59 protein-coding genes (2 of these 59 only partly in view) are annotated in these 55,580 nt (G+C 61.7%); 42 read left to right on the top strand and 17 right to left on the bottom strand.

All coding sequences use genetic code 11. The features are described 5' to 3' along the window. The 11 genes from ACZ9HU_RS12510 to ACZ9HU_RS12460 all read left to right on the top strand — a co-directional run. Positions 1–512, top strand: partial view of a cytochrome c oxidase assembly protein gene (locus tag ACZ9HU_RS12510; RefSeq protein WP_476105370.1) — the 3' portion only. Its footprint begins 52 nt before the window's first position; the window shows 512 of its 564 coding nt (coding positions 53–564); its start codon lies off the left edge, out of view; it ends in the stop codon at positions 510–512. Between the two features lie 127 nt (positions 513–639). Further along, complete coding sequence (locus tag ACZ9HU_RS12505; RefSeq protein WP_476105369.1) at positions 640–1,461, top strand: cytochrome c oxidase subunit 3; 822 nt, start codon at positions 640–642, stop codon at positions 1,459–1,461. Next, entirely contained in the window at positions 1,454–1,855 is a 402-nt protein-coding gene (locus ACZ9HU_RS12500) for a DUF983 domain-containing protein (protein WP_476105368.1), read from the top strand. Before ACZ9HU_RS12505 ends, ACZ9HU_RS12500 begins: the two co-directional genes overlap by 8 nt. Then, positions 1,852–2,499 (top strand): SURF1 family cytochrome oxidase biogenesis protein, encoded by a 648-nt coding sequence (locus tag ACZ9HU_RS12495; RefSeq protein ID WP_476105366.1) that lies wholly within the window; start codon positions 1,852–1,854, stop codon positions 2,497–2,499. The genes ACZ9HU_RS12500 and ACZ9HU_RS12495 overlap by 4 nt, the downstream gene beginning before the upstream one ends. 308 nt (positions 2,500–2,807) lie before the next feature. Beyond that, positions 2,808–4,208 carry a threonine synthase gene (thrC, locus tag ACZ9HU_RS12490; protein WP_476105365.1) on the top strand — a complete coding sequence of 467 codons (1,401 nt, stop codon included), beginning with the start codon at positions 2,808–2,810 and terminating at the stop codon, positions 4,206–4,208. Next, positions 4,208–5,092: a class I SAM-dependent rRNA methyltransferase gene (locus tag ACZ9HU_RS12485; RefSeq protein WP_476105364.1), complete on the top strand. Its 885-nt coding sequence runs from the start codon at positions 4,208–4,210 to the stop codon at positions 5,090–5,092. The genes thrC and ACZ9HU_RS12485 overlap by 1 nt, the downstream gene beginning before the upstream one ends. Positions 5,093–5,407: 315 nt before the next feature. Further along, the gene (locus tag ACZ9HU_RS12480; RefSeq protein WP_172341858.1) at positions 5,408–5,779 is read left to right on the top strand and encodes a dihydroneopterin aldolase; all 372 of its coding nucleotides are present in this window, start codon (positions 5,408–5,410) and stop codon (positions 5,777–5,779) included. Next, the gene (locus ACZ9HU_RS12475) at positions 5,766–6,110 is read left to right on the top strand and encodes a Rossmann fold domain-containing protein (RefSeq protein WP_476105363.1); all 345 of its coding nucleotides are present in this window, start codon (positions 5,766–5,768) and stop codon (positions 6,108–6,110) included. The genes ACZ9HU_RS12480 and ACZ9HU_RS12475 overlap by 14 nt, the downstream gene beginning before the upstream one ends. 5 nt (positions 6,111–6,115) lie before the next feature. Continuing rightward, entirely contained in the window at positions 6,116–7,114 is a 999-nt protein-coding gene (gene moaA, locus ACZ9HU_RS12470) for a GTP 3',8-cyclase MoaA (protein WP_476105361.1), read from the top strand. Between the two features lie 2 nt (positions 7,115–7,116). Further along, complete coding sequence (locus tag ACZ9HU_RS12465; RefSeq protein WP_476105359.1) at positions 7,117–7,350, top strand: MoaD/ThiS family protein; 234 nt, start codon at positions 7,117–7,119, stop codon at positions 7,348–7,350. Then, positions 7,347–7,805 carry a molybdenum cofactor biosynthesis protein MoaE gene (locus tag ACZ9HU_RS12460; protein ID WP_476105358.1) on the top strand — a complete coding sequence of 153 codons (459 nt, stop codon included), beginning with the start codon at positions 7,347–7,349 and terminating at the stop codon, positions 7,803–7,805. Before ACZ9HU_RS12465 ends, ACZ9HU_RS12460 begins: the two co-directional genes overlap by 4 nt. 6 nt (positions 7,806–7,811) lie before the next feature. Here the strand turns inward: ACZ9HU_RS12460 and ACZ9HU_RS12455 are convergent, their stop codons facing one another. Next, on the bottom strand, positions 7,812–8,318 hold the full coding sequence (locus ACZ9HU_RS12455; RefSeq protein ID WP_476105357.1) for a hypothetical protein: 507 nt from the start codon (positions 8,316–8,318) through the stop codon (positions 7,812–7,814). Between the two features lie 378 nt (positions 8,319–8,696). On the opposite strand from ACZ9HU_RS12455, the gene rplU reads away from it, so the two are divergent. The 4 genes from rplU to ACZ9HU_RS12435 all read left to right on the top strand — a co-directional run bounded on the left by rplU (position 8,697) and on the right by ACZ9HU_RS12435 (position 10,937). After that, positions 8,697–8,999 carry a 50S ribosomal protein L21 gene (rplU, locus tag ACZ9HU_RS12450; RefSeq protein WP_168604976.1) on the top strand — a complete coding sequence of 101 codons (303 nt, stop codon included), beginning with the start codon at positions 8,697–8,699 and terminating at the stop codon, positions 8,997–8,999. An 18-nt stretch (positions 9,000–9,017) separates the two neighbouring features. Next, positions 9,018–9,287: a 50S ribosomal protein L27 gene (gene rpmA / locus ACZ9HU_RS12445; protein WP_476105355.1), complete on the top strand. Its 270-nt coding sequence runs from the start codon at positions 9,018–9,020 to the stop codon at positions 9,285–9,287. 293 nt (positions 9,288–9,580) lie between these two features. Then, complete coding sequence (locus ACZ9HU_RS12440) at positions 9,581–10,150, top strand: GNAT family N-acetyltransferase (RefSeq protein ID WP_476105354.1); 570 nt, start codon at positions 9,581–9,583, stop codon at positions 10,148–10,150. A 178-nt stretch (positions 10,151–10,328) separates the two neighbouring features. Then, complete coding sequence (locus tag ACZ9HU_RS12435) at positions 10,329–10,937, top strand: TetR/AcrR family transcriptional regulator (RefSeq protein WP_476105353.1); 609 nt, start codon at positions 10,329–10,331, stop codon at positions 10,935–10,937. Here ACZ9HU_RS12435 and ygfZ read toward each other — a convergent pair. Beyond that, complete coding sequence (ygfZ, locus tag ACZ9HU_RS12430) at positions 10,921–11,643, bottom strand: CAF17-like 4Fe-4S cluster assembly/insertion protein YgfZ (RefSeq protein ID WP_476105351.1); 723 nt, start codon at positions 11,641–11,643, stop codon at positions 10,921–10,923. The genes ACZ9HU_RS12435 and ygfZ overlap by 17 nt on opposite strands. Before the next feature lie 324 nt (positions 11,644–11,967). On the opposite strand from ygfZ, the gene ACZ9HU_RS12425 reads away from it, so the two are divergent. Continuing rightward, entirely contained in the window at positions 11,968–13,290 is a 1,323-nt protein-coding gene (locus ACZ9HU_RS12425; RefSeq protein ID WP_476105349.1) for a dihydroorotase, read from the top strand. A gap of 257 nt (positions 13,291–13,547) precedes the next feature. Here the strand turns inward: ACZ9HU_RS12425 and ACZ9HU_RS12420 are convergent, their stop codons facing one another. Next, positions 13,548–14,522, bottom strand: a complete 975-nt coding sequence (locus ACZ9HU_RS12420) for a cation diffusion facilitator family transporter (protein ID WP_476105346.1) — start codon at positions 14,520–14,522, stop codon at positions 13,548–13,550. A gap of 326 nt (positions 14,523–14,848) precedes the next feature. Here ACZ9HU_RS12420 and ACZ9HU_RS12415 point away from each other — a divergent pair, with 326 nt between their 5' ends. Further along, on the top strand, positions 14,849–17,401 hold the full coding sequence (locus ACZ9HU_RS12415) for a TonB-dependent receptor (RefSeq protein ID WP_476105343.1): 2,553 nt from the start codon (positions 14,849–14,851) through the stop codon (positions 17,399–17,401). Positions 17,402–17,737: 336 nt separating this feature from the next. On the opposite strand, the gene mtgA is transcribed toward ACZ9HU_RS12415, so the two are convergent. From mtgA to ACZ9HU_RS12395, 4 genes are all read right to left on the bottom strand, one after another. Continuing rightward, positions 17,738–18,463, bottom strand: a complete 726-nt coding sequence (gene mtgA, locus ACZ9HU_RS12410; RefSeq protein WP_476105341.1) for a monofunctional biosynthetic peptidoglycan transglycosylase — start codon at positions 18,461–18,463, stop codon at positions 17,738–17,740. 143 nt (positions 18,464–18,606) lie between these two features. Further along, positions 18,607–20,061 (bottom strand): UbiA family prenyltransferase, encoded by a 1,455-nt coding sequence (locus ACZ9HU_RS12405; protein WP_476105340.1) that lies wholly within the window; start codon positions 20,059–20,061, stop codon positions 18,607–18,609. Next, a complete protein-coding gene (locus ACZ9HU_RS12400) occupies positions 20,051–21,298 on the bottom strand; it encodes a hypothetical protein (RefSeq protein WP_476105339.1) in 1,248 nt (415 codons plus the stop codon). The genes ACZ9HU_RS12405 and ACZ9HU_RS12400 overlap by 11 nt, the downstream gene beginning before the upstream one ends. Next, positions 21,298–21,657 (bottom strand): DMT family transporter, encoded by a 360-nt coding sequence (locus ACZ9HU_RS12395; RefSeq protein ID WP_476105338.1) that lies wholly within the window; start codon positions 21,655–21,657, stop codon positions 21,298–21,300. The genes ACZ9HU_RS12400 and ACZ9HU_RS12395 overlap by 1 nt, the downstream gene beginning before the upstream one ends. 314 nt (positions 21,658–21,971) lie before the next feature. Between ACZ9HU_RS12395 and ACZ9HU_RS12390 the strand changes: the two genes are divergently transcribed. From ACZ9HU_RS12390 to ACZ9HU_RS12360, 7 genes are all read left to right on the top strand, one after another. Next, positions 21,972–22,385 (top strand): protocatechuate 4,5-dioxygenase subunit alpha, encoded by a 414-nt coding sequence (locus ACZ9HU_RS12390; protein WP_476105337.1) that lies wholly within the window; start codon positions 21,972–21,974, stop codon positions 22,383–22,385. After that, the gene (locus ACZ9HU_RS12385; protein ID WP_476105335.1) at positions 22,378–23,220 is read left to right on the top strand and encodes a class III extradiol dioxygenase family protein; all 843 of its coding nucleotides are present in this window, start codon (positions 22,378–22,380) and stop codon (positions 23,218–23,220) included. Before ACZ9HU_RS12390 ends, ACZ9HU_RS12385 begins: the two co-directional genes overlap by 8 nt. Before the next feature lie 175 nt (positions 23,221–23,395). Next, positions 23,396–25,534 carry a PQQ-dependent dehydrogenase, methanol/ethanol family gene (locus tag ACZ9HU_RS12380; RefSeq protein ID WP_476105334.1) on the top strand — a complete coding sequence of 713 codons (2,139 nt, stop codon included), beginning with the start codon at positions 23,396–23,398 and terminating at the stop codon, positions 25,532–25,534. 128 nt (positions 25,535–25,662) lie between these two features. After that, entirely contained in the window at positions 25,663–26,535 is an 873-nt protein-coding gene (locus tag ACZ9HU_RS12375) for an amidohydrolase family protein (protein ID WP_476105333.1), read from the top strand. Positions 26,536–26,563: 28 nt separating this feature from the next. Then, positions 26,564–27,340 (top strand): glutathione S-transferase family protein, encoded by a 777-nt coding sequence (locus ACZ9HU_RS12370; RefSeq protein WP_476105332.1) that lies wholly within the window; start codon positions 26,564–26,566, stop codon positions 27,338–27,340. A gap of 132 nt (positions 27,341–27,472) precedes the next feature. After that, positions 27,473–28,879 carry a vanillate/3-O-methylgallate O-demethylase gene (ligM, locus tag ACZ9HU_RS12365; RefSeq protein WP_476105331.1) on the top strand — a complete coding sequence of 469 codons (1,407 nt, stop codon included), beginning with the start codon at positions 27,473–27,475 and terminating at the stop codon, positions 28,877–28,879. A gap of 274 nt (positions 28,880–29,153) precedes the next feature. Then, positions 29,154–29,819, top strand: a complete 666-nt coding sequence (locus tag ACZ9HU_RS12360; protein WP_476105328.1) for an alpha/beta hydrolase — start codon at positions 29,154–29,156, stop codon at positions 29,817–29,819. On the opposite strand, the gene ACZ9HU_RS12355 is transcribed toward ACZ9HU_RS12360, so the two are convergent. Beyond that, the gene (locus ACZ9HU_RS12355; RefSeq protein WP_476105327.1) at positions 29,816–30,211 is read right to left on the bottom strand and encodes a VOC family protein; all 396 of its coding nucleotides are present in this window, start codon (positions 30,209–30,211) and stop codon (positions 29,816–29,818) included. The two genes, ACZ9HU_RS12360 and ACZ9HU_RS12355, sit on opposite strands and share 4 nt — an antisense overlap. Then, on the bottom strand, positions 30,208–31,110 hold the full coding sequence (locus ACZ9HU_RS12350) for an SDR family NAD(P)-dependent oxidoreductase (protein WP_476105326.1): 903 nt from the start codon (positions 31,108–31,110) through the stop codon (positions 30,208–30,210). Before ACZ9HU_RS12350 ends, ACZ9HU_RS12355 begins: the two co-directional genes overlap by 4 nt. A gap of 164 nt (positions 31,111–31,274) precedes the next feature. Here ACZ9HU_RS12350 and ACZ9HU_RS12345 point away from each other — a divergent pair, with 164 nt between their 5' ends. The 5 genes from ACZ9HU_RS12345 to ACZ9HU_RS12325 all read left to right on the top strand — a co-directional run bounded on the left by ACZ9HU_RS12345 (position 31,275) and on the right by ACZ9HU_RS12325 (position 36,552). Then, entirely contained in the window at positions 31,275–32,678 is a 1,404-nt protein-coding gene (locus ACZ9HU_RS12345; RefSeq protein ID WP_476105324.1) for an MFS transporter, read from the top strand. Further along, complete coding sequence (locus ACZ9HU_RS12340) at positions 32,675–34,102, top strand: NAD-dependent succinate-semialdehyde dehydrogenase (RefSeq protein WP_476105323.1); 1,428 nt, start codon at positions 32,675–32,677, stop codon at positions 34,100–34,102. Before ACZ9HU_RS12345 ends, ACZ9HU_RS12340 begins: the two co-directional genes overlap by 4 nt. 127 nt (positions 34,103–34,229) lie before the next feature. Further along, positions 34,230–34,898 carry a DUF2490 domain-containing protein gene (locus ACZ9HU_RS12335; RefSeq protein ID WP_476105322.1) on the top strand — a complete coding sequence of 223 codons (669 nt, stop codon included), beginning with the start codon at positions 34,230–34,232 and terminating at the stop codon, positions 34,896–34,898. Positions 34,899–34,935: 37 nt separating this feature from the next. Further along, positions 34,936–36,000, top strand: coding sequence for an amidohydrolase family protein (locus ACZ9HU_RS12330; RefSeq protein WP_476105320.1), 1,065 nt, complete (start codon positions 34,936–34,938; stop codon positions 35,998–36,000). Positions 36,001–36,048: 48 nt separating this feature from the next. After that, a complete protein-coding gene (locus ACZ9HU_RS12325) occupies positions 36,049–36,552 on the top strand; it encodes a MarR family winged helix-turn-helix transcriptional regulator (protein ID WP_476105318.1) in 504 nt (167 codons plus the stop codon). Between the two features lie 233 nt (positions 36,553–36,785). Here the strand turns inward: ACZ9HU_RS12325 and ACZ9HU_RS12320 are convergent, their stop codons facing one another. Further along, positions 36,786–38,483, bottom strand: coding sequence for an acyl-CoA dehydrogenase family protein (locus ACZ9HU_RS12320; RefSeq protein WP_476105316.1), 1,698 nt, complete (start codon positions 38,481–38,483; stop codon positions 36,786–36,788). Positions 38,484–38,630: 147 nt separating this feature from the next. Between ACZ9HU_RS12320 and ACZ9HU_RS12315 the strand changes: the two genes are divergently transcribed. Next, positions 38,631–39,068, top strand: a complete 438-nt coding sequence (locus tag ACZ9HU_RS12315) for a MarR family winged helix-turn-helix transcriptional regulator (protein WP_476105314.1) — start codon at positions 38,631–38,633, stop codon at positions 39,066–39,068. 17 nt (positions 39,069–39,085) lie between these two features. Here the strand turns inward: ACZ9HU_RS12315 and ACZ9HU_RS12310 are convergent, their stop codons facing one another. Genes ACZ9HU_RS12310 through ACZ9HU_RS12300 form a run of 3 tightly spaced genes read right to left on the bottom strand, consistent with a single transcriptional unit; the run spans position 39,086 to position 41,513 of the window. Next, the gene (locus ACZ9HU_RS12310) at positions 39,086–40,222 is read right to left on the bottom strand and encodes a M14 family metallopeptidase (RefSeq protein ID WP_476105312.1); all 1,137 of its coding nucleotides are present in this window, start codon (positions 40,220–40,222) and stop codon (positions 39,086–39,088) included. A gap of 10 nt (positions 40,223–40,232) precedes the next feature. Then, complete coding sequence (locus ACZ9HU_RS12305) at positions 40,233–40,835, bottom strand: DUF4136 domain-containing protein (protein ID WP_476105310.1); 603 nt, start codon at positions 40,833–40,835, stop codon at positions 40,233–40,235. 45 nt (positions 40,836–40,880) lie between these two features. Further along, positions 40,881–41,513 carry a DUF4136 domain-containing protein gene (locus tag ACZ9HU_RS12300; protein ID WP_476105309.1) on the bottom strand — a complete coding sequence of 211 codons (633 nt, stop codon included), beginning with the start codon at positions 41,511–41,513 and terminating at the stop codon, positions 40,881–40,883. 277 nt (positions 41,514–41,790) lie between these two features. Here ACZ9HU_RS12300 and galE point away from each other — a divergent pair, with 277 nt between their 5' ends. From galE to ACZ9HU_RS12280, 4 genes are all read left to right on the top strand, one after another. Next, positions 41,791–42,810, top strand: coding sequence for a UDP-glucose 4-epimerase GalE (gene galE, locus ACZ9HU_RS12295; RefSeq protein ID WP_476105307.1), 1,020 nt, complete (start codon positions 41,791–41,793; stop codon positions 42,808–42,810). Between the two features lie 71 nt (positions 42,811–42,881). Next, the gene (gene ykgO, locus ACZ9HU_RS12290; RefSeq protein ID WP_054122357.1) at positions 42,882–43,007 is read left to right on the top strand and encodes a type B 50S ribosomal protein L36; all 126 of its coding nucleotides are present in this window, start codon (positions 42,882–42,884) and stop codon (positions 43,005–43,007) included. A gap of 148 nt (positions 43,008–43,155) precedes the next feature. Beyond that, positions 43,156–43,773, top strand: coding sequence for an HAD family hydrolase (locus ACZ9HU_RS12285; RefSeq protein WP_476105306.1), 618 nt, complete (start codon positions 43,156–43,158; stop codon positions 43,771–43,773). Between the two features lie 250 nt (positions 43,774–44,023). After that, the gene (locus ACZ9HU_RS12280) at positions 44,024–44,701 is read left to right on the top strand and encodes a peptidylprolyl isomerase (protein WP_476105304.1); all 678 of its coding nucleotides are present in this window, start codon (positions 44,024–44,026) and stop codon (positions 44,699–44,701) included. Positions 44,702–45,037: 336 nt separating this feature from the next. Here the strand turns inward: ACZ9HU_RS12280 and ACZ9HU_RS12275 are convergent, their stop codons facing one another. After that, positions 45,038–46,546, bottom strand: a complete 1,509-nt coding sequence (locus ACZ9HU_RS12275) for a YifB family Mg chelatase-like AAA ATPase (RefSeq protein ID WP_476105437.1) — start codon at positions 46,544–46,546, stop codon at positions 45,038–45,040. 228 nt (positions 46,547–46,774) lie between these two features. On the opposite strand from ACZ9HU_RS12275, the gene rpmH reads away from it, so the two are divergent. The 6 genes from rpmH to ACZ9HU_RS12245 all read left to right on the top strand — a co-directional run bounded on the left by rpmH (position 46,775) and on the right by ACZ9HU_RS12245 (position 51,144). Next, positions 46,775–46,909, top strand: coding sequence for a 50S ribosomal protein L34 (gene rpmH / locus ACZ9HU_RS12270; protein WP_018075531.1), 135 nt, complete (start codon positions 46,775–46,777; stop codon positions 46,907–46,909). A 189-nt stretch (positions 46,910–47,098) separates the two neighbouring features. Continuing rightward, a complete protein-coding gene (gene rnpA, locus ACZ9HU_RS12265) occupies positions 47,099–47,509 on the top strand; it encodes a ribonuclease P protein component (RefSeq protein ID WP_476105302.1) in 411 nt (136 codons plus the stop codon). Further along, positions 47,506–47,715 (top strand): membrane protein insertion efficiency factor YidD, encoded by a 210-nt coding sequence (gene yidD, locus ACZ9HU_RS12260; RefSeq protein WP_168605015.1) that lies wholly within the window; start codon positions 47,506–47,508, stop codon positions 47,713–47,715. The genes rnpA and yidD overlap by 4 nt, the downstream gene beginning before the upstream one ends. Before the next feature lie 36 nt (positions 47,716–47,751). Continuing rightward, the gene (yidC, locus tag ACZ9HU_RS12255; protein WP_476105300.1) at positions 47,752–49,506 is read left to right on the top strand and encodes a membrane protein insertase YidC; all 1,755 of its coding nucleotides are present in this window, start codon (positions 47,752–47,754) and stop codon (positions 49,504–49,506) included. Then, entirely contained in the window at positions 49,503–50,159 is a 657-nt protein-coding gene (gene yihA, locus ACZ9HU_RS12250; protein WP_476105298.1) for a ribosome biogenesis GTP-binding protein YihA/YsxC, read from the top strand. Before yidC ends, yihA begins: the two co-directional genes overlap by 4 nt. Positions 50,160–50,226: 67 nt before the next feature. Beyond that, positions 50,227–51,144 carry a S1/P1 nuclease gene (locus tag ACZ9HU_RS12245; protein WP_476105296.1) on the top strand — a complete coding sequence of 306 codons (918 nt, stop codon included), beginning with the start codon at positions 50,227–50,229 and terminating at the stop codon, positions 51,142–51,144. On the opposite strand, the gene ACZ9HU_RS12240 is transcribed toward ACZ9HU_RS12245, so the two are convergent. Continuing rightward, a complete protein-coding gene (locus tag ACZ9HU_RS12240) occupies positions 51,136–51,747 on the bottom strand; it encodes a LysE family translocator (protein ID WP_476105295.1) in 612 nt (203 codons plus the stop codon). The genes ACZ9HU_RS12245 and ACZ9HU_RS12240 overlap by 9 nt on opposite strands. A 129-nt stretch (positions 51,748–51,876) precedes the next feature. Between ACZ9HU_RS12240 and dapE the strand changes: the two genes are divergently transcribed. Both dapE and ACZ9HU_RS12230 read left to right on the top strand, forming a co-directional pair. After that, the gene (dapE, locus tag ACZ9HU_RS12235) at positions 51,877–53,040 is read left to right on the top strand and encodes a succinyl-diaminopimelate desuccinylase (protein ID WP_476105293.1); all 1,164 of its coding nucleotides are present in this window, start codon (positions 51,877–51,879) and stop codon (positions 53,038–53,040) included. Positions 53,041–53,114: 74 nt separating this feature from the next. Continuing rightward, positions 53,115–54,422, top strand: coding sequence for a dicarboxylate/amino acid:cation symporter (locus ACZ9HU_RS12230; RefSeq protein ID WP_476105291.1), 1,308 nt, complete (start codon positions 53,115–53,117; stop codon positions 54,420–54,422). A gap of 231 nt (positions 54,423–54,653) precedes the next feature. On the opposite strand, the gene nth is transcribed toward ACZ9HU_RS12230, so the two are convergent. Beyond that, complete coding sequence (gene nth, locus ACZ9HU_RS12225) at positions 54,654–55,304, bottom strand: endonuclease III (RefSeq protein ID WP_476105289.1); 651 nt, start codon at positions 55,302–55,304, stop codon at positions 54,654–54,656. Positions 55,305–55,566: 262 nt separating this feature from the next. Beyond that, positions 55,567–55,580, bottom strand: the 3' portion of a protein-coding gene (dapB, locus tag ACZ9HU_RS12220; RefSeq protein WP_476105287.1) for a 4-hydroxy-tetrahydrodipicolinate reductase. 715 nt of this gene lie beyond the right edge of the window; the window shows 14 of its 729 coding nt (coding positions 716–729); the start codon falls outside the window, past its right edge; it ends in the stop codon at positions 55,567–55,569.

Here is a 55,580-nt window from a genome sequence, read left to right as displayed (position 1 = left end):
TGTTTGCCGGAGCGCTGGCGCTGGGGATGGTCGGATTGGGTTATGCCTCGGTCCCGCTCTATCGCCTGTTTTGTCAGGCGACCGGCTATGGCGGCACCCCGCAAAGGGCCAGCGAGGCGGCGGCGGCGGGTGTCAAGGTCGCTTCGGGGCGGACGATGTCGGTGCGGTTTGACGCCAATGTCGATCCGAACATGCCATGGCAATTCCGCCCGCGCCAGACGACGCAGACCGTGGCGATCGGCGCGCGCACTCTGGCCATTTTTGAAGCGCATAACAAATCGGATCAGGTGATCACCGGGGCGGCCAGTTTCAACGTCGCCCCCGATGAGGCGGCGCGCTATTTCACCAAGGTCGCCTGTTTCTGTTTCACCCAACAGACGCTGCAACCGGGGCAAAGCGTGTCGATGCCGGTCAGCTATTACGTGGACCCCAAGATCCTTGAGGACAAGGATCTGAAAGGTCTTGAGCAGATCACGTTGAGTTACACGTTCCACCGTTCGGCGGGGGGCTGAAATCGACGCTTTTCGGTTGCAAATCAGGCTGGACCGAAGGGCGCAGGAAAGATAGGTTTGCAAACAACAAATGCCGGGCAGAGAGGCCGCAACGGGCCCGCGTTCCGGCGAAAAGGGGATGAATGCGATGGCCGCTGGCAAGACACATGATTATCATATCCTGCCGCCCGATCTGGTGCCTTTGGCTACCACGATTGGTGCTTTCACCTTTACGACGGGCATGGTGCTGAAAATGCACGATATGTCCGGCGGCGCGGTGGTGCCTTGGGCGGGGCTGGCGCTGTTGCTGGCGGCGATGTTCACGTGGTTCAACAAGATCGTGAACGAAGCCCATGCGGGCGATCACACGCCGGTGGTGCAATTGCATCAGCGTTACGGGATGATCCTGTTCATCGCGTCCGAAGTGATGTTCTTTGTCGGCTGGTTCTGGGCCTTCTTTGATTTCTCGCTGTTTCCCTCGACCCTTTCCAAGGCGATTGGCGGACAATGGCCGCCCAAGGAAATGGAAGCCGTCCTTGACGCCTTCGACCTGCCGCTGCTCAACACGATGATCCTGCTGCTGTCGGGTACGACCGTGACATGGGCGCATCACAGTCTGATCCATGGCGACCGGTCGGGCCTGAAAAAGGGCCTGTGGCTGACCATCATTCTGGGCATTTTGTTCAGCAGCCTTCAGGCGTTTGAATATGCCCATGCGCCTTTTGCCTTTGGCAAGAACACCTATGGTTCGGCTTTTTACATGGCCACCGGGTTCCACGGGTTCCACGTGATCGTCGGCACGATCTTCCTCGCGGTGTGTTTGGCGCGCGCCTATCGCGGTGATTTCACCCCGCGTCAGCATTTCGGCTTTGAAGCCGCCGCATGGTATTGGCATTTTGTCGACGTGGTGTGGCTGTTCCTGTTTGTTTGCATCTACATCTGGGGCAACTGGGGCTTTGCGGTTGACTGATCCGCAATCGCCATCCGCATTCGAAGGGCAGCCGGGGATATTCTCGGCTGCCCTGTTTGGTTTGTGTCCGCGTTGCGGGGCCAAGGGGTTGTTTGCCGGCATTGCCCATTTCGCGCCGCGTTGCGGGCGATGCGGGCTGGATTATGGCGCGTTCAATGTGGGCGATGGGCCTGCGGCATTTTTGACCTTTGGTGTTGGCGCGCTGGCGGCGGTTGTGGCGGCTTGGCTGGCGCTGGATGTTGATCCGCCGGTGTGGGTGTATGTCGCGGTGTTGGTGCCGTTGGTGGTTTTGCCCACGCTCTATGGGTTGCGGGTGTCCAAGGCGGCGTTGTTGGCCGCCGAATATCAACGCCGGGCGATGGAAGCCGGGGCAAAGGATATCGATCCGCAATGAATTGGCGCAAATTACCCGTGATCCCCACGCTGCTGGTGCTGGCGGCGGCGGGCTATATGGTCCACCTTGGTTTTTGGCAGTTGGATCGACTGGCCCAAAAAGAGGCCAAGATCGCGCGCTTTTCCGCGGCACAGGGCGATGCAGATATGGTCTCGATCGGCGAGGTGTGGCGGTACAGAGCCTCGGACGCACGCGATTTCCACCGCACCCAATTCTGGTGCCAGCAGGTGTTGCAGATTTCGGCCCAATCAGGGCGTAATGCCGCAGGGCAGGCGGGATGGGCGCATATCGCCCGTTGCCTGACGGCTCCGGTGGACACGCAGGGCTTTCGTCCGACCGAGGCGCCTAAGGGTGTTTTGGCCGATGTCGTTTTGGGATGGAGCAAAAGGCCTGACCCGGTGACATGGGCCGGTGGACAGGTGCGCGGCATGATCGTGCCGGGGGGCGAGTTTGCCCATCATGTCGTGGCCGATCCGGCGCTGGCGGGATTGGCGGCGAATGCGCGGCCCGATCCGCGTGATCTGCCTAACAACCATCTGTCCTATGCGGTGCAGTGGTTCCTTTTCGCGCTGACCGCTCTGGTGATTTATGGGGTGGCGGTGAGGAAGAGGGTGTTGGAGGGGCGGGAGGAAGAAGGGGAGTGATGCGAGGGTCTAGACCCTCGCGCTCCCTTTACTGTCTGCGTTGTGGGTGGGGTTCGGCGTTTTGTGTCGGACGCGATGTTTGAGTTTATAAAGCCTGCGGCGCAATCAGCGCGAGTTCGCCGCGCCGCAGGCAATAACCGCCCCAACCCATAAGGCCCGGTGGCCGGGACAGCGCACTCCCAATAAAGGGATTGCAAAGGGTCGAGACCCTTTGCCCGCCGGAGGCGTCATAAACGCGGCCCGATCCAAAACCCTTGCCCCTGCGGCCCACTGTCGCTAACGCGCAGCCCAAACGGACAGGGAATCCCATGGAATATATCTCCACGCGCGGCAACGCACCGGTTCTTGATTTTGAAGGCGCGACTTTGGCAGGTCTGGCCAGCGACGGCGGGCTTTATGTGCCGCGTGAATGGCCGCGTTTCAGCAAAGACGAGATCGCTGCGCTGGCTGGGCTGCCCTATGCGGAACTGGCAGCCAAGGTGATGGCGCCTTTCGTGGGCGACAGCCTGAGCTATGAGCGTTTGCTCGAGCTTACCACGGCGGCCTATGGTCGTTTTTCGCATGCTGCCGTCACGCCTCTGAAGCAGCTCGATGAGCAGCAGTGGTTGCTTGAACTGTTCCACGGCCCGACGCTGGCGTTCAAGGACGTGGCGCTGCAATTGCTGGGCCTGCTGTTCGAGGAATTCCTTGGCCGCAGCCCGCAGAACCTGACCATCGTGGGTGCGACCAGTGGCGACACCGGCAGCGCGGCGATTGACGCCGTGGCGGGCCGGGCCAAGGTCGACATCTTCATGCTGCACCCCAAGGGCCGCGTGTCGGACGTCCAGCGTCGCCAGATGACCACCGTTCTGGCCCCCAACGTCTATAACATCGCCATCGAGGGCAGCTTCGACGATGCGCAGGCGATGGTGAAGCGCATTTTCAACGACAAGGCCGTCACCGACCGCTTCAACATCGGCGCGGTGAACTCGATCAACTGGGCGCGTCTGATGGCGCAGGTGGTCTATTATTTCGCCGCCGCACTGCAGTTGGGCGCGCCGGAGCGGGAAGTGGCCTTCTCGGTCCCGACCGGCAATTTCGGGGATGTGTTTGCCGGTTATGTCGCGGCGCAAATGGGCCTGCCGATCGCCAAGCTGATCGTCGCCACCAATGTGAATGACATTCTCCACCGTGCGCTCTCGACTGGCGATTATTCTGCCGGGACCGTGACGCCCACCGCCGCGCCCAGCATGGACATTCAGGTGTCCTCGAATTTCGAACGCCTTTTGTTCGATGTCGGCGGCCGCGACGGCGCGGCTTTGGCCCAGCAGATGGCCGGGTTTGAGGCCACCAAGGCGATGACCTTGACCAATGCGCAGCGTGAAGGCGCAGCCGCTTTGTTCGTGTCGGCCCGCGCCGATGCCGACGAAATGGCGCAGGCCATCCGCTGGGGCTGGGAAGCGGCGGGCGAATTGCTCGATCCGCACACCGCCATCGGCATCCACGCCGCGCGTAATGCCGGGATCGCCAAGGGCACCCCGGTGGTCACGCTGGCCACCGCGCATCCGGCCAAGTTCCCCGAAGCGGTCGAGCGCAGCACCGGCCACCGCCCCGGCCTGCCCGAACGCGTGGGCGATCTGTTCGAGCGTGAAGAGCGCTATGCCGAACTGCCCGGCGATTATGACGCGGTCTGCGCCTATGTCGCCGAGCGGGCGACTGCGAAGGCGTAATGGCAGAGCTGATCCACCAGCCCGTATTGCTGACCGGCGAGGGTTGGGCCGATTACGGGCTGGTCGATTCGGGCGCGGGGCGCAAGCTTGAGCGCTATGGGGACTATCGCTTTATCCGCCCAGAACCGCAGGCGCTGTGGCAGCCGCGTCAGAGCGATTGGGACGCCCACGGCGAATTCGTGCCCGGCGCGGATGAAGATGGTGGCGGGCGCTGGAATTACACCAAGCCGGTGCCGCGCGATGGCTGGTCGCTGGGCTGGGGGGATGTAAGTTTTACCGCGCAATGCACGCCGTTTCGCCATCTGGGATTTTTCCCCGACATGGCGCCGGTCTGGGGGTGGATGGGACAGCAATTGGCGGGGCGCAGCGATGCTTCCACGCTCAACCTGTTCGGCTATACCGGCGTCGGCACGCTGGCGCTCAGCCAGTATGGCCCCGTCACCCACGTAGACGCCAGCAAGAAATCGGTGGCCCAAGCCCGCGCCAATGCCGCGCTCTCGGGCATGGAAAGCCGCCCGGTGCGCTGGATCGTCGATGATGCGGCCAAATTCACCGCGCGCGAAGTGCGCCGCGGCAAGCGCTATGACGGCATCATCATGGACCCGCCCAAATTCGGACGCGGCCCGGATGGTGAAGTCTGGCGGCTCGAAGAACACCTGCCCGGCCTGATCCGCGATGCGCGGCAATTGCTGGACAGCGACAGCCGCTATCTCTTCCTGACGGTCTATGCGGTGCGCATGTCCTCGCTTGCCATCGCCGGATTGCTGGACGAGGTCTTTGCCGATCTGCCCGGCTATGTCGAGCATGGCGATCTGTCAGTGCGTGAGGATGATGCGGGGCGCATGTTGCCGACGGCGATCTTTGCGCGGTGGCGTCGGGATTAAGGAAGTTTGCCTCCGGCGGGCAAAGGGCGGGGGCCCTTTGCAAGCCCGTTTTGGGGTGGCGTCAGGTTTGCAAAGTGGCGTTGGACCTATCGGATGAAGGCCTGCGGCGCGGATGGGTTTTGGATATTGGCGCCGCAGGCCTTCATCCGATACCTTGCGTCCGAGACGCGGCGCTTAATCCATGAAGCCACGCCGAACAGTAACGGGCGCGCGAGGGATGAGTCCCTCGCATTTCACCTTTTCTTCTAGACTCCCCGAAAACAACCTGCCATCGGCCCGCGCCAACACCCCCCATCCTTCGTGAGAGCATAGAACGTGGCCGACAGCCTGATCCTTGAAGTGGCCGATTTCGAAGTGGACGTGCTGACCGGCGTCTATTCGGAAGAGACGGGCCAGAAGCAGCCTTTGCGCATCAGCGTGAGCGTGCGTTTGAAGCCCTATGACCGCTATTTGCCCGACACGCCGTTGGGGGCCAGCAAGAATTACATGGACCTGAAATTCGCCGCCAGCGATGCCTTGCCCGAGGGTGTGCATTTCACGCTGATCGAGGCGGTGGCCGATCACATCGTTGAAACGTTGTTCCTTCAGGATGAGCGGGTCGAGGCCGTGACGGTCAAGATCGTTAAGCTGGCCATCAGCGAGGCGGGTGAAAAGATCGGCATGACGCTGACGCGTGAGCGGCGGTAACATGGCGCTTCTGGCCATTGAGGGATTGCCGGCGGCACCTCTGGCCGCGGCGGTGGCGTTTCATGCCGATTGGCTGGCACAGGCCGAGGCTTTGTTGGCGCAGGGCGATCTGGTGATGGTCATGCCTTTGGCGGGGCACGAACATCGTGGGTGGCGTCTGGCGGCGGTGCAGGGGTTGGCGCGTTCCTATGCCCCCGCGCGGGTCAATCTGGTGGAAAGTGATTCGCCCGAAGGAATCGCGGCGGCCCGCGCCTTTTTGGCCAAGGCCCCCGGAATTACCGGCCAAATCCTGAGACTGGATAGCCAAGGCCCCGGAGCGGTGATAGACTGAGCCGCATGAGCCAGCCCTTAGTTGATCAGTTTCAACGCCGGATTTCCTATCTGCGCCTGTCGGTGATTGACCGGTGCGATTTGCGATGCACCTATTGCATGCCCGAGCGGCAGACTTTCCTGCCCAAATCCGAAGTGCTGAGCCTTGAGGAATTGCACAAGCTGGCGCTGGGCTTCATCGGGCGCGGGGTGACCAAAATCCGGCTGACCGGGGGGGAACCTCTGGTGCGGCGTGACATGATCGAACTGGTGCGCGCGATCGGGCGCAAGATTGGTGATGGGCTGGAAGAACTGACCATCACGACCAATGGTACGCGTCTGGCCGAATTCGCCGACGACCTGCGCGAGGCGGGGATACGCCGCGTCAACGTCAGCCTCGACACGCTGGACCGGGAAAAATTTGCCAAGATCGCCCGGCGTGACCAATTGCCGCAGGTGCTTGAAGGCATCGCGGCGGCGCGCGAGGCGGGCCTTTCGGTCAAATTGAACACGGTCGCACTCAAGGGCGAGAATGAGGCCGAGATCGGCGATCTGGTCGCATGGGCACATGGTCAGGGGCATGAGATCACGCTGATCGAGGTAATGCCGTTGGGCGAGGTTGAGGGGGATCGCTACGATCACTATCTGCCGCTGACGCAGGTGCGCAAGGATCTGGAGCAACGCTTTACGCTGGAGGCTGATGGCCATCGCAGCGGCGGTCCGGCGCGTTATTGGCGCGTGGCGGAAACGGGCGGGCGTCTGGGGCTGATCACGCCGCTGACCAGCAATTTCTGTGACGGGTGCAACCGCGTGCGCGTGACCGCGACGGGGCAATTGTTCGCCTGTCTCGGCGGGCGTGAACAGGTCGATCTGCGCGCCGCCTTGCGCAGCGAGGAACCGGAAAGCGCGCTCGAAGCCGCGCTGGACGAGGCCATGCGGATCAAGCCGCAGCGCCACCATTTCGAAATCAACCGCCCCGGCGCAGAGCCTGCCTTGCCGCGCCATATGTCGATGACGGGGGGGTGATCGTGGCAAAATTGGTGTTTCTGGGCAGGCTGGCCGATCTGGCCGGCGGGGCGGAGCGCGATGTGGCGCCCGGTGCTTTGGTGCAGGTTCTCGCCGGATTGGCGCCGGAACTGGCGCAGGCTTTGACCGGGCCGCGTGTGCGTCTGGCGCTCAATGGCGCGTTGGTTCAGGCCGAAGGGTTGGAATTGAAGGCGGGCGATGAACTGGCCTTTCTGCCTCCGGTGAGTGGCGGATGATCGACGTCCAACTGATCGAACAGGCCTTTGACGTCGGTGCCGCGATGCGCGACTTTGCCGCCGCACATCCGCAGTCGGGCGGCGTGGTCAGCTTTCTGGGGCAGGTGAGAGCCGATAATTCTGAACAAGGCGATGAAGTCGAGGCGCTGGAGCTTCAGCATTACGCGCCGCTGACCCTGCCGGGGATGCAGGCGCTGGCCGATGATGTGATGGGGCGCTGGGCGCTGGATGGCCTGATGATCTGGCACCGGGTGGGCGAAATGACGCCGGGTGATCCGATTGTGCTGGTGGCGGCCGCTTCTCGTCATCGGCGTGACGCCTTTGCCGCCACCGATTTCGCGATGGACCATCTCAAGAGTGAGAGTTGGTTCTGGAAGCGCGAAAAGCGGGGCGGGCAATGGGCTTGGGTTGAACCGCGCGAACAGGATTACGCGGATCTGGCGCGCTGGCGCTAAACGGGGTCAGCGTGGCAACTTCGCCCGCGCGGCGGTGAGAACCTTGTCCTGATTGGCCCCCATGGCGAGGATTTTGTCGCGTGCCGCTTCGATCAGCTTGGCCGCAGCGCGGGGTTTGCCGGGATTTTCCGGGGCATGGGCCATGCGGTCCTGCGCATACAATTCGTCGATATCCGCTTCGACAATGCCGAGCGCGCCGCGCAGGCGTTCCAGATCGCTCAGGGCAAGGTTGGCTTGCTGCCATGCCTCGTCACCTGGTCTGGCGCCGCTCGCGGCCTTGAGGGCGCGTTCGGTTGCGGGGCGGGCGGCGTCAAAGGCCTTGTCCGCGTCATGGGCGGCGCGGCGCAGCGAATCGATTCGGGTGTTGATGTCGGCCGGCGTTTGATCCGGGTTGCTGACATCAACCGATGGTTTGGTTGCGGCGGCGGGATATTCTTCGGCCCGGCGCGCCAGCGAAGGATAAGAGGCCGTGCTGCATCCGGTCAGCACCAGGGCGGGAACCAACAAGGCCAAACCGACGAATCGGGGCGTCCCATTGTGCGCCTTTGCGAATCGCCGCGATTGCGGGCTTGTGGATGAAGCGGTTTTTGCGATAGGGCCAAGCATGGTTGCGCCATAGCACGCCTGTTGGCATGCGCCAGAGGGCAGAAATCGGCCCGTGTTTGCCCCAGGTTTGCCGGTCGAAATGGGCCTTTATCGCATCGGGTGCATTGACACGAGTGGGCGGTTGCACTAACGGCGCAGCTTCTTTCCGAACCCTGCTGTGTGTGGTGGGGCTCGGCGCGTCGCTCGCGGCTCCTCGAATGACCGCCATGCCGGGCCAAAGCTCGGCGGCAGGTTTCGGGAAACGCGGCCGGGGCGGCCACGTAATTTTTTGAATGGATTTGTATCATGTTCGCTATCGTGCGCACGGGCGGTAAGCAGTATCGGGTCGCCGCCGGAGACAAGATTGCGGTCGAGAAGCTGGCTGGTGAAGCCGGTGAAACGATCACGTTGGGTGATGTTCTGCTGGCCGGCGAAGAAGGCGTTGTCGCCGACGCTTCGAAGGTTGTCGTTTCGGCTGAAATCATCGCTCAGGCGAAGTCGGAAAAGGTGATCGTTTTCAAGAAGCGTCGCCGTCACAACTATCGTCGCAAGAACGGCCACCGCCAGCTGCTTACGCTGCTGCGCATCGTGTCGGTCGCGGCCGCCTAAGCTCAGGAGTTTTCGACAATGGCACATAAGAAAGCAGGCGGTTCGTCGCGTAACGGTCGCGACTCGCAGTCCAAGCGCCTTGGCGTGAAGAAGTTCGGCAGCCAGCTGGTGATTGGTGGCAACATCATCATCCGTCAGCGCGGCACCAAGGTTTACCCCGGCGCCAACGTTGGCATGGGCAAGGATCACACGCTGTTCTCGCTGATCGAAGGCCGCGTGCGTTTCCACGAAGGCAAGCTCGGCCGCAAATACGTGTCGGTTGACGCTCTGGCCGAAGCCGCCGAGTAAGCGGATGGTCTATTTGGGCCATCCTGATGGGATGGCCCCGCCAAGGTTTTATCGCCTTGGCTGAACGAGGGAGAGGGGCCCGTCCCATCTCCCTCTTTTCGTTTCTCTTCCTCATCCACCGACCGGTGTGGCGCGACAATTTGGTCCGGCGTCAAGCGTCCGCTTGCGCTCGATCAATGCAGCATTGCGTCCGATGCGGTTCAGCATGCGCTGGATTGTGACCGGATCGTCACCACAATGTCACCTGCAGCGGTTAAGAGACCGCGCGGGGATGAGGATTTGGAGCGATAGACATGTTTTTCCGCAGCGAACGGCTGTTTCTGCGGCCTGCGTGGCCAGAAGACTGGAACGCGATTCACGCGGCGATCGATGACGAGGGTATCGTGCGCAATCTGGCGCGCGCGCCTTGGCCCTATACCGAAAATGACGCTCGCTGGTTCGCCAGCCAGCCGCAGGATGAACGCCTGCCGCATTTCCTGATCACGCGCCCCGGCGCCGAAGGCAGCGCGCTGGTCGGTTCGATCGGGTTGAGCGAGGTCGAGGGCGAAGCCAACATCGGTTATTGGATCGCGCGTGCACATTGGGGGCAGGGCTATGCCACCGAGGCTGGGCGGGCGATGCTGGCGCTCGCCCGCGGGCTGGGGCACAAGCGTCTGGTTGGGCGGCATTTTCTGGACAATCCGGCGTCGGGTCTGGTTTTGCGTCGGTTGGGTTTCCGCCCAACGGATGAGCGCGGGCTGATCTTCAGCGCGGGGCGCGGCCGTGCGTGCCCTTCGGTTCGTCTGGAAATTGAATTGGAATCCGAGCAGGGGAATCAGGATGATTCCCCCAATGGAGGTATGGAAGGAAGGCGTGCGGCGTAATCAGAAGTTGCGCCATTCTTGTGAAAATGTCTGACATTACGCAAATCATCTGATGTGCGAATAAAAATTACAGCTTTAGCGGGTCGAAGCTTTCGCTTCTTGCTCGATCGTGCCTGAGCCTATATGGGACTTGGGTGTGATTGTGAGCCCGTTGGCTTGCGCTGTTTGGACAATGGACATGGCCACAAGGAAGCGTCTCTCGCCCGAAGCAAGTCGCAATGCTGCGTTGGAAGCGGCCCGCGATCTGTTGGTGGAACAGGGGCCGCAGGGCGTCACGCTCAAGGCGGTGGCGGCCCGTATCGGGCGTACCCATGCCAATCTTCTGCACCATTTCGGATCGGCGGCGGAACTGCAAAAAGCGCTGGCCGAACATATGGCTGTGTCGATCTGTGCGTCTGTTGCGCGCGCCGTTCTGGCGCAGCGTGACGGCAGCGGGACGGCGCGTGAAGTGGTCGATCTGGCCTTTGACGCGTTTGAAAAGCAGGGCGGCGGTCAGTTGGTAAGCTGGATGCGTCTGATCGGCAATGTCGACGCGCTGGACACGATTGTGCGTTCGATCCACGCCATTGTGGACGAGGTGCATGACGCGGGCGAAGTGTGCATGCGCCATGTGACGCAGACGCTCGTGCTGTTGGCGCTGGGCGATTCGCTGATTGGTGGACCTTTGGCCGATTCGCTGGAAATTGCCCGCGATTCGAGCCGCGAGATGGCCGCCCGCCTGATCGAAACCGAGGCGGTGCGGCTGGGCCTTGTTCCTGTTGAGCGTGCGCTTACGCCTCTGGGTTAAGGCTTTCCGCGCCGAACCATGCCGGGGGTGTGGTAATATCGCCCACCCGCCAATGCTCGACCGACAGGCCAAGCGCGGGATAATCCACGATTCGGCGATCCTCGCGTGATTGCGCGGCGGGCACGACCACCACGCGGCGGTTGACCTTTTGTCGCCAATTCATGCGGGCGGTGTTTTCCTGTCCGACATAGCACCCCTTGGTAAAGGACACGCCGTTCAATTCGACGGCATTGCATTCCAGCCAGAGCAGATCGACGATTTCCGCGCCTTCGGCCACGCCCAGAGCAAGGCGGTGCGCCAGATAGGCCTCATCCACCGCCACTTCACCGCCGGGCGCCAGCCAGCGATAGCCCAGTTCCGCAAGGCGCGGATCAGCGGTTCCGCCCTCCTGCGGCGACAGGCTCCAATGCACGGCCAAAGTTTCATCGCGCGCGATGGCGATGGCGCGGCGCAGGCGATACATCGACAGGCGTTTGACCACGCCATCGGCCTGATCGTGCGCGACATCCAGCAACAGGTCGGCCCCGTCGGCCCAAACGATGAAATCCGCGATCACCTTGCCCTGCGGCGTCAGCAGCGCGGCATAGGTTGGCAGCGCGCCCAGCACGACATCCTGCGTCACCAGCCCTTGCAGGAATTTGCGGACATCTTCCTGCGGGTCGGTTGGCGAGAGGCGGATTACGGCGCGGGTGGCGAGGTGAGTCATGACGCATAGGTGGGGATGAACAGGGGAAAAGGGAAGGGGGTTTTATGCCTCCGACGGGAGTTTTGGGGTGCCTCCGGCGGGCAAAGGGCGGGGGGCCTTTGCAATCCCGTTTTGGGGTGGCGCATGAATGGCTACGCAGCATTTATTGGCATGTTTGGAAAGCCTGCGGCGCGGCAAGGTCGCGTTCAAGTTAAAATTCAGAGGCTGCGTCCGATACGTGCGGCTGAACCTATCGCGCAACGCCGACAGTCACGGGAGCGCGAGGGGCGAGTCCCTCGCATCTAAACCTTCATCTTCCCTCTAACCTGTGGCAAAGCGCGATGCATGACTCAAGCACCAGACCTTGTCCTCACCGGTGGCACTGTCCACACTCCCTCTGGCCCCGCGCAGGTTGATGTTGCCGTCCGTGATGGCAAAATCATCGGCATCGGCAGTTTTCCCGATGCGGCGCGCCGGATTGATTGCACCGGATTGGATGTATTGCCCGGCGTGATCGATTCGCAGGTCCATTTCCGCGAACCGGGGCTGGAATATAAGGAAGATCTGGAAAGCGGCAGCCGCTGTGCCGTGATGGGCGGGATTACCGCCGTGTTTGAAATGCCCAACACCAATCCCAACACCGATTCGGTGATGCGCGTGCATGACAAGCTGGAGCGCGCGCACCATCGCATGTGGTGTGACCACGCATTCTATGTCGGCGCGACGGCGGCCAATGCGCCCGATCTGGCCGAGCTGGAGCGCATTCCCGGCACGGCGGGTGTCAAGATTTTCATGGGTGCCAGTACCGGCAGCCTGCTGGTCGCGCATGATGAGGAACTGGCCCGCGTTCTGGCCCATGGCACGCGGCGCGTGGCCATCCACGCCGAGGACGAGGACCGCATGAATGCGCGCAAGGATCTGCGCGTTGAAGGCGATGCATCATCGCACCCCGTATGGCGCGATGATGAAAGCGCGATGCTGGCGACCAGGCGCATCCTGAAGCTGGCGCGCGAGGCGCGTCGTCCGATCCACATCCTGCATGTGACCACGCCCGCCGAACTCGAACTGATCAGCCAGCACCGCGACATCGCCTCGTGTGAGGTCACGCCCCAGCATCTGACCTTGCGCGGCGAGGAAGCCTATCCGCGTCTTGGCACCTATGCCCAGATGAACCCGCCGATCCGCAGCGGCGCGCATGTCGACGGCCTGTGGCACTGGTTGCAGCAGGGCGTGCCCGATGTGATCGGTTCCGACCATGCGCCCCACACGATCGAGGAAAAGAGCAAGCCCTATCCGGCCAGCCCCAGCGGCATGCCGGGCGTGCAGACGCTGCTCCCGCTGATGTTGGACCATGTGCTGAATGGCCGCATGACGCTGGCCCGCCTGATCGATATGACCAGCGCGGGTGTGCAGCGCATCTTTGGGCTGCAATCCAAGGGCCGCATTGCGGTCGGCTATGACGCGGACTTCACCGTCGTCGACCTCAAGGGCCAGTTCACGATCACCGAAGATTGGCTCCAGAGCCGTTGCGGCTGGTCGCCCTATACCGGCATGGAACTGAAGGGCCGCGTCCTTGGCACGATCATCCGTGGCCATCAGGTCATGTGGGAAGCCCAGTTGGCCGATAGCGCTGTGGGTGAGCCGCTCAAGTTTGCAGGGGCGTTGTAAAGGGGAGTTGATGCCTCCGGCGGGCAAAGGGCGACGGCCCTTTGCAATCCCGATACTGTCGATGTTGTGCGCCGGGTTCGGCCTTGGTGTCTAACGCGATTTTTGAATACTAAAGCCTGCGGCGCTGATCAGCGTAAGTTCGCCGCGCCGCAGGCTTTCAAAACATGGCGATAAACACAGCGTAGCCTTTCTGGCACCACCCCCTAACGGGATTGCAAAGGGCCGCCGTCCTTTGCCCGCCGGAGGCAAATGCCTCCTTAAACCACCTCATCCGAATGCAACGCGCACTGATGCCCACCATCGGTTTCGATCTGGATGGTGGCGTGGCCGATGCCAAAGTCATGTTCCATTTCATGCGCCAATTCGTGCAGGAACGCGTCGCCCGGATGGCCTGCGGGCATGATGATATGGGCGGTCATGGCGGTATCGGTGGTGCTGATCGGCCATACGTGGAGGTCGTGGAGCGCGCTTACGCCGGGCTGGGCCAGGATGAAGGCCCGCAGCTTTTCCTCATTCACCGAGGCGGGGACGGCCAGCAGGCCCATCTGCACGGATTCTTTCAGCATCGACCAACTGCCCAGCGCGATCATCAGCGTGATGGCAAGGCTGGTGATCGGATCGATCCAGTTCCACGCGGTGAAATGGATGGCCAGACCGGCCAGAACCACGCCCGCCGACACCGCCGCGTCGGCCAGCAGATGCTGAAACGCCGCGCGCAGGTTGAGGTCATCCTTGCTGCCGCGGGCAAAGAGCATGGCCGACAGGCCGTTTACCGCAATACCGGCTGCGGCCACGACCATCATCAGGCCTGCCTGCGCAGGTTCGGGCGAGGCGAATTTTTGCAGTGTTTCGATCAGGATCGCGCCCAGCGCCACCCACAGCAATGCCGCATTGGCAAGCGCGGCCAGAATCGAGGCGCTCTTCATCCCATAGGTAAAGCGGCGTGATGGCGCCCGCGCGCTTAATCGCGCCGCACCCCAAGCCAGCAAAAGTGACAGGACATCCGACAGATTGTGCCCGGCATCGGCCAGCAACGCGGTGGAATGACCGATGACACCAGCCGCCGTTTCTATCAATACAAACAGAATGTTGAGCGAGGTGGCAATGGCAAAGGCCGAACCATGCGGCGTACCGTGCCCATGGTGGTGTCCGTGGTGATGCCCATGATGACCGCCGGCATGTGATTCGCCATGGTCGTGGTGGTGATGGTTGTGATGATGGCCGATGCCCATGGTTTTTCCTGATCTGCTGCGTTGCACAAATGTCGCACTGTGATCCAATTCGCAACAGCAGAATTTCCGCGCCAAATGTAGATTCCGCGCATTTTTCGTCAAGACTGCAACAAAGTTACATTGGTGTCAGTTGGGGGTGAAACAATCTTACGCTGTCACGCGTAATCCTGTCTCACGTCCCGATGTGTGTCAAAATTACGTCATAAACTGCTGTTTAGAAGCCACTCAAACATCGGTAGGTGTTTTGCATCCGAGTGTTTCCGGCCCCCTGAGGCGGGAGGCATTTCGGCCTTTTGAAACAATTCCGTCATGCAGGGGCATTCAGCATGCGCTTTATTAAAAACTCGGCTCTGGCCGTCAGCTCTTTCGCGATCGCAGCAGCCGTTGCTTCGCCCGCCTTCGCACAGTCGACCGGCGCGGTCGATTTCGAAAACACCATCGTTGTGACCGGCACCAAGGCCAAGGCGATCAATGGCGTTGATATTCCCGCCACGCCCAAGGCCAAGCAGGTTCTGGATCAGAGCTTCATTTCGAAGAACACCCCCGGTCAGTCGATCAACAGCGTGATCAACATGGTGCCCGGCGTTGTGTTTTTCAACGCCGACCCGTTCGGTTCGTCGGGCGGCACGATGTACATCCGCGGTTTCGACAGCAGCCGTATCTCGCAGACCTTTGACGGTATGCCGCTGAACGACACGGGCAACTATGCCCTGTATTCGAACCAGCAGCTTGACTCCGAACTGATCGAACAGGTCAACGTGAACCTTGGTTCGACCGACGTCGACAGCCCCACGGCTGCCGCTTCGGGTTCGACCGTCAACTATCGTTCGCGCGATCCGCTCAAGACGCCGCAGGTGCTGGGCGTGGGTTCGCTGGGCGACTTTGGCTTCAAGCGTCTGTTCGCCTCGGTCGACACGGGTGAAATCACCAAGTCGGGCCTGTCGGCATGGTTTGCCGGCAGCGTCAGCTCGAACCGCTTTATCGCCAACACCGGCGGCGGCGTGAAGAAGCAGCAGCTCAACTTTAAGGTGAAGCAGCCGCTGGGTGACAATGGCGACTTTATCTCGCTGGCCGGTCACTTCAACTTCAACCGCAACACGTTTGCGCCTTCGATGTCGATCCGCACGCTCAATTCAAACAGCCTGCCGGTGAACAGCTCCAGCACGGGCCGCGCGGCCCTGAACTGGGACGAGGCCAAGTACAGCATCAATTGTGCCGACACGACCAGCTCGACAGCATCGTCCACCGGCTATGGCGCGTTTGAATGCCGCTACAACCCCTCGCGCACGGCCAACCTGCGCATGAATTCGCGCTTTGCCCTGAGCGACACGCTGACGCTGACCATTGACCCCAGCTTCCAGTACACCAAGGCCAATGGCGGCGGTGTAGGTACGCTGAGCGAAGCCAGCCCCACGTCTGGCGCAACAGCGGGCATGGTTGGCCTGGTAGGCGGCCGCTATTACGCCGGTCGCGATGTTAACGGCGACGGTATTATTTCTGACGGAACGGTTGGTAAGCCTCTGATCCTGATGGGCAACGCCAACGAAACCGAAACCAACCGTATCGGCCTGATGACCTCGTTGCGTTGGAAGATCAGCCCGACCAACACGGTCCGCGTGGGTTATTCGTATGACCGCGGTCGCCACAAGCAGACCGGCGAAATCACGTTCCTGAATCCCCAGACGGGCTATTACAACACCTACTTCCCGATCGATCTGGCCATCACCGACAAGTATGGCAATGCGATCCAGCGCCGCAACCGCATGTCCTATGCGATCCTGCATCAGGTGTCGGGCGAATATAACGGCAAGTTCTTCGACGGTAAGCTCGACGTTCTGGCCGGTATCCGCGCGCCGTTCTTCAAGCGTAACCTGACGACCTTCTGCTTTGCCACCAATGGCACCGGCGGTTACGATTGCCCCAGCCCGCAGGATCAGGCCGCCTATGCCGCCGCCAACCCCGCCTTTGGCGTGCCGCAGAACCGCAATTTCAACTATAACAAGGTTCTGCCCAACGTAGGCTTCACGCTGGCGCTGGCGCAGGGCACCTCGCTCTATGCCAACTACTCGAAGGGTCTGCAGGTTCCGGGTACGGACACGCTGTACAACTCGTTCTTCTATGCCGTGAATTCGGCCAGCGGCAGCCCGAAGGCGGAAACCTCGGATAACTTTGACGTGGGTCTGCGCTTCCGTTCGGGCCGTATCAGCGCCTCGCTGGGCGGTTGGTACACGATGTTCTACAACAAGATCTCGCAGGTCTATGACCAGAACACGCAGGTCTCGCTCTACACCAACCTGGGCAAGGTGGAAAAGTATGGCGTTGACGCCACCGTGACCTGGAAGGCCGACGACCACTTCTCGGTCTATGCCTTTGGTTCGTGGAACAAGTCGCGCATCCTTGATAACATCATCAATGGCGCAACGGCTGGGACGACGACCGCCAGCGACGGTACCGTCTATCTGATCAACTCGGGCGGGGCGTCGTACATCCCGGCAGCCGGCAAGCGTGAAGCAGGCGTTCCGGTCTATACCGCCGGCGCCAACTTCGAAGCTAACTTTGATCCGATCAGCTTTATGGTGACGGTCAAGAACACCGGCAAGCGCTACTACAACATGGCCAACCTGCCGGTTTACAGCAGCGGCGTTCGCGTCAATGACGCCGCGGCGCCTGCCTATACCACGGTTGACCTGAACGCCCGCATCAAGCTGGCTCCCTTCGGCCTGAAGTCGGACAAGAGCTTTGTTCAGCTGAACCTGGTGAACATGTTCAACAAGTTCTACATCGGCGGCTTCACCGGTCAGAACGGTGCAACCTCGGTTCCGACCATGTACCTGCCCGTTCCCCGCACGTTCATGGCGACGCTCAGCCTCGCTTATTGATCGTAGCCGGATGGCTTGAAAAGAAAGGGCGCTCCGGTTCGGGGCGCCCTTTTTCGTTGCGGGGTGATGGGGGTGTTTGCCTCCGGCGGGCAAAGGGCGGGGGCCCTTTGCAATCCCTTTACTGTCGATGTTGCGCAGCCGGTTCGGCCTTGGGTGTCGGGCGCGATGTTCGGATTTTAAAGCCTGCGGCGCTGATCAGCGTGAGTTTGCCGCGCCGCAGGCTTTCAAAACATGGCGATAGACCCAGCGTAGCCTTTCTGGCGCCAGCCCATATCGGGATTGCAAAGGGACAAGTCCCTTTGCCCGCCGGAGGCATCAAACCGCCCCCCACAAACCTCACTGATAAATACAATCATCCTGATCATTGCGGCGCACCACCCCGGACCGCTTGGCGATGGTGTTGCCATGGCGGCGGGTAAAGCCGGTGGCGCCCACGACCGCGCGCTTTTTGGGGCTGGGCAGGGCGGCGGCGATGCGGGCGGCCTCGATTTGCGTGAGGCGCGCGGCGGAGTGGCGGAAGTAGCGTTGTGCGCCTGCTTCGACGCCATAGGTGCCGATGCCGGTTTCCGCGACGTTGAGGTACACTTCCATGATCCGCCGCTTGGGCCACAGGTTCTCGATCAGCACGGTGAACCAGGTTTCCAGACCTTTGCGGATATAGCGGGTGATGCCGCTGCCCTGCCACAGGAAGGTGTTTTTGGCGGTCTGTTGGCTGATGGTTGAACCGCCGCGCAACTTGCTGCCATCGCCCGCCAGATTGCGTTCGAGCGCATATTCGATGCCCGCCCCGTCAAAGCCGTGGTGGACGCAAAAGCGCGAATCCTCGCCCGCGATGACCGCGTCCACCATTTTGCGGTCGATGCGCGAGAGGGGCGTCCACGATTTTTCGAAACCGTTTTTGTCGAACAGCATGGTCAACGTGACCGGCGGCGGCACCACGCGATAGATCAGCGTCATGGCCACAGACAGGCCGACAAACCACAAGATGGCCATGGCCAGATACCAGCCAAGGCGAAAACGTAAGGAGCGATCCGCTTTGGGGCGGGCGAAGAAGCTTGCCATGGCGGCAGTTTAACGAGGGAAGGGGCCGCCCTCAAGCCGCCCCTTAAAGCGTTTTCCGATCATTCGGGATCGGAAAATGCGACTAGCCCGCGCGGCGCTTGAGCGTCGCTTTTCCGTTCGCGTCAGCTTGAACGGAAATCGCTCTAAGCAATCCCGAGCTGCGGCAGCCAGTGCCCGATGGCGGTGAATTTCGCCGCGATCAGTATAGCGCCCAGCACGCCGGCAACAGCCATGCTCTTGGCATCGGTAATGGCAAAGGCCACAGGGTCGCTGTCCACCTGTCCCCGGCGGCCCATCATCCAGATCCGGTTGAGCCAGTAGAGCAGCGGCAAAGGCAGCAGCCAGAGCAATTGCGGCGTGGCATAGGTGCCGGTCTTGCCCATCGCCTCGGCAAACAGGACCATGACCAGGATCGAGACCATGCCGGCGGCCAGCCCGCTGATCGCGACGATTTCCGTGTCGGAGCGGGTATAGCCGCGCCCGGACAGCAATTCGTCGGGCTCACGCGCGCTGCTGCGCAATTCGACATAGCGCTTGAGGTAGCCGAGGCTGAGGAAGAAAAAGACGCTGAACAGCAGCAGCCACGATGACACCGGCACTGCAATCGCCGCCGCCCCCGCGATGATGCGGATCGTATAGAGGCATGCCAGCGTCAAAACGTCGGCAATCATCGCCGCTTTCAATCGCATCGAATAGGCCAGCGTCAGGCCGAAATAGGTCGCCATGGCGGAGAAACTGGGCACGCCCAATTGCCACGCCAGAGCAAGCCCCGCCACCGCGAAAGCCACACAAGCCACCAGCGCCAGCGGGATCGGCAGCGCGCCGCTGGCCAACGGGCGGTGGCGCTTTTTGGCATGGGCGCGGTCGCTTTCGATATCGAGCAGGTCGTTGAGCAGATAGACCGAGGAGGCGATCAGGCTCATCGCGGCAAAGGCGAGGAGCGATTGGGCAATCGCCGAAGGATTGGCCAGCAGGCCCGACGAAGCCAGCGGCACAAAGACCAGCGCGTTCTTGGCCCATTGATGCGGGCGTGCGGCCTTGATCAGCGCGCGCAAACGGCTGCGCGGGGCGGCGATGCGTTCTTCATGCGCCATGCCGGTGGGGGCCTCGACGGTATAGGCGATGCGGGCCTGTTGCCAGATGCTGCGGTCGGCGCTGCAATCGCCGACATAGTCGAAGGGTTGATTGCCCAAAGCATCGCGGATCGCGGACAGCTTGGCCCCGCCCTTGGCATTGCGGCGCGCACCGCTGGCGATGACGTCGTCAAACAGGCCCAGATGGTTGGCCACCCGGCGGGCGTTGCGCCAATGGGCGGCGCTGGCCAGAATGACGCGGCGGCGCTGACGGCGGGCGTGGGCGATCAATTCGATCACTTCGGGCCGATAATTAAGCGTGGCCGGATTGACCGGCGCGCGGCGGGCCAGCAGGCTTTTCAACCGCGCGCGTCCCCGGATCATCGCCCAAAGCACGGTCAGCATGGCGACAAACCCGCGCTTGGCCTGTGTTACGCAGGCCTCCATCGCCAGATCGCCCGTGATCAGCGTGCGGTCCAGATCGACCACCAGAACGGTGTCATCGGTGATGCGTTCATGCAGCATGCGCGCTCTCCTTGCGAGGCAGGCGATGGGTGATGATTTCCGACAGCGCCGCCGAGGCCATGATGATCAGCAAAGGCATGATCGGGTCGCGATAACGCTCGATAATATAGGCGAGGCTGTGCAGGGCCCAGAAGCCGCTGATCGCACCCAGCAGCACAATCTGGCGCGGGCGGGTGATGCCGGGCAGGATGATGCACAGCGCGGCCAGCGTGATGAACAGCAGATATTGCACCACCTCGAACAGGCGGACGTAAGTGACCGCGGGCGAGAGCGCGAAATCATTGGAGTCGGGCAAATTGGGCGCCCAGAAAGCGGCCAGTTTGACGCCGGCCAGTCGCATGACCTGCGCCGGGTTTTGCCCCATCCATTCGCGCGCCATCGCGCCCAAGGCGGCACTGGCCCCCGCTTCGCCCAGGTGGTCGCGCATGGCGTGCCATTGCGGGCCGACGGGCGTGGCGGCGATCGAGATGAAGCGGCCCGTCGCGGCGGGGTTGTTGCCGATATAGAGGTTAAAGCCGGTGTTGGTGGACAGGGTCGGCTTGCCCAGCATCGCCTGGGTCGCCATGCCCCAGGGGGCCAGAACCAGCGCGGCGCCCGCGCCCATGGCCAAGGCGGGGGCCAGCATCCGGCGCGGCGATTTGCCCAGCGCCGTCGCGATCAGCGGCGCGGCAATCAACGGCAGCGCCGAGGAACCGGCCAGCACAGCCGCGCCCCATGTCGCCCCCGCCGCCGCCGCCAGAGGCAGGCTGAAGGGCGAGCGCAGCAAACGCAGCGCCAGCCACATCACGCCCAGCAACAGCGGCGTCGAGAGGTTTTCCCGCGCCACCATCGTGCAATTCCAGATCCCCGGCAGCCACAGCGCATAGCCCAGCAGCGCCAGCTTGCGCCCCAGATCGCCCAAACCAGCCTGCGCCGCGACCATCACCACCAACATGCCCGCCACCAGCGCAAGGGCAAGGTTGACGCCAAAGGCCACCTGCGCGCTGGCCCCGAACAGGGCGAAGAAGGGCGTCAGCACCAGCGGATAGCCGATGGAATAAAACGCATGTTGCCCCAGATTATCGACCGGCCACCCGCCATCGGCCATCGTCTGGGCCAATGTGAAATAGGCCAGACCATCGCTTTGCAGCGGTTGGGGCAGGGCGAAATGCGCCGCCAGTCGGATCGTCAACACCAGCAAGAGCAGCGAGTTGATCGAGAGCGCAGGCGCGCGGGCCGGGGCGGGAGTGGCGGCCATTATGCGATGCTCCTTGACACACAGACGCAGCCCAGCGCGATCAGCAAGGTGCCCGCGATGCGGATGGGGCTGATGCTCTCGCCCAGAGCAAGAACGCCCAGCGCCATGGTCAGGATGAAGCCGAGGCCGACAAAGGGGTAGGCCGCGCTGAGCGGCAGGCGGGCAAGGACATAAAGCCACAGGATTGCCCCCAGCCCATAAAGCCCGAAACCGGCCACCACCCATGGCGATTGAAGGAAGGCGATGCCCGCCCCGGCACCAGCCGCGCGCACCTGTCCCACGCCCATTTTGAGCAGCAGTTGCGCCACAGCGGACATGGCCACGCTGGTCATGATCAGCATCAAAAGGGCCGGTTGCATCGAATCCTCCTTCGGTATTGGCCGGGTATCTCGCGAAAACCCTTGGCTAGGAAGCTCGGTAACCATCCCGATTGCCCCCGTGTGCCGGAATGAGACGAAGCCGCGCGGGAGGTTAATTTTCAAAGGGGCGTCAGCAGGTTGTGGGTAAAAGAATTTCGCAAAATTTATACCCCGTCCTGCATCCGAATGCGCGCAATTCTGCGGTTGGCGACGTGGCTTGATCAGGATCAAAGAGCGGCGACAAATTGTAAGTGATGCACACGAAGTCAGCCGATCAACCGGATCGGCATCCGACATGTTCTGGAGAGAATGTGATGTCTGGACCCCATGATCAGGGCGCGCCGATACCCGGCACCCATCTGTTCGATGGCGATGCGGCGGCCAAGGGCTTTGCGCTGAACGCCATGTGCTATTCCTTTAACGAGGCTGCCAACCGTCAGGCCTTCCTTGATGACGAGGAAGCCTATTGCGCGAAATTCAACCTGACCCCGGCCCAGCGTGAGGCCGTGGCGGCACGCAGCGTGCTGGGCATGATCGCGGCGGGCGGCAACATCTACTATCTTGCCAAGCTGGCCGGGATTTTCGGGCTGAACGTGCAGGACGTCGGATCGATGCAGACCGGCGTTTCGGTCGACCGTTTCAAGGCCATGCTGATGGCGCAGGGCGAAGGTCAATCATATGAAGAGGCGCATGACGCCATGATCGAAAAGGAGAAGGTCCATGGCTGAAATCGTCGGCGCCTATTTCACCAGCCACGTTCCCGCGATCGGCGGGGCCATCCACAAGGGGCTGCAACAGGAACCCTATTGGAAGCCGTTCTTCGACGGTTATCAAAAGGTCCACGAATGGCTGGCACAGGTAAAGCCTGATGTCGCCATTGTGTTTAACAATGACCATGGGCTCAACTTCTTCCTGGACAAGATGCCCACTTTTGCCGTGGGCGCGGCGGCGGAATATCACAATGCCGATGAAGGCTGGGGCTTGCCTCTGTACAAGCCCTTTGCGGGCCACACCGAATTGAGCTGGCACATCATCAATTCTCTGGTCGAGGATGAGTTCGACATTACCACCTGTCAAAAGATGCTGGTGGATCATGCGCTCTCGATCCCGTTTGAACTGGCTTGGCCCGATGTTGCGGCATGGCCGGTCAAGATCGTCCCTTTTGCCATCAACACGGTGCAGCACCCGCTGCCCTCGGCCAAGCGTTGCCTTGCGCTGGGTCAGGCGGTGAACAAGGCGTTGGAAAGCTGGACCGGGGATGAGCGGATCGTCATCATCGGCACGGGCGGCCTGTCGCACCAATTGGACGGCGAGCGTGCCGGTTTCATCAACCGCGACTATGACACGTTCTGCATGGACAATCTGTCGGTCGATCCGGCGGCATTGACGAAGGATTCGATCCACGAGATGGTGCGTAAGGCGGGGACGCAGGGGGTCGAAGTGCTCAACTGGATCGCCGCGCGCGGGGCCTTGGGCGTGGAACCTGCAACCGAGATCCACCGCAATTATCACATCCCCATTTCGAACACGGCGGCCGCCACCATGCTGATGGAACCGGCCTGAAATCAAATGCCTGCCCCGGCCCCGCCTTCCCTTTCCGTCAACATCGGCGGCGCATGGGGGCGGGGCCGATTGCTTTCAATTGTTAGCTTTTCTCCCCCTTGACCGCCCCTCTAAAAACCGTAAGCATTGCATACAGTCGAGACGCCGCGAAGACGCAGGCGCCGAAGGAGAGGTTATGCAAGCGCAAGCAAAGTCAGGGGCGAAACACGCCCTGTGTCTGGGTGGTCTGTTGGCGGGGGCCGCCGCATTGGCGCTGTCGGGCGTCGCCACCGGGGCGGGCAAGGAAAAATTTGCCGTCAATGCCGCCGCCATCGCCGCATCGGGCGACAGGGGGGACAATTGGCTCAGCCACGGCCGGACCTATGACGAGCAGCGCTTCAGCCCTCTGAAGCAGATCAATGCTGGAAATGTGAATCAGCTTGGGCTGGCATGGTATGCCGATCTCGACACCACGCGCGGTCAGGAAGCCACGCCGCTGGTGATCGACGGGGTTATCTATACGACGACGGCATGGTCAAAGGCCAAGGCGTATAATGCGCTGACGGGCAAGCTGATTTGGGAATATGACCCCAAGGTTCCGGGCGAAACCGCGGTCAAGGCGTGTTGCGATGTGGTCAATCGCGGCATGGGCGCGTGGGGCGACAAGCTGTTCTATGGCACGCTGGACGGGCGGCTGATCGCGCTGGGCCGCACCACCGGGCGTTTGTTGTGGTCGACGGTGACGGTGGACCGGACCAAGCCCTATACGATCACGGGCGCGCCGCGCGTTATCAACGGCGTGGTCATCATCGGCAATGGCGGCGCGGAAATGGGCGTGCGCGGGTTTGTCGCGGGCTATGACGTCAACACCGGCAAGCAACTCTGGAAATTCTATACCGTTCCCGATCAGCCGGGCAAGAACAAGGAAGCCTATCTCAAGCGCGCCGAGGCGACGTGGAAGGGCGAGTGGTGGAAGCTGGGCGGGGGCGGCACGGTCTGGGATTCGATGGCCTATGACCCCGCGCTCGACCTGCTCTATATCGGCGTGGGCAATGGGTCGCCGTGGAACCAGTCTTATCGCTCGCCGGGCGGGGGGGATAATCTCTATCTCTCCTCCATCGTCGCGGTGCGGCCCAAGACCGGCCAATATGTATGGCATTTTCAGGAAACGCCGGGTGAGACATGGGATTTCACCGCCACCCAGCACATCGTTCTGGCCGATCTGATGATCGACGGGCGGATGCGCAAAGTGTTGATGCACGCGCCCAAGAATGGCTTTTTCTATGTGGTCGACCGCCAGACCGGACAGTTCATCAAGGGCAAGAATTTCGTGCCGATGAATTGGGCCACCGGACTTGATCCCAAGACCGGCCGCCCGATCGAAAATCCAGAGGCGCGGTTCGACAAGACGGGCAAACCTTTCGTCTCGATGCCCGGCGCGGGCGGGGCGCACAGCTGGCAGCCGATGGCCTATGATCCCCGACAAAAGCTGATGTTCATCCCGGCCAATATCGCGGCCTTTCCCTATGTGCCCGAGGAAAAGTGGAAGGCGGCCAAATATGGTTTCAACAATGGTTTGAACCAAGGCGCCGCCGCCATGCCCGCCAACAATGACGTGCGCGAAGTGGCCAAGGCGGCCACGCGCGGCGCGCTGATCGCGTGGGATCCGGTGACGCAGACCGAAAAGTGGCGCGTGGATTATCCCGGCCCGTCGAACGGCGGGTTGTTGGCGACGGCGGGCGATCTGCTGTTTCAGGGCACGGCCAAGGGCGATTTCGTCGCCTATTCCTCGCTGGACGGCAAGAAGCTGTGGTCTTTTGATGCGCAGACCGGCGTGATTGCCGCGCCCGTCACCTTTACCGTCAAGGGTCAGCAATATGTGGCCGTGATGGCGGGCTGGGGCGGGATCTGGCCGCTGGCCACGGGCGCGCTGGCTTGGAAATCGGGGCCGGTGCGCAATATCAGCCGGTTGCTGGTGTTCAAGATGGGCGGCAAGGCGCAATTGCCCGCCAAGCCAGACCCCAATTTCGGCCCGCTCGACCCTCCGGCCCAGACCGCCAGCAAAGAAGTGGTGGCCAAGGGTGCCTATACGTTCGGGCGTTTCTGCGGCGTGTGCCATGGCGATGCGGCCATTGGCGGGGGCGTGGTCCCCGACCTGCGCCACAGCGCGGCGCTGGGCAGCCCGGAGACATGGCAGGCGATTGTGCATGACGGCGCGCTGAAAGCCAATGGCATGATCGGTTGGTCCAAACAGTTGAGCCGCGAGGAGATCGATGCCATCCGCCATTATGTCATTGCGCGTGCGCATGAGGATAAGGCGCTGGGCGAGAAATAGGCGGTCGACCGAAGGCGCGTGAACGTCTTAATGCTGCGTCGTGCCGAACCCATGACGCCACAAAACCAGTAACGGGAGCGCGAGGGTTTAGGCCCTCGCATCCTTCCCCCTGACATCTTGGATAAACCATGCCCATCGACCTTACCAAAATCCGAGCCATCGATGTGCATGTGCATGCCGAAGTATCGTGCCACGACCCGGAAGACCCGGTGATGGGCCAGTTTTTCGACGCGGCCAGCGCTTATTTCAAGGCCCCGCGTGAACGGCCCAAGATGCCCGAGATTGTCGAGATCTATCGCGAGGCGCAGATTGCCTTTTGCCTGTTTACGGTCGATTGCGAGAGCCATATCGGGGCCAAGCGGGTTTCCAATTTCGAGATCGCCGAATTTGCCGCCAAGCATGATGACATCTGCATCCCCTTTGCCAGCATCGACCCGCACAAGGGCCGCATGGGGGCGCGGGAGGCGCGCGATCTGGTGGAGAATTGCGGGGTCAAGGGTTTCAAATTCCACCATATCATGCAGGGCTGCGCGCCCGCAGACCAGATGGCCTATCCGATTTACGAGATCATCAACCACTATAAATTGCCCGCGATTTTCCACACCGGCCATTCGGGCATGGGCACGGGGATGCGCGGCGGCGGGGGCGTGCGGCTGAAATATGGTCAGCCGATGCTGGTCGATGATGTGGCGGTCGATTTTCCCGATATGAAGATCATTCTGGCCCATCCGTCCTGGCCATGGGTGGATGAGAGCCTGTCGATGGCGCTGCACAAAACCAATGTTTACATCGATCTGTCGGGCTGGAGCCCCAAATATTTCGCGCCCCAGATCATCCAGTACGCCAACACGCAACTGCGCAAGAAGATGCTGTTCGGCAGCGATTTCCCGCTGATCCACCCGGATAAGTGGCTGGACGCGGCGCGCGGCGTCGGATTCCGCGAGGACATCCTGCCGGGCATCATGAAGGATAATGCGGCGCGCCTGCTCGGTTTGATCTGAGAGGAAGACGCCAGAGAAGGAGAGAGCGATGGCGTTGAAATATTACCATGCCGAACCGGCGGCCAATTCCCTCAAATCCATGATTCCCCTGATCGAAAAGGGGCTGGATTGGGAAAGCGTCTATGTCGATCTGCACAAGTTCGAGCAGCATCAGCCGTGGTTCACCGCCATCAACCCCGAGGGTCAGGTGCCAGTGCTCGACCATGACGGCGCGATCATCACCCACACCACGGTCATCAACGAATATCTCGAAGACGTTTTCCCCCACGATCAGCCCGACAGCGGCCCGCTGCGCCCGCGCGATCCGGTGGCGGCGGCGCGGATGCGTTATTGGAACAAGTTCGTGGACGAGCATGTGATGAATTTTGTTTCGATGCACGGCTGGCACCGGATGGTGGGCATCATTGCGCGCAACATCGAATCGGGCGAGTTTGAGAAATTGCTTGAAAGCATCCCCTTGCCCGATCAGCGCAAGAAATGGGCCACGGCGCGCAGCGGTTTTTCGCAAAGCGATCTGGCCAATGCCACCGCGAAAATCGAATATGCGGTGGACAAGGTTGAGTGCCAACTGGGCGAGACAGCCTGGATCGCCGGGGATGCCTACACCTTGGCCGACATCAATTTTTACAGCCATTGCGGAATGATGGTCGAACGCATGTTTCCGGATATGGAAATTGCCAAGCGTTGTCCGCGTTTGGTGGAATGGCGTGACCGGATGACGGCGCGCCCGGCGGTGGCGCGGGCCTTGGCGGGAGAGGATCGCACGGCGCCGGGGCTTCGCACCTGGACAGGCCACGCTCGATAATCGGACAATTGTTGCGCAACATCCCACAACAGAGATCGTTTGCGGCATACACAATTTCGTTTGTGTAGCTTACAAAATTTGCTATGCCAAAGGGGCAAGAGCAAACAAACCTTTTAGGAGAGAGGAACCACCATGGCCGCTCAAAATCTTGAACAGGTGCTGGCTGGCACCGACAATATCGTTGACATGCTGCGCAATTCGCAGCTTGGCGCCTATGTCTATCCCGTGGTCGCCCCGGAATTTTCCAACTGGCGTTCGGAACAGTGGGCATGGCAGCATTCGGCTGTTCTGTTCGATCAGTCGCACCACATGGTGAACCTCTATATCCGTGGCAAGGACGCGCACAAGCTGCTGTCCGACACGATGATCAACAGCTCGAAGGGCTGGACCGTCAACAAGGCGAAGCAATACGTTCCGACCACGCCCTATGGCCATGTGATCGGCGACGGCATCATCTTCTGGGAAGAAGAGCAGAGCTTCACCTATGTCGGCCGTGCGCCCGCTTCGAACTGGCTGCGCTATCACGCTGCGACCGGCGGCTATGACGTCGAAATCGAGCTGGACGACCGTTCGCCGATGCGCCCGATGGGCAAGCCGGTGACGCGCAAGGAATGGCGCTTCCAGATTCAGGGCCCGCAGGCTTGGAACGTGATCGAAAAGCTGCATGGCGGTCCGCTCGAACAGCTCAAGTTCTTCAACATGTCCACGATGAACATCGCGGGCAAGACCGTGCGCACGCTGCGCCACGGTATGTCGGGCGCGCCGGGCCTTGAAATCTGGGGCCCCTATGCCGAGCAGGAAGAAATCCGCGCCGCCATCCTCGAAGCGGGCAAGGAATTCGGCCTGATCGCTTGCGGCAGCCGCGCCTATCCGTCGAACACACTGGAATCGGGCTGGATTCCCTCGCCGCTGCCCGCGATCTACACCGGCGAAAAGATGAAGGGTTTCCGCGAATGGCTGGGCGCCGATTCGTATGAAGCCACCGGTTCGATCGGCGGTTCGTTCGTTTCGGACAATATCGAGGACTATTACCTCAACCCGTGGGAACTGGGCTATGGCTCGTTCGTCAAGTTTGACCACGAGTTCCACGGCCGCGAGGCGCTGGAAAAGCTGAACCCCGCCGAGCAGCGCAAGAAGGTGACGCTGGCCTGGCATCCGGAAGACATGGCCAAGATCATGGCATCCATGTTCAACCCGGACGGTGAAGCCTACAAGTTCTTCGACGTGCCGCTGGCCAACTATGCCTCGTCGAACTACGACCGCGTGGTGGATGCCGATGGTAAGACCGTGGGCCTCTCGATGTTCACCGGCTTCTCGTATAACGAAAAGCAGGCGCTCTCGTTGGCCACCATCGACCCGGCCATCCCCGTCGGCACCGAGCTGCATGTGGTATGGGGCGAAGAAAACGGCGGCACCCGCAAGACCACCGTCGAACCCCACAAGCAGCTTTCGGTGCGTTGCATCGTCTCGCCGGTGCCCTACAGCCGCGTGGCGCGTGAAAACTATGCCGAAGGCTGGCGTACGACGGTTACGGCCTGATTTGGCCGTTTGATGCCTCCGGCGGGCAAAGGGACTCGGTCCCTTTGCAATCCCATGAATGGGGTTGTGGGTTGTTCGTCGGGGGACTAATATTTTAAAGCCTGCGGCGCGGCAGCCTTGTGCTGAAAGGCGCCGCAGGCTTTAATTCTGCGACGTTGCGTTCTTGGCACCTTGGCCGAGCCTTTAGCGCAACAAAGACAGTAACGGGAGCGCGAGGGACGAGTCCCTCGCATCCTTCCTTTCCAAATAAAAACAGAACCGGAGAGCCCCCACAATGACCGACTATGTTCTGGTGCATGGCGCATGGGCCGGCGGTTGGTCGCATCAGGGACTGGCGGCGGATCTGCGCGCGGCGGGCCACCGGGCGGTGGTGGTGGAACTGCGCGGCCTTGGAGAGCGTCGCGGCGAATTGCATCCCGGCATTACCCTTTCGGATCACATCGACGATGTCTGCGCGGCCGTGGAACAGGCTGGTTTTGACCGTTTCGTGCTGGTCGGCCATTCCTATGGCGGCATGGTGATTACCGGCACGGCCACGCGACTGGGCGGGCGGATCGACACGATGGCCTATCTCGATGCGTTTTTGCCCGAGGATGGCCAGTCGCTCTGGGACATTACCAGCGAGTATGAGCATCGCCACTATATCGACACGCAGAAATTCACCCCCGGCCTTGTCGCACCGATCATCGGCGAGGAGGGGCGCAAGCTCTCGCGCCATCCGCTGCTGACGATGCTGGAAGGCGTGCGTTTCACCGGCGAGGAAGCCAAGATTGCGCGCCGCATCTATGTGCTGGCCACAGGCTGGAAGCCTTCACCTTTCCCCAAATTTGCCGCCCGCGTCAAAGATGATGCCGCATGGGAATATCACGAGGCCGATTGCGGCCATGACGTGATGAATGGCCAGCGCGAGCAGGTGGTAAAGATCCTGCTGGGGGCCTAATCACCAAAGAAATTCAATTCAAACAGGACCTCATTGGGATCGCGAACAAAGATCTGGCGCAGGCCAATCGCCGCGACGAAATTGCGTTGATAATCGCAATTCGCCGCCTCCAGCCTTGCGGCCATCGCATCATGGCCTCGGCAGCTTAGCGCCACATGATGCAGCGCGCCCGTAGGCCCCGGCGCCACATCGCGGTCATAGGCGCGCGGCGCATCCAGACTGTTGAGATGGATCACCGCGCGGCCCGATGCATCATACATCCATTGCCCGGTATGCGGCGTCAACGGCGGCGGCCCGTCGCGCCGCTCCAGCCCAAAGACCTGCGCGTAAAACCGGGCGGACCCGTCCAGATCCGCCGTGATGATGTTCACATGGTCAAGAGCGATGATCATACCGCCTTCCGTGCTGCTTCGCGGGCTTCTTTATACCGCTCGCGCCGGAATTTTTCGAATCCGATGCGCTGTTCAAAACCCGGATCGGCGGGATAGTCGGGGAAATCGGCCAGATATTCCTCGAACAATTCGGCCACTTCCTCGCGGAATTCGGGGTGGCTGAAGATATAGGCGCGATTGTCCTCCATGCCCTCGATCACGCGGGCGGCGATCACGTCGGGTTCCATCCCGGCCTGATGCGCGCCGGCCAGCCTTTCGACGGCGGCATGATCGACGGGTTTGGCGCCCTCCATCAACGCGGCGGGGCGTACATCGTCGCTGGCATAGATATAGGATTTGACGAGGCCCGGACACAGGATCGACACGCCAATGCCATGTTTGGCCAGACTGTAGCGCAAAGATTCTGACATGCCGCGCACCGCGAATTTGGTGGTGTTGTAAATCCCCGGCGCGCCTGCGGCCAGCCACCCGGCCATGCTGGCGGTGTTGACGATATAGCCTCCGTTCCCCGCCGCGATCATGCGCGGTACAAATGTCATCACGCCATTGATGACCCCATGCAGGTTTACCCCCATCACCCAGTCCCAATCGGACCAGCTTGAATCCTCGATGGTTTGAAACAGGTTGATGCCCGCATTGTTGAACAAGAGCGAGACGGGGCCAAAGCGCGCCTCGACCTCATCGGCGGCGGCGGCCATCGCCTCGCGGCTCGATACATCGACCTGCACGCCCATGACCTCGGCATTGTCCAGTGTGGCGAGCGCCGATGCGATGGATTCCTCACGAATATCGGCAATCGCCACCCGGCATCCCCGCGCCAGCAGCGCCCGCACCAGCCCCAGCCCCACACCATTCGCGCCGCCGGTAACAAAGGCGGTGCGTCCCGCAAAATCAATCATCGCTTACATCCTCTCGCCCACGCAATTTTTATCGCGTCCATGCCGATTGGGGCTTGCCAAGCGGCGCGCTATGTTTTGTATCTAACACATACAAAACATGCGCTGTAAAGATCCAGCGCGAAAACGCCCTCCGCCAATCGGGGGCAGGCACGGGAGAGGTGCATATGGCAGTTTCGATGAGCGGGCCGGATATGGCCGCCGAACTCAATCATGGTGTGGATGCGGGCGAAGCGTCTGCGCATCATCTGGCCGTGGCCGCGCGCGATGAACCATGGCCCAGCGCGGGTGCGGCTTGGTTCGCGCTGGGCGTCATCATCTTTGCCACGTTTCTGAACTTCTTCGACTCGGCGGCCTTTGGCCTGCTGATCGAACAGATCAAGGCCGAGTTCGGCCTGTCGAACACCGCCATCGGCCTGTTGCAGGGGCCGGTGAATGTCGTGTTCTATATGGTGGTGATGCTGCCGCTTTCACGCTGCGCCGACATTTTTCCGCGCAAATATGTGCTGGCCATCGGCGCATTGTTGATCGCGCTGCTCAACGCGGCGGGCGGGTTTACCAGCACTTTTGCCGCTCTGGCCTTTACCCGGATGCTGGTGGGCGCGGGCGGCGGGGCGCATGCGCCGGGGTCCTATTCGATGCTGGCCGATTTCTTTCCGCCCGAAAAGCGGCGCTGGCCTTTCGCTGTCCTGCAACTGGGCTTTATCGGGGGCAGCACGATCGGGCTGGTGATTGCGGGCAAATTGCTCGCGTTGGCGATGAGCCTGCCCGAAACGCCTTTCATGGGCACGACCTTGCATGGGTGGAAATATGTGCTGATGATGCTGGCGCTGCCGGGCGTTTTGGCCTGTGCGCTGCTGCTGATGGTGCCCGAACCTCCGCGCCGGGGCGTGATCGAAGGGGGCAAGCCTCTGCCGATCCGCGCGGTCATGTCGGAAATCTGGCGCCGCCGCGCGGTCTATGGGCCGTTGTTCCTGGGGCTGGGCTTTTCGGCGGCGCACGCGATGGCGGCCCCTGCGTGGATGGTGCCCTTTTACAAGCGCACCTATGGCTGGACCGAGATGGAAATTGCCAGCCGTGCGCCGATGTTCATGCTGGCCGGGCAAATTGCCGGACTGCTCTTGGGGCCGATGCTGATCAAATTGCTGGCGCGGCGGTATCGGGATGCCAATGTGCGCGCCGTCACCATCTGTTTCAGCCTTGCCGCCCCCTTGGCCATCATCGGTCCGATGATGCCCAGCCCATGGCTGGCGCTGACCTGTTCGATGCTGTCGGGCATGTTGGGCATCGCATCGGCCGTACCGCAAAATCTGGTCATTCAGGAAATCACCCCCAACCAAATGCGCGGACAGGTGACGGGCCTTTATCTGATGATGTTCACCGCCGTGGGCGCGGTCGGGCCGTTCATGATCGGCTTTTTCACCGACCATGTGTTTGGCCATGACGCCGATGTGTGGAAATCTCTGGTGCTTTCCGGGGTGTTGCTCAGCCCTGCGGCGGCTTACATCATCAGCCGCGCGATCCGGCCCTATGCCGACGCGCTGGCTCTGCTCGACAAGGAAACGCAATGACTTATCCTGAACTCTCCATGGTGATCGGCGGCGAGAAGGTGGGTATTGCCCACCGTCGCACCCATGATGTGCTGAACCCGGCCACAGGCGCGGTGATCGGGAAATTGCCTTTGGCCGACGCCGCCGATCTCGACCGCGCGCTGGCCGTGGCCGACGAAGGTTTCAGGATCTGGCGCAAGTCAACGCCGATGCAGCGCGCGGCGGTTCTGGCAGGTGCCGCGGGCCTTCTGGTTCAGCGTCAGGAAGAAATCGCCCGCGCCGCCACGTTGGAGCAGGGCAAGACCATCGCCGAAACCCGCATCGAGGTGATGATGGTGGCGGGCCTGTTCAATTTCTATGCGGGCGAGACGCAGCGCGTCTATGGCCGCACCCTGCCGCGCCCGGATGGCATGCGTTCGACCGTGACCTATGAGCCGGTCGGCCCGGTGGCGGCCTTTGCGCCGTGGAATTTCCCCATCGGCAATCCGGGGCGCAAATTGGGCGCGCCGATTGCCGCAGGTTGCAGCGTGATCATGAAACCGGCCGAAGAAACCCCGGCCTCGGCGCTGGCCGTGCTTCAGGCCTTGCTTGACGCGGGCCTGCCCCCGCAGGTGGCGCAGGTGGTGTTTGGCGTGCCTGATGAGGTGAGCCGTCATCTGCTGGCCAGCCCGGTCATCCGCAAATTGTCCTTCACCGGATCGACGGTGGTGGGCAAACATCTGGCGAAACTGGCGGCGGACAATTGCATCCGCACGACGATGGAACTGGGCGGGCATGGGCCGGTGCTGGTCTTTGCCGATGCGGATATTGACCGCGTTCTGGATATTGCCGTGGGCCACAAATATCGCAACGCCGGGCAAGTCTGCGTCAGCCCCACGCGCTTCCTTGTCGAGGAAAGCGTGTTCGAACGCTTCCGCGATGGCTTTGTCGCGCGCGCCAAGGCGATCACCGTGGGCGACGGCATGGACGAGGGCAATCGCATGGGGCCGATGGCCAATGCCCGCCGCCCCGAAGCGATCGAGGCTTTGGTCAAGGATGCGGTGGCTGCGGGCGCCAAGCTGAACGCCGGTGGCAAGCGGATCGGCAATCAGGGCTTCTTCTTTGAACCCACTGTGATTTCGCAGGTGCCCTTGACGGCGCGCATCATGAATGAAGAACCCTTCGGCCCTGTCGCCATCATCAACCCGATGTCGGGCGAGGAGGCGATGATCGCGGAGGCCAACCGGCTGCCCTATGGTCTGGCCGCCTATTGCTGGACACAGGATGCGGCGCGGCAAAAGCGTCTGGCGCGTGAACTGGAGGCTGGGATGGTGGGGATCAACACGGTGGCCATCGGCGCGGCGGATTCGCCTTTTGGCGGGGTCAAATGGTCGGGCCACGGCGCCGAGGACGGGCCGGAAGGTCTGGCTGCGTGTCTGGTCACCAAGGCCGTCCACGAAGGATAGTAGCCCTTTGTCATGGTCCAGCAACAGTTGAGCAAAATCCGCGCGGTAATCGGCATGAGCCTGCGCCATGCCGCCGCCAAGAGGGGAGGGGGCTGTAAAGGCCTCCCCCTTTCTGCGAGATTTTGCCATGAAGCGTCTGTTGCTGTCCTTGCCCTTGTTGATGGTGGCGCCTGTTGCCCATGCCGCCGAAGAGGATGCGCAGACATGGGCCGCCGTGCATGGGATGGTGGGCCTTGGCGGGCGCGCCGTTGTCAATTTCGACTATCAGGCGCGCATTACCGACACCCACAGCCGCGCAGGGCAAATCCTGCTGCGTCAGGCCATCGGCTATCGCATCAATCCCAAGACCAGCGTGTTTGGCGGCTATGCCTATGTCCGCACCGACAATCTGGGGGCCAAGGTGCTGGACGAACACCGCCTGTTTCAACAGGCCAATTTCAGCATTCTGGACGCGGGCAAGAGCGGTGTGATCACCGGGCGCACCCGTATCGAGGAACGCTTTGTCGAGGGTTCGGGCGAGGTGGGCTGGCGCATGCGTCAACAGATCCGCGGGGCGCTGCCCATCGGCAAGGGATTTGCTTTGGTGGCGACGGCCGAACCGTTCTTTGCCTTCAACAAGACCACATGGGGCCAGAAAGCGGGTTTCGACCAATTGCGTCTGTTTGGCGGTCTGGCCGTGCCGGTGGCGCGCGGCTTTGCCATCGAAACCGGATATATGGGCCAATATATTGCGCGCGACGCGCGGGCCGACCGGATGAATCACATTATCAGCCTGGCACTCACCATCAATCGCTAACAATCGCCGGGCTGTCGGGAAAGAGGAACAGCCCAGCATGAGTGACTATCTCCACCCTCTGCGGACCGGGGGCGAACGCGGATACTTGCGTATCGCCACCGAGGAAGCCTTTGCCACGCGCGAGCAGGTCGATGTGTTTCTGCGCATGATCCGCGACGGCACGGCGGACAAGGGCATGGTCAGCCTTTGGGGCTTTTACGCGCAAAGCCCTTCGCCGCGCGCGACAGAGATCATGGAACGACTGGTCGATCTGGGCGAGCGGCGGATTGCCGATATGGATGCGACCGGGATCGATGTGGCCATTCTGGCGCTGACCAGTCCGGGGGTGCAGCCGATCCTGGACGTCGAAGAAGCCAAGGGTGTGGCGCGGCGGTCCAATGAATTGCTGGCCGATGCCTGTGCGAAATATCCAACGCGTTTTGTCGGCATGACGGCGGTGGCACCGCAGGACCCGGAATGGTCGGCTGATGAAATCCGTCGCGGTGCGCGCGAATGGGGCTTCAAAGGGTGCCAGATCAACAGCCATACGCAGGGACACTATCTGGACGAGCCGCAATTCGATCCGATCTTCCGCGCCTTGGTCGAGGTGGATCAGCCGCTTTATATCCACCCCGCCACCTTGCCCGACAGCATGATCGGCCCGGTGCTGGAGGCTGGGCTGGACGGGGCGGTCTTCGGCTTTGGGGTGGAAACGGGGATGCATCTGCTGCGTCTCATCACCACCGGCATTTTTGACCGTTATCCCACGCTGCAAATCATGGTGGGCCATATGGGAGAGGCGCTGCCCTACTGGCTCTATCGTCTGGATTACATGCATCAGGCGGGCGTGCGGTCAAAGCGGTATGAACGCCTGAAACCGCTGAACAAGACCATTGCCGAATATATGCGCAGCAACGTCCTGATCACCAATTCGGGCATGGCATGGGAACCGGCCATCAAATTCGCGCAGGAAGTGATGGGCGAGGATCGCGTGATGTATGCGATGGACTATCCCTATCAGTACGAAGCGCGCGAAGTGGTGGCGATGGACAATATGGCCATGCCCTTTGCCACAAAGAAGAAGTTCTTTGAGGATAACGCGCGGCGCTGGTTCAAACTGTGACCTTGGGGGCCTTGCGTAAATCGCAAGGCCCCGTCACTGATGCGACATGTGGGCAGTTCAGGGGGCAAGCGCAGCGGCATGGCAAAAGGCAAGGAAACGCTGGTGATAACCACCCCGCCGGGGGAGGATGCCGACGATATTGGCGAAATCCGCGATATTGTGGGCTTTCACCTGCGGCTTGCCCATGGCGCGGTCTATCGCCACTTTACCGAAACCTTTGCCGAACTGGACCTGACGCAGAAACAGGTGTCGGTGCTGTGGCTGGTCGATGATCACCCCGGTATTGCGCAAACCGGCCTTGCCCAGCGGATGCGCATGGATCGGGCCACGACCATGGCCATCGTCAATCGGCTTGAGGCGCGCGACCTGTTGCAGCGCGGCAAGTCGGACACCGACGGGCGCAAGCAGACGCTGAACCTGACGCCGGATGGCAAGGCGATGCTGGCCACGGCCAAAGAAGCCATTCGCGCGCATGAGGAATGGTTGAAATCGCGATATACGCCTCGCGAAGTGGCGGTGTTGATTGAGCTGCTGACGCGGTTGCATGAGTGAGGAAGGGTTAAGATGCGAGGGTCTAGACCCTCGCGCTCCCGTTACTGTCCGTGTTGCGCGTATGGTTCGGCGGTTGTTGTCGGGCGCGCCGTTTGAAATTTAAAGCCTGCGGCGCGGATTACACTGACCTATCCGCGCCGCAGGCTTTCAAACATAGGGGCGAATGCATCGCCGCTATACCCCATTAACGGGATTGCAAAGGGCCGCCGCCCTTTGCCCGCCGGAGGCAAACTTCAAACCTCCACCATCACCTCAAACCCGGCAATCCGCTCGGATGCCATCAACACCTGCGCCGCCGCCAAGGCCGCGCGCGGTGCAATATCGCCCAGTGCATAGCGCCCCGCCGCCGCCAATTGGCGCGACAAAGGATCGCCCCCTTCCGCCGCGATCAGGCGCGCCGCGATCCACCCGGTGGCCACAATCCCCGCCAGCGTCAGGAAGGACGTAGAGCCTGCTTCGGCCACCGCCGGATCGGCGGCGATCAGCGCATCGGCGGTGGCGGTGAAGGTGGAGAGCGCCTCGTTGAAACCGGCGTGGTCGATGCGGGCGGCATCCTCTTGGGCGGCCTGCAAAAACGCATGGTATCCCGCCGCGCCCGGTGCGCGCAGGCGGCGCAGGGTGATGTCCTGTGCCTGCATGCCTGTGGTGCCTTCAAACACGGTGAGGACGCGGGCATCGCGCAAGCCCTGCTCGACCGGCCATTCGCGGGTGTATCCTGCGCCGCCCAGCACCTGTATCGCGTCCGATGCCACGCCAAAGCCCGTCTCGCCGCCCAGCGTTTTAACGATGGGCAACAGCCACCCGGCCAGCGCCTCATTATGCGCCCGCACCGCCGCATCATCGGTAAAGCGCGCCAGATCGGCGGCATTGGCCGTGGCAAAGATCAGCCCGCGCAAAGGTTCAACCCGCGCCGAGAGCGAGAGCAATTGCGCACGCACATCGGCATGGTCATGGATGGTGACGGGCTGCGCCCCATTGCCGCCCTGCCGCCGCTCTGCCGCATAGCCATAGGCGATTTCGGTGGCGCGGCTGGCCACGGCAAGGCCCATGACTCCGGTGGCCAAACGCATATTGGTAATCATCACAAAAAGCTGCGGCAAGCCGCGCCCCGCCTGACCCAACAGATAGGCGGGCGCCCCTTCAAAGCCCATGACGCAGGTGGGCGAGGCATGGAGGCCCAGCTTCTCCTCAATGCGGCGCACCACGATGGGCGCGCGCGTCCCATGTTCGACGGAGGGGACGAGGAACAGGCTGATCGGATCCTTGGGGCTGGGGGCCTGTCCCTCCGGCGCGGTCTTGGCCAGCAGGAGATGGGCGATGGCGCCGGTCAGATCCTGATCGCCAAAGCTGATCCAGCATTTTTCGCCGGTGATCCGCCATGATCCGTCGGGCTGCTGTTCGCCCCGCGTGCGCAGGCGGCGGACATCGCTGCCTGCATCGGGTTCGGAAATACAGATGGTCGCGCCGATGGTGCCATCAATCAGCCCCGGCAACCATGCCTCGCGCACATCATCATCGGCAAAGGCGTGGATCAATCGCGCACCCGCCCGGCTGGGCACGGGCATCATGCCAAAGGCGGGGCAATGGCGGTCCATCATTTCCTGCACCGCATTGCCCAGCGCTGTGGGCAATCCCATCCCGCCAATTTCCGGCGAGGCGTCGAGCATCAGCCACCCGCCTTCGCAAAATTCGGTCCATGCGGCCTTGTGTTCGGGCACGGTGATCACGCGGCCATCGACCAATTTGCACCCGGTCACATCGGCCGCCGCATTCAGGGGGGCAAGGCGTTCGGTGGCAAACCGGCCCGCCGAGGCAAGCACTTCGGCGATCATATCCTCGCTGGCCTGCGCACAGGATTCGCTGGTGGCCAAAAGAGCGTCCCAGCCGGGGCTGATGGCCAGATGGCGCGCGATGGTGGCGGTGATATCCATGCATCCCTCTCGTTTATTTCTGTTATTGTTTATAGCATTATTTACGGACTTTGCAATCGCCACCAAGGTCGCATTTCAAACATCAAACCGATTATTGTTCATTGCCCCCCTTGCCATATGGGCGCGCGCGCTTCACCATTTGGGGTTATGAATGATCCTTTGGCAAATCTTCCCGGCTATGTGTTGCGCCGGGCTTCCTCTGCGGCGCTGGCCGGGCTTAACCGGCGGCTTTCGACCCTGTCGCTGCGCCATGTCGATGCCAGCCTGCTGATGCTGCTGGCCGGGCAACCGGGCATAACGCAGAGCGAGGCGGGGCGGATGCTGGATATCCAGCGTGCCAATATGGTGCCCATCGTCTCGCGGCTCGAAGGGCGCGGTCTGATCGACCGTCAGCGCGTCGATGGCCGGTCACAGGGGCTTTACCTCAGCGCCGAGGGTGAGGCGCTGCATACGCAGGTTCTGTCCGTGATCGACGGCTATGAAACCGCGCTGATGGAGGGCCTGCCCGCGCCATTGCGCAAACAGGCGATGGCGGTTCTGCATGCCTTCTGGCAATCGGCAGAAGCCGCCATCGAGGCCGAATAAAAGCGCGGCTGAATAGATCAGCCCATAACCCATTGCGCCAGCGCGGCGATGCAATCGCGGCCAAGCTGGGCGCTGCGTTCCGCGCTCCACCCCTGATCGGGGCAGGGCAGGTCATTGTGGTCCTTGAACGGCATTTCCAGCGTCATGGCCACCGCGCCGTAACGCTCGGCAATCTGGTTGGTAGCCATGGTCAGATTGGCCCGCCCCGCAGGCGCAATGGGATAGCCCACGCGGGTCTGAAAATCGGGCGTCTGCTTGTCCAGAATGGCCAGATAGCGGTGATAGGAGGCAAGCTGCGCCCCGGTGATCGAGGGGATGCCTTCAAAGCCGGCGATAAAGACATGCGGGATCGCCTCATCCCCATGCACGTCAAGGCACAGCGCCACACCGGTTTCATCCATCGCGTTGCGGATGGCCAGAACCTCCGGGCTGCGTTCCGGGGTGGGTTCGTGCCATTCACGGTTGAGGTTCACCCCCGCCGCATTGGTGCGCAAATGGCCACGGCGCGAACCATCGGGATTGGCGTTGGGCACGACATGCACGGTCGCCTTTTGGCGCAGCAAACGCCCATGCGGATTGGCCGGATCGGTCAGCGCGACAAGCGCCCCTTCCATCCACCATTCCGCCATGGTTTCGCCCGGATGCTGGCGCGCCTGAAGCCAGATCTGCACCGGCCCTTCGCCCATGGTCAGGCAATCGATGGGCTGTCCATCAAGGCTGGTGCCAAGGCGGCGATAGATGACCCCCGGTTCGCCCGCCACTTGCGCGATCAGGTCGTGGTGCCGCTCCATCGAATAGGGCGCGAAATAGGCGAACCAGCAGATTTCGCCATCGGGCGTATGGGTGATGGTCAGCGTTCCATTGTCGGCTTTGGCGTCCCACGAGGTCTGGGCAAGGCCCCAGTAATCGCGGTCCTCGGAAAAGCGCGCCTGATAGTCGGCCCAGCCGCCGGGATAGGCCGCTGCGTTCAATCCGGTGATGCGCAGCACCAATTCGCGCCCCGCCACGCCCGACACTCGAAAGTGGAACCATTGGAAAAAGTCGCTGTGCGCATCGCGGTGGATGGCCAACTTGGCCTCTGCGCCGTCGATGGACAGCACGTTGATGTTGCCCGAATCAAAGGCGGTGTCGATGTGGATGGGAAATTGGCTCATGGTCTATACTCTAGGGAACGCGGACGGTTTCGCCCGATTGGCCGGGAAATCCGGAAAACAGCGCCTGCGCCAGTTTGGGCGCGGCCAGTTGGGTCTGGGCCAGAGGCGATGTGCTGGAAACGGTAAAGCTGGCGCGGCCTTCCCACAGGGCCTTGTCCGTGGCGCGGTCGCGGATCACGGCGATCAAATCGGTGGCGGTGCGCTGGCTTGATCCGGTGCGGATGGGGATGGTGATGCCAATGCCGCCTGCGGTGCCGTAATTGCTGCCAGCAGCACCCACACTGACGCCCACAGGGCTGCGTCCGGCGGACGGGTCAAACGTGCTGCGTACCAACCGGATCGCGGCGATCTGGCCCGCGCTGTCGGCGGGGACAATCGTATAGCCAAGCCCGGTCAACTGACTTTCGACGGCGGTTTGATAGGATTGCCATTCCAGGCTGGCGCCATCGGCGCCGGCGCCCGGAACAACCGCAATTGTGCCGCGCCCAAGGGGCGAAACATCGGCGACGTGAAAGCGTGAAACCTCCACCGGGCCGACCGGAACCGCGCATCCCGAAAGCAGTCCGGTCGATACCAGCATCAGGGGGCCAAGAGTCTTGAAAAGGCGCATCATGAGGCCGGTGGTGGCCCCATGTGTGGCCCGATGCAAGTACCTATATCAGCGCGCCGCGATTGATGACGAGGGGAAGCGTTCAAACAGCGCCCCGGCGAGGCGGACCGAAACGGCATCATCGCTGGCCGCCTTGGTGCCTTCACGCGTGGCGATGCGGGCGCGGGCTTCATAAAGCGCCTTGCCCGAGGCGCGGTCGCGGATGCGGATTTCCATATTGGTCATGATCAGCGCGCCGCGCGGCTTTGTCCCGTCATAGGCAAGGGCAAGGCCCATCATCGATCCGCGATTGGACACGCCCATGGTCGCGCTGCCCGAAATGGGGCTGCGTTTTTCCTCGGCGGCTTCAAGCTGGTCGCGGATCACGGTGATTTCCACGATCTGTCCGCCGTCACCATCGGGGCCGGTCGTGTCATAACCGGCCTTGGCCAGTTGATCGACGACGGCGGCCTCGAATGTCGCCTGTTCGCGGTCGGACGCGGTGGTGCCGGGCATCGTGCGCAAGGTGATTCGCCCGTGGCCCAGTTGCGGGATTGCGCCATCGGCCAGAAACCGTTCCGAATCGATCCGGCCTTCGCGATCATCGCGCGGGGTTTGCAATCGCGATGCGCCGCCAAACCCGCCACCGTAACCGCCCCAGCCGCCATATCCGCCCATGCCGCCCCAACCGGGTTGGGCCATGGCGGGGTTGGCCGCACAGACAAGAGCTGTGACAGCAAGCAGGACAGCAGGAAATTTTCCGGAATGGATCGGCTTCATGGATGGTGCGACCTTTGTAGCAATTCGGCGTGCAGCAATTGCGATTGAACCTGTGCCCCTTGGGCCAGAGGCTAGGCTATCGCAGATTGCGCGTTGATGAACCCCGACGCGACCCATGTCCATTTTTGCCAGAGATTTCCGATGAAAATGGCGTAGAATTTCATCTACTCTCCATATGATCGTGCTAGAGACATCATTCATGACAGACGCAAAGATCAGCAAACTTCCCGTTCTTGTCACTGGCGGGGCGGGTTATATTGGCAGCCATGCGGTACTCGCGCTGAAAGATGCGGGGTGGGATGTCGTTGTTATCGACAATCTGGTCACCGGTTTTCGTTTCGCGGTGCCCGATGGCGTTCCCTTTTATCAGGGCGATATTGAGGATGCGGGTTTGATGGCCCGCATTATTGATGAGCAGAAAATTGGCGCGATCATGCATTTTGCCGGTTCGGTCGTTGTGCCCGAATCGGTGGAAAACCCTCTGAAATATTATCACAATAACACTGCCAAAAGCCGCGCCCTGATCGAGGCGGCGGTTAAGGGTGGGGTCAAACATTTCATCTTCAGCTCGACCGCGGCCACCTATGGCATTCCCGACGTGGCGGCGGTGAATGAGGATACGCCGAAAAATCCGATCAATCCCTATGGCATGTCCAAGCTGATGACCGAAATCATGCTCAAGGACGTGGCGGCGGCCCATCCGATCAACTATTGCGCGCTGCGTTATTTCAATGTGGCGGGGGCGGACCCCAAGGGGCGCACCGGGCAAAGCACGGCGGGCGCGACCCATCTGATCAAGGTGGCGGTCGAGGCGGCGCTGGGCAAGAGGGAGAGCGTGGGCGTGTTCGGCACCGATTTTGACACGCCTGACGGTACGGGCGTACGCGACTATATCCATGTCTCGGATCTGGCCAATGCGCATGTTCTGGCGCTGGAGGCGTTGATAGAGCAGCCGGAGCGCTCGTTGACCATGAATGCGGGCTATGGGCGCGGGTTTTCGGTGCTGGATGTTCTGGATGCGGTCGACCGGGTGACCAATATGAAGATCAACCGGGTGTTGGGTTCGCGCCGTGCGGGCGACCCCGATTCGCTGATTTCGGACAATGCGCGTATCAAGGCCACCGTGCCATGGGTGCCGCAATATGCTGATCTTGACCTTATTGTCGGTCATGCCGTCGCCTGGGAGCGTAAGCTGACGGAAATTCGCGGCGAAGGTTGACTTTGCCACAAGCGCAGCCTATCGGCGCGGTTCAATTTTCGGCCCGGTCGGTTCGGGCAAAGGGATTTGTCATGAAGATTCGTAACAGCCTCAAGTCGCTGAAGGACCGTCACCGGGATAACCGCGTGATCCGTCGTCGCGGCCGCACCTATGTCATCAACAAGACCCAAAAGCGTTTCAAGGCTCGTCAGGGCTAATTGATGCGCGGTTGGCTGGGGTTTTGCCCCGCCTTCCACGGGTAAGCTTGCAAGCCCGCCACCGCCCAGCGCGATGGCGGGCTTGCTGCGTCTGGACGCCCGGATGGTTGCAGCAATGCGAATCGGGCACGCGAATCGGAGGAATGGAATGAGCGACAAGCAGCCCCATGTGGTGGTGTTCGATATCGGCCGCGTTCTGGTGAAATGGCGAATCGCGGGGCTTTATGAAAAGCTGATCGAGGATGCCGATCGCCTCGAATGGTTCCTGCGCGAGGTGGTGAGCGAGGAATGGCATGCCCAGCATGACGCGGGCGTACCCTTTGCCCAGATGATTGCCGAACTGTCGGCGCAATATCCCCAAGAGCGTGAGCTGATCGAACTTTATGCGCCGCGCTGGCTGGAATGCGTGCCGGGGCCGATTGATGGTACGCATGATATTGTGAGGGCGCTGGATGCGCGGGGGGTGCCGCTCTATTCGATTACCAATTTCGGCGTGGATGCATGGACGATGTTCCGGCCGACGTTCCCGGTGCTTGACCATTTCCGCGATATCGTGGTGTCGGGGCACGAACGCATGATCAAGCCCGATGCGGCGATCTTTGAACTGGCCGCGCGGCGTTTTGGCCATGCGCCCGAAGAGATGTTCTTCATCGACGACAATGCCGACAATATTGCCGCCGCCCGCGCGCTGGGTTGGCATGTGCATCATTTCGTTGATGGCGCAGAGGCGTTGGAGGCGGATTTGAAGGCGCGGGGGTTGTTGTAAGGTTTTGCCGCCGGCGGGCAAAGGGCGGGGGCCCTTTGCAATCCCTTTATGGGGGGCGGGCTATGAGCTTGGTGCCATGCCCATTGGATTGATAGCCTGGGGCGCGGATGGGGCGCTTGGATGGGCGCCGTAGGCTTTAAAATTCGAACGTTGGGTCGGGCATAAAACGCTGAACTTCATGCGCAACAAAGACAGTAAAGGGAGCGCGAGGGTCTAGACCCTCGCATCTATCCCCCTTTAACCTGCGCCCATGCTGTTCCGATTCGCCCTTGCCGCCGCCCTGATCGCCACGCCAGCCTATGCCGCCCCCGTGCGCAAGGCCCCGCCAAAGCCCGCGGTGGTCAAGGAAGTGCCGCCCCAGCCTTTGCATGACACTGAAACTGTGGCGATGGTCACGGAACTTGGCACGATCACGCTGGAACTGGATGGCAAACACGCGCCGATCAGCACGGCCAATTTCATGCGCTATGTCGATAATAAGCGCTTTGACGGGATCGTGTTTTACCGGGCGATGCATCTCAAATGGGGTGAACAGCCCAATGGCCTGATTCAGGCGGGCGTGCGGGGTGATCCGCGCAAGACTTTCCCGCCCATCGCCCATGAGCCGACCAGCCAGACCGGCGTGCTGCACAAGGCGGGTGCGATTTCGCTGGCGCGTCTGGCGCCGGGCACGGCAACCGGGGACTTTTCGATCCTGTTGTCCGATATCGAAGGGCTGGACGCCAACCCGCAATCCACCGATCCAGAGGGGCAGGCGGGCTATGCCGCCTTTGGCCATGTGGTGTCGGGCATGGATGTCGTGCGCCAGATCTGGGATCAACCCATCGATCCGGATGCGGGCGAAGGCTTTATGAAAGGTCAGATGCTGGCCCAACCGGTCAAGGTCATCAGCGTGCGCCGAGTAGCCCCGGCGCCAGCCGCGCCTTGATCAAATCTCATCGTCCAGCGGTGTGTCCGGCGCATGGCTTTTGCCGCCAAGTCCGAATGTACGCGCCCAATCGCGTCCCCACTTGTCACGTTTGATCCGTTTGATAGGCGCGCCGCAATGCACGCAATTACCAATATATTGGTGACTGTCGGTCCGCCGCACTTTGCGACGATTCGGGGCATGTGGCAACATGAGGCAGCGAATTAAACCAAATGGTTTCATATGTTTGCTGACTTTCCCCAATTTGGCGACGTTAATCCGCTATTAATCTGGGATATCTGGCGTTGCAACCGCTTCCAATAGTGAAATCACATATAACCAAGCTTTAATCCCGACCTAAGCCCGTGGCGGTTGGCGGCGATAGGAAAGCGCCTCGGCGACATGGGCGCGCGACACGGTTTCCGCCCCCGCCAGATCGGCAATGGTGCGCGCAACACGACGAATGCGTGTGTATCCGCGCGCCGTCAGGTTCATCGCTTCGGCGGCGCGGATCAGCAATTTCATGCCATCGCTGTCGGGCGTGGCAAAGCGGTCCAGCGTTTCGCCGTCCAGATCGGCATTGCTGCGCATCATGGTTCCTTTCAGGCGCGCGGTTTGCCGCTGGCGCGCCGAATGGACCCGCGCGGCGACCTGCGCGCTGCTCTCGGCCACGGATGCCTGCGCCAGATCGATGGCACGCACCGCCTCCACCTCGACATGCAGGTCTATGCGGTCCAGCAGCGGCCCGGAAACCTTGCTTTGATAATCCCCCGCACATCGCGGCGCGCGTGAACAGGCCAGCCCCGGATCGCCCAGATGGCCGCAACGGCATGGGTTCATCGCCGCTATCAATTGCACCCGCGCGGGAAAGGTTACATGCGCATTGGCGCGGGCCACGGTCACCTCGCCGCTTTCCAGCGGTTGACGCAGCGAATCGAGGACGGCGCGTTGAAATTCGGGCAGTTCGTCAAGAAAGAGGACGCCCAGATGCGCCATCGAAACCTCGCCCGGACGGACGCGCAATCCGCCGCCGGTCATGGCGGCCATGCTGGCGGAATGGTGCGGGCTGCGGAAGGGGCGGGCGCGGCTGATGCGCCCTCCTTCCAACGTTCCGGCGACCGAGGCGATCATCGAAACCTCCAGCGCCTCGGCCGGGGTCAGGTCGGGCAGGATGCCGGGCAAACAGGCCGCCATCAGCGATTTGCCCGCTCCCGGTGGTCCGACCATCAGCAGATTGTGTCCACCCGCGGCTGCGATTTCCAGCGCTCGGCGTGCGGTCTCCTGCCCTTTGACCTGTCGCAGATCGGGGCCCGGCACGCTTGGCGTGCTTTGGCCGGGGGCGGGGGGCGAAAGGGCCTGCGTGCCTTTAAGGTGGGCCAGAAGGCTGGCCAGATCGGGCGGGGCGATGACGGGGACACCGGCGGCCCAACTGGCTTCGGCACCTTGCGCTGCCGGACAGATCAGTCCCAATTCCCGCTCGCTGGCGTGGAGCGCGGCCAGCAGCACGCCGGGCGAGGCGGCGATCCGCCCATCCAGCGACAATTCCCCAACGGCGAGGAAATCGCCCAATTGCTCGCCATCCGTCACCCCCATCGCGGCCAGCAGCGCCAAGGCAATGGGCAGGTCGTAATGCGACCCTTCCTTGGGCAGGTCGGCGGGCGACATATTGATCGTGATCCGCTTGGGCGGCAGCGCCAGGCCCATCGCGGTCAGCGCGGCCTGAACCCGCTGACGGCTTTCATTGACCGCCTTGTCAGGCAGGCCGACGACCGTAAAGCCGGGCAGACCGGGGGCCAATTGGCACTGCACCTCGACCGCGCGCGCTTCAAGCCCCAGATAGGCGACTGTCTGGACCAGCGCGACCATGCTATGAACCCCCATGTGACTTTCCCTGATCAAGTATTTGTGCGTAAAGACAGGCTTGTCGAGGGGAAAAGCGCCGGGGCGGAAATGTCATGATGGGACACAACGCGAATCCCTTGACTCAGGGGCGCACTTCCCATACTGGCGCCGCTTCACGCCTCATCGGGATCGGTGGGGTGGACCGTTTTATCCGCGCTGCACAGCGCCGAGCATATTTTGAGGGTTTAGACCATGAAGCGCACTTTCCAGCCCAGCCGGCTTGTCCGCGCCCGTCGTCACGGCTTCCGCGCCCGCACCGCCACGGTTGGTGGCCGCAAGGTGCTGCGTGCCCGCCGTGCGCGCGGTCGCAAGAATCTGTCGGCCTGATGATCTGGCCCGGTGGGGAGCAATCCCCGCGCCGGGCCGGTTCGCTTGATTGCCGGGGCTGATTCGGTGGCAGGCGAAAACATCGTGACAGATAGTGCAAAGGGGTCGGAGGCCTTGCCTTCGGCCCCTTGTGCGTTGCCTGAAGGAATCGCGTTGCCTGAAGGCATCGCGTTGCCTGAGATAGGCGCCGTGCTTGCCAAGCTGCGCGTTCTGACCAAACGTTCCGATTTTCTGGCGGCGAATAAGGGTTTGCGCGTGGCGCGGCCCGGCTTTGTCCTGCTGGCCCGGCCCAATGATGGCGCGGGTTTGCGCTTTGGCATCACGGTCACGAAAAAGATCGGCAATGCCGTCGTCCGCAACCGGATGAAGCGCCGCTTTCGTGCCTTGGTGCGCGAACTTCTGCCTGAACATGGATTGGCGGGGCATGACCATGTTCTGATCGGTCGCGAGGGCGGAGTGGAGCGCGATTTTGCCTTGTTGCGCAAGGAATTGCTGGTCGCGCTGGATCGCGCCAGATCGGGCAAGGGCGATGCACCCCGCGGTCCCAAGGGCGGAAAACCCTTTGGCCGCGGCAAAGGCCCCCGGAAGCCTGCCGCGTGAAATATGTGCTGATCTTCATAGCCCGCCTGTGGCAATGGGGACCATCCGCGATGATGCCGCCCACCTGCCGCTATTCGCCATCCTGCTCGGCCTATGCGATCGAAGCCTTGCAAAAACATGGCGCGATTAAGGGTGGATGGTTGACGGTGAAGCGTCTATTGCGCTGCCATCCTTGGGGCGGGCACGGCTATGATCCGGTGCCCTGAACCAGTAATTTTGACATATCCATTGGGGAAACACGCGTGAGTAACCAGCGCAATCTGATTATTGCCATGCTTCTGACCGGGCTGTTGTTGTTCGGCTGGGATGCGGGCCTGCGCTATTTTTACCCTGATATGGGCAAGAAGCCGGTCGCCGCCAGCGCGTCGCCCACGCCTGCGGCCAGCGCGAAGCCGACCCGCGAAGGCGGTCTGGGCAGCGTTGTGGATCAGGCGATTGAGGCCAAGGCGCTCAATGCCGATCTGAATGCCGGTGGCCGCGTAAAGGTCGAAGCGCCGGGCTTGTCGGGCTCGATCAATCTGGTCGGCGCGGTGGTCGATGACCTTTCGCTCAACCGTCACAAGCAGACCGTGGACAAGGACAGCGCCCCGGTGCGCCTGTTCAGCCCCGCCGGTACGCCTGCTGAACACTTTGCTCAATTGGGCTGGGTGGGTCAGGGCGTGGCGACGCCCAATGGCAGCACCGTGTGGACCGCGCCTGCTGGCGCCAAGCTGACGCCGCAGACGCCTGTGACCTTGAGCTGGGCCAACACCACGGGCCAGACCTTTACCATCACCTTTGCCATTGACGATGATTACATGATCACCGCCAAGCAGGCCGTGCAGAACGCCGGCCCCGCGCCGGTGAGCGTGCAGCCCTTTGGCCTCATTCGCCGCACCGAAAAGACCGCCAGCGTCGATTCGTGGAACATTCATTCCGGCCCGTTCGGCGCCTATGATGAAGCGGTGAACTTTGGCGTCAATTACAAGGATGTTGCCGAAAAGGGTCAGGTCAACCCGGAAGGCAAGACCAACTGGATCGGCTTTACCGACATTTACTGGATGAGCGTGCTGGTGCCTGATGCGGCCCCTGCGACGGGCGATTATCGCAGCCTTGGCAACCAGCTTTTCCGCGCCGACCTTATCTATCAGCCGCAGGTTGTTGCGCCGGGTCAGACCGCCGGTCGCGCCACGCGTCTGTTTGCGGGCGCCAAGGAAAGCCTGCTGCTGGACAAGTATGAAGCGCAGGGCGTGACCCGTTTCAGCCTTGCCATCGACTGGGGCTGGTTCCGCTGGTTTGAAAAGCCGATCTTCTGGCTGCTGCGTTCGCTGTTCAAATTTGTGGGCAATTTTGGCGTCGCCATCATCCTGCTGACCGGCATCGTGCGCGGTATCATGTTCCCCGTCGCCCAGCGTCAGTTTGCCAGCATGGCCGCCATGAAGGCGATCCAGCCCAAGATGAAGGCGCTGCAGGAACGCTATAAGGACGACAAGGCCAAGCTGCAGGAAGAGACGCTCAAGCTCTATAAGGAAGAGGGTGTGAACCCGCTGGCGGGCTGTCTGCCGATCTTCCTTCAGATCCCGGTGTTCTTTGCGCTGTACAAGGTGCTGATGGTGTCGATCGACATGCGTCACCAGCCTTTCGCTCTTTGGATCACCGACCTTTCCGCGCCCGATCCCAAGCATATCCTCAACCTGTTCGGCCTGCTGCCGTTTGATCCGCCCAGCTTTTTGGCGATCGGCGTGCTGGCGGTCATTCTGGGCATCACCATGTGGCTTCAGTTCAAGCTGCAACCGGCCGCTCCCGATCCTGCACAGCAGCAGGTGATGGGCATCATGCCGTGGATGATGATGTTCATCATGGCACCCTTTGCTTCGGGCCTGCTGGTTTACTGGATCACCTCGAACCTTCTGACCATTGCTCAGCAGAAGTATCTGTACGCACGGCATCCTGACTTGAAGAAGAATGTCGATAAGGAGCGCGCCATCGTCGAAGCGGCGGCGCATAAGAAAAAGTGAACGAAGAAGAAAAACTGGAATTGATCGAGCGCGCCCGGAAGGTTTTTTCCGGGCGCATCGACTTTTTGCTTTCGGCCCCTGCGCTGAAATTCCTGCCCGATCCGGTGGTGCCTGAAATCGCCTTTTCGGGACGGTCGAACGTGGGCAAAAGCTCGCTGCTCAACGCCATTACGGGGCGCAAGTCTCTGGCGCGCACCTCGGTCACGCCGGGGCGCACGCAGGAGTTGAACTTTTTCGACGTGGGTGGAACGCTGGGCGAAATTCCCGATTTCCGTCTGGTCGACATGCCCGGCTATGGCTTTGCCAAGGCCCCGCCCAAGGTGGTGGAGCAGTGGAAGAAGCTGGTGCGCGATTTCCTGCGCGGGCGCGTGGTGTTGAAGCGCGCGCTGGTGCTGATCGACAGCCGGCATGGCGTGAAGCCGCCCGATCTGGAAATGATGGAAATGCTTGACGGGGCGGCGGTGGGCTATCGCCTGATCCTGACCAAGGCGGACAAGGTCAAGGCCAGCGAATTGACCGATGTCCATGCCAAGGTCATGGCCGAGGCGCGCAAACATTCGGCCGCTTTCCCCGAAGTGATGATCACCAGCAGCGAAACCGGCCTTGGCATTGCCGAGGTGCGCGCCGCTGTTCTGGCCGACGCCGAGCTTTAAGCTTTACGCCTGTCACAAACCGACGCTAACATTGGGGTAAGTTTCTCCTGAAGAGGTCGCTTACCCCATGTTTCGCAAAAGTTTGAAGCTTCTGGCCGCTGGTGTGGCCGCAATCGGTCTGGCGGCGTCTTCGCCCGCGATGGCATGGGGCGATCTGGGCCACCGCACGATCGCCAACATCGCGCTGGCCAATGTCAGCCCCAAGACCAAGGCGGCGATTGCTGCTCTGCTCAAGGCGCAGGCCGGGCTGGGCACGACGCAATGTCCGGTCCATTCACTGGGCGATGCGGCGACTTGGCCCGACTGCCTGCGCAGTGAAAGCTGGCGTTGGGGCCATACGTTCCCCTGGCACTATCATGATGGTGACATCACCGCGCCCGCTTTCGACATGAAGGCCCAGTGCAGCGGCGGCCAATGCGCCACCTATCAGATCACCCGCTTTGAACGCATTCTGGCCGATAAAAAGCTGCCCGCGGCCCAGCGCCTCGAAGCTCTGGCCTTCCTGAGCCATATCCTGGGTGACTTGCACCAACCGCTGCACGCCGCCGAACATGCCCATGATGCGGGCGGCAATGGGGTGATCGTCACCAATCTGCCCGGTGAACCCTATATCATCAACACCACGCCGCCCACGGTTGTAAACCCCAAGCCGGGTACGCTGAACCTGCATTGGATGTGGGACAATTTCCTTGTCATCCGCGCCCAGAAGGCTGGCAAACTGCCCGCGATCCGTGCCTATAGCGCGGCGGAAAAGGATCAGATCGCGACTGGCGGGATTGCCGATTGGGCGCAGGAAAGCTGGCAGATCGCGCATGACACAGTCTATCCGCAGGCCTTCGGCCATGTCGTCAATGCCGAGGAAAAGACCTCCAAGGATGTCACCATCAGCGACGAAGCCATCGCAAAAGACCTGCCCATTGTCAGCCAGCGCCTGCTTCAGGGCGGGCTGCGTCTGGCCAAGGAGCTGGACAAGGCGCTAGGTTAAAGCGCCGCTGGCGAGCCAGAGCGCCACGCCCAGCATGATCAGCGCCATCACGCGCCGGACCTTGACCATCCGTCGCGGGTTGTTGATCAGGCCATGCGCTCTGGCCCCGCCCGCAACAATGGCCAGATGGACCGCGGTGGCCAGCCCCACGCTGATCGCGGCAAAGCCCATGGCCTGGGGCAGGGTGGGCGCCCCCCCGCCCAGAAAAGGCGGCACCACCACGACAAAGAACAGCAAGGCCTTGGGGTTGAACAGATTGACCAACAGGCCAGAGGCAAAATGGCGCGCGATGCCGCCGCTTTGCACATCCGATCCGCCCATGTCCGAATCGCGCCACGCCTGTACCGCCAGATAGAGCATCAGCACCACCCCGGCCCATCGCAGCCCCGATTGCAGCCCCGGTCGTGCGCTCAGCAATTCGACCAAGCCCAGCGCGGCCAGCATCGCATTGAGCGCAAGGCCAATGCCAATGCCCGCCGTCGCCACCCATCCGGCCCGACGACCTTCGGCCAGGCTGAGCGCGGCGAGCCATGCCATATTCGGCCCCGGTGTCAGTTCGATCACCAGCACGGCAAGCGCAAATTCCAGCCAGTTGATCGTCATCGTGTCAATTGGCCCCCATCGCCATGCGCGGCAAGGGTCAAGCTTACGAGCGCAATCCCAGCACGGCAAGCAAGACGAATGGCCCAAACTCCGCTTGCCCTTGGCGGCGCATTTGCTAGGCGATTGGCTATGAATGACATGGTGAAGAGCGAGTTGGTCCGGCCCGGCGCCGGTGTGACCGAATTGGCCGAGGCGCTGATTGCCTGCCCCAGCGTGACGCCTGCGACGGGGCTGGTTTTCGACTGCCTCGAAGAAATGCTGACCCCGCTGGGCTTTGACATCTTTCGTCAGGTCGTGGGCGAGGCGCCCGACGGCCCGGTCGAAAACCTCTTTGCCCTGCGCAAGGGGCCAGAGGGCAGCCGCCATTTCGCCTATGCCGGCCATGTCGATGTCGTTCCGCCGGGTGAGGGGTGGAGCACCGCCCCCTTCGCCCCCGAACGGCGTGGGGAATTGCTCTATGGACGCGGCGCGGTGGATATGAAGGGTTCGGTGGCCGCCTTTATCGCCGCCTTGCACGATATTGCGCAGGACGAAGGCACGATCAGCCTGATCATCACCGGCGATGAAGAAGGCGCGGCGACCTATGGCACGGTGAAACTCATCGACCATATGCGCGCCCAAGGCATCAAGCCGGACCTGATCCTTGTGGGCGAACCCACCAGCGTTCACCGGCTTGGCGACATGATCAAGGTCGGCCGCCGGGGCAGCGTCAACATGTGGATCGAGGTCGAGGGTCAACAGGGCCACGTCGCCTATCCGCATCTGGCCGATAATCCGATCACGCGATTGGTGGCGATGCTTTCGGAATTGAAGGCGATCACGCTGGACAATGGCACCGACTGGTTCCAGCCCAGCAATCTGGAAGTGACGGACATCGCCTGCGGAAATCCGGCCACCAATGTGATCCCGCAAAAAGCCAGCGCGCGCATTTCCATCCGTTTCAACGATCTGCACACGGGCGAAAGCCTGTCGCAAATGGTGCGCGAGATTGGACAAAAGCATGGCGCCAGCGTTCGTCCCGTCATTTCGGGCGAGGCGTTCCTGACGCCTCCGGGTGAATTTTCGGCGATGGTGGTCGATGCGATCCGCGCTGAAACCGGCCTTGAAACCGAAATTTCGACCAGCGGCGGGACGTCGGATGCCCGCTTCCTCAAAGCTCTGGCGCCGGTCATCGAATTTGGCCTGTGCAACGCCACGATGCATAAGAAGGACGAGGCGGTCGCGATTCCCGATCTGGAAGCGCTGACCCGCATCTATGCCCGCATCACGCGGGCCGGACTGAAACGCGCCTGATACGCTATCCGGCGCAATTGCCCGCGCGCGCGGGGGTTGCTAGCCGCGAGTTTTATTTTCGGAGATTTTCCAAGATGCGCCAGCGTCTGACGCAATTCCTGATTCTGGGCCTGATTTTGGGCATAGGCTTGGGCTATGTCCTGCATTCGTCCTATGATCCGGCTGATCCTTTGCTGGCGGCATGGGCTGATTATCTCAAGCTTTTGCCCGATGTTTTCCTGCATCTGATCAAGATGATCATCGCGCCCTTGATCGCATCGACGATCATCACCGGCATTGCGGGCATGGGCGATTCCACCGCGCTGGGCCGTATCGGGGCCAAGGCGATGGCATGGTTCCTCTCGGCCAGCTTTATCTCGCTGCTGCTGGGCATGGTGCTGGTCAATTGGTGGCAACCGGGCGTGGGCGTCAATGCGGTGGCCAGTGCGGGCGTCGATCTGGCGACCAAGGAATTGACCGTCCGTCACTTCGTGCTGGAAATCTTTCCGACCAGTGCGCTGGAGGCGATGGCCACCAACAATGTGCTTCAGATCCTGCTTTTCTCGGTGTTCTGCGGCGTGGCGCTCAGCGCGATTGGTGAAAAGGGCAAAATCGTCGTCGAATTCGCCGAAGCGGTGGTGCAGATGATGCTGCAGGTCACCGGCTATGTGATGGCGGTTTCGCCCATCGCGGTGTTTGGTGCCGCCGCCTCGATCGTGGCGCAAAAGGGTCTGGGCATCATCGTCACCTATGGCGTGCTGGCGGGTGAGTTCTACGCCGGGCTTGGCATATTGTGGCTGATCCTGATTGCTGCGGGCGCGTTGTTCCTGGGCAAGAAGATTTTCCTGCTGATGCGCTATGTGCGCGAACCGGTGCTGATCACCTTCTCGACCGCGACCAGCGATGCTTCGCTGCCGCGTATGTTCGAGGCGCTGGACCGCTTTGGCGTGCCGCGCCGTGTGTCGGGTTTCGTGTTGCCGCTGGGCTATGCGTTCAACCTCGACGGGTCGATGATGTACACCAGCTTCGCCTCGCTCTTCATCGCACAGGCTTACGGCATCCATCTGAGCCTGGAACAGCAGGTTTTGATGCTCCTGACGCTGATGGTCTCGTCCAAGGGCATTGCGGGCGTGCCGCGCGCCAGCCTCGTCGTCATCGCCGCCACGCTCAACCAGTTCCATGTGCCGGTCGAAGGCGTGGCGCTCTTGCTGGGCATCGACACATTCCTCGACATGGGCCGTTCGGCGACCAGCGTGTTCGGCAATGCCGTCGCCACCGCCGTCGTATGCCGCGCCGAAGGCATGTTGCAGCCGCCGCTCGACCCTGATGCGCCCTTGGCCGAGGCGCCGCATGATACGGTTGAGCATGGGCGCAAGGGGTTGCATTTGGACCCGAACCAGTAAGGGGTTTTCGCCTTCGGCGGGCAAAGGGCGAGGGCCCTTTGCAATCCCGATAATGGGGGCCGGATAGGTTTGGATGATGATTGAAAGCCTGCGGCGCAGGCTTTATCATTTGAAGGGCGCGTCCGACACTTAACGGCGAACCCGTGGCGCAACGAAGGCAGTAACGAGAGCGCGAGGGGCCAACCGATTTGTCTCGACAAATCGGCTCACGAAAACAATCCCTCGCATCACTTACTTCTTCCCCTTCTTCTCCAAAACCTTATCCTTGAACTTGCACAGATCCTCCACCGGACAGCGCCAGCATTCCGGCCCCCGCGCCTTGCAGATATAGCGCCCGTGCAGGATCAGCCAGTGATGCGCCCCCACGCGGAACGGCTTGGGCGTTTTCTTTTCCAAGCTGCGCTCGACCGCATCCACGTTCTTGCCTTTGGCCAGGCCGGTACGGTTGCCCACGCGGAAGATATGGGTGTCGACCGCAAAGGTCTCGGCCCCAAAGGCGCAGTTGAGCACCACATTGGCCGTCTTGCGCCCCACGCCGGGCAGTTTGACCAGTTCGTCGCGGTCGGCCGGCACTTCGCCCCCATGCTCGCGCACGAGGATTTCGGCCATGGCCATCACATTCTTGGCCTTGGAGTTGAACAGGCCGATCGTCTTGATGTGATCCTTGAGGCCATCCTCGCCCAGATCGAGCATGTCCTGCGGCGTCTTGACGATTTCGAACAGCGCCCGCGTCGCCTTGTTGACGCCGACATCGGTCGCTTGCGCTGACAGCGTGACGGCGACCAGCAGTTGATACGTGTTGCCGAACTCCAGTTCCGTCTGCGGGTCCGGGTTGGCCTCGGCAAGGCGGCGGTAGAATTCGAAGATGTCGGCGGATTTCATGAGGGCGGGTATGGCTTGGATAGGGGCGGGGGGCAAGAGGTGCCTCCGGCGGGCAAAGGGCGGGGGCCCTTTGCAATCCCGTTATGGGGAGGTGGATGGTTGATGAGGTAAAGCCTGCGGCGCGGCGAACTTGGGCCAAAAGCGCCGCAGGCTTTAATATTCAAACATTGCGTTCGATACATTCCGTTGAAGCGTCAACGCAACGCCGACAGTACCGGGATTGCCAAGGGACGAGTCCCTTGGCCCGCCGGAGGCATTTAAATCAAAGCCCCAAAA

It is taken from the genome of Novosphingobium sp. Sphag1I, from assembly GCF_056279125.1.
Note: the sequence above shows the minus strand (reverse complement) of the source record. Positions and strands in the feature narration are given on the sequence as shown.

Coding starts and splice junctions, on each gene's coding strand:
- ACZ9HU_RS12505 (WP_476105369.1), top strand. CDS start 640: ATGGCCGCTGGCAAGACACATGATTATCATATCCTGCCGCCCGATCTG.
- ACZ9HU_RS12495 (WP_476105366.1), top strand. CDS start 1,852: ATGAATTGGCGCAAATTACCCGTGATCCCCACGCTGCTGGTGCTGGCG.
- thrC (WP_476105365.1), top strand. CDS start 2,808: ATGGAATATATCTCCACGCGCGGCAACGCACCGGTTCTTGATTTTGAA.
- ACZ9HU_RS12485 (WP_476105364.1), top strand. CDS start 4,208: ATGGCAGAGCTGATCCACCAGCCCGTATTGCTGACCGGCGAGGGTTGG.
- moaA (WP_476105361.1), top strand. CDS start 6,116: ATGAGCCAGCCCTTAGTTGATCAGTTTCAACGCCGGATTTCCTATCTG.
- ACZ9HU_RS12460 (WP_476105358.1), top strand. CDS start 7,347: ATGATCGACGTCCAACTGATCGAACAGGCCTTTGACGTCGGTGCCGCG.
- rplU (WP_168604976.1), top strand. CDS start 8,697: ATGTTCGCTATCGTGCGCACGGGCGGTAAGCAGTATCGGGTCGCCGCC.
- rpmA (WP_476105355.1), top strand. CDS start 9,018: ATGGCACATAAGAAAGCAGGCGGTTCGTCGCGTAACGGTCGCGACTCG.
- ACZ9HU_RS12440 (WP_476105354.1), top strand. CDS start 9,581: ATGTTTTTCCGCAGCGAACGGCTGTTTCTGCGGCCTGCGTGGCCAGAA.
- ACZ9HU_RS12435 (WP_476105353.1), top strand. CDS start 10,329: ATGGCCACAAGGAAGCGTCTCTCGCCCGAAGCAAGTCGCAATGCTGCG.
- ygfZ (WP_476105351.1), bottom strand. CDS start 11,643: ATGACTCACCTCGCCACCCGCGCCGTAATCCGCCTCTCGCCAACCGAC.
- ACZ9HU_RS12425 (WP_476105349.1), top strand. CDS start 11,968: ATGACTCAAGCACCAGACCTTGTCCTCACCGGTGGCACTGTCCACACT.
- ACZ9HU_RS12420 (WP_476105346.1), bottom strand. CDS start 14,522: ATGGGCATCGGCCATCATCACAACCATCACCACCACGACCATGGCGAA.
- ACZ9HU_RS12415 (WP_476105343.1), top strand. CDS start 14,849: ATGCGCTTTATTAAAAACTCGGCTCTGGCCGTCAGCTCTTTCGCGATC.
- mtgA (WP_476105341.1), bottom strand. CDS start 18,463: ATGGCAAGCTTCTTCGCCCGCCCCAAAGCGGATCGCTCCTTACGTTTT.
- ACZ9HU_RS12405 (WP_476105340.1), bottom strand. CDS start 20,061: ATGCTGCATGAACGCATCACCGATGACACCGTTCTGGTGGTCGATCTG.
- ACZ9HU_RS12400 (WP_476105339.1), bottom strand. CDS start 21,298: ATGGCCGCCACTCCCGCCCCGGCCCGCGCGCCTGCGCTCTCGATCAAC.
- ACZ9HU_RS12395 (WP_476105338.1), bottom strand. CDS start 21,657: ATGCAACCGGCCCTTTTGATGCTGATCATGACCAGCGTGGCCATGTCC.
- ACZ9HU_RS12390 (WP_476105337.1), top strand. CDS start 21,972: ATGTCTGGACCCCATGATCAGGGCGCGCCGATACCCGGCACCCATCTG.
- ACZ9HU_RS12385 (WP_476105335.1), top strand. CDS start 22,378: ATGGCTGAAATCGTCGGCGCCTATTTCACCAGCCACGTTCCCGCGATC.
- ACZ9HU_RS12380 (WP_476105334.1), top strand. CDS start 23,396: ATGCAAGCGCAAGCAAAGTCAGGGGCGAAACACGCCCTGTGTCTGGGT.
- ACZ9HU_RS12375 (WP_476105333.1), top strand. CDS start 25,663: ATGCCCATCGACCTTACCAAAATCCGAGCCATCGATGTGCATGTGCAT.
- ACZ9HU_RS12370 (WP_476105332.1), top strand. CDS start 26,564: ATGGCGTTGAAATATTACCATGCCGAACCGGCGGCCAATTCCCTCAAA.
- ligM (WP_476105331.1), top strand. CDS start 27,473: ATGGCCGCTCAAAATCTTGAACAGGTGCTGGCTGGCACCGACAATATC.
- ACZ9HU_RS12360 (WP_476105328.1), top strand. CDS start 29,154: ATGACCGACTATGTTCTGGTGCATGGCGCATGGGCCGGCGGTTGGTCG.
- ACZ9HU_RS12355 (WP_476105327.1), bottom strand. CDS start 30,211: ATGATCATCGCTCTTGACCATGTGAACATCATCACGGCGGATCTGGAC.
- ACZ9HU_RS12350 (WP_476105326.1), bottom strand. CDS start 31,110: ATGATTGATTTTGCGGGACGCACCGCCTTTGTTACCGGCGGCGCGAAT.
- ACZ9HU_RS12345 (WP_476105324.1), top strand. CDS start 31,275: ATGGCAGTTTCGATGAGCGGGCCGGATATGGCCGCCGAACTCAATCAT.
- ACZ9HU_RS12340 (WP_476105323.1), top strand. CDS start 32,675: ATGACTTATCCTGAACTCTCCATGGTGATCGGCGGCGAGAAGGTGGGT.
- ACZ9HU_RS12335 (WP_476105322.1), top strand. CDS start 34,230: ATGAAGCGTCTGTTGCTGTCCTTGCCCTTGTTGATGGTGGCGCCTGTT.
- ACZ9HU_RS12330 (WP_476105320.1), top strand. CDS start 34,936: ATGAGTGACTATCTCCACCCTCTGCGGACCGGGGGCGAACGCGGATAC.
- ACZ9HU_RS12320 (WP_476105316.1), bottom strand. CDS start 38,483: ATGGATATCACCGCCACCATCGCGCGCCATCTGGCCATCAGCCCCGGC.
- ACZ9HU_RS12315 (WP_476105314.1), top strand. CDS start 38,631: ATGAATGATCCTTTGGCAAATCTTCCCGGCTATGTGTTGCGCCGGGCT.
- ACZ9HU_RS12310 (WP_476105312.1), bottom strand. CDS start 40,222: ATGAGCCAATTTCCCATCCACATCGACACCGCCTTTGATTCGGGCAAC.
- ACZ9HU_RS12305 (WP_476105310.1), bottom strand. CDS start 40,835: ATGATGCGCCTTTTCAAGACTCTTGGCCCCCTGATGCTGGTATCGACC.
- ACZ9HU_RS12300 (WP_476105309.1), bottom strand. CDS start 41,513: ATGGCCCAACCCGGTTGGGGCGGCATGGGCGGATATGGCGGCTGGGGC.
- galE (WP_476105307.1), top strand. CDS start 41,791: ATGACAGACGCAAAGATCAGCAAACTTCCCGTTCTTGTCACTGGCGGG.
- ykgO (WP_054122357.1), top strand. CDS start 42,882: ATGAAGATTCGTAACAGCCTCAAGTCGCTGAAGGACCGTCACCGGGAT.
- ACZ9HU_RS12285 (WP_476105306.1), top strand. CDS start 43,156: ATGAGCGACAAGCAGCCCCATGTGGTGGTGTTCGATATCGGCCGCGTT.
- ACZ9HU_RS12280 (WP_476105304.1), top strand. CDS start 44,024: ATGCTGTTCCGATTCGCCCTTGCCGCCGCCCTGATCGCCACGCCAGCC.
- ACZ9HU_RS12275 (WP_476105437.1), bottom strand. CDS start 46,546: ATGGTCGCGCTGGTCCAGACAGTCGCCTATCTGGGGCTTGAAGCGCGC.
- rpmH (WP_018075531.1), top strand. CDS start 46,775: ATGAAGCGCACTTTCCAGCCCAGCCGGCTTGTCCGCGCCCGTCGTCAC.
- ACZ9HU_RS12245 (WP_476105296.1), top strand. CDS start 50,227: ATGTTTCGCAAAAGTTTGAAGCTTCTGGCCGCTGGTGTGGCCGCAATC.
- ACZ9HU_RS12240 (WP_476105295.1), bottom strand. CDS start 51,747: ATGACGATCAACTGGCTGGAATTTGCGCTTGCCGTGCTGGTGATCGAA.
- dapE (WP_476105293.1), top strand. CDS start 51,877: ATGAATGACATGGTGAAGAGCGAGTTGGTCCGGCCCGGCGCCGGTGTG.
- ACZ9HU_RS12230 (WP_476105291.1), top strand. CDS start 53,115: ATGCGCCAGCGTCTGACGCAATTCCTGATTCTGGGCCTGATTTTGGGC.
- nth (WP_476105289.1), bottom strand. CDS start 55,304: ATGAAATCCGCCGACATCTTCGAATTCTACCGCCGCCTTGCCGAGGCC.